The sequence below is a fragment of the Butyrivibrio sp. LB2008 genome (assembly GCF_000621565.1).
In the GTDB taxonomy this organism is placed as follows: domain Bacteria; phylum Bacillota; class Clostridia; order Lachnospirales; family Lachnospiraceae; genus Butyrivibrio.
In genome coordinates, this window is sequence record NZ_JHXZ01000013.1 from 1 (window position 1) to 57671 (window position 57671).

Here is a 57671-nt window from a genome sequence, read left to right on the forward strand (position 1 = left end):
CTTACTTAAATGTAATTTTTAATTCCAGTTTGCAAGAGTAAATTCTAGGGTTATGGAAGTTACTCTTACACATATATACTTGCCATATTGATATTCACATATAGATCTCTATATAATGTTCGGGCAGCTGATTGCCTGCCTGTGCAGATTGGAGATTTATTATGAATAAAGGCAATCAGAAACATATAACATTTGAACAACGTGTAGAGATTGAAAAAGGATTGACCGAAAACAAGTCCTTTGCTGAGATAGCAAGGATAATCGGGAAAGATCCTTCAACTGTCTCAAAAGAAGTACGTTTGCACGCTCAAGTTAAAGAACGGCCAGATCCCGGATATACAAATCCACCATGCATACACCGCAAAGACTGCCAGATAGTATGTCTGTGTGACGATCAATGCGGCAGGCTCTGTAAGATATGCAGAAAGCCTGATTTCAGATGCATAGATATATGTCCCGGTTATGAAACCGCTGAGTGTGCCAAGCTCAAGAAGCCACCATATGTGTGCAATGGATGTGGGAAGAAAACTCATTGTTCTATGCCCAGAAAGTTTTATTCGTCCAAGTATGCACATGATGAGTATCGCAGAGTCCTTGTTGACTGCAGGTCTGGTATAAACCAGACTCCGGAGAGCATACAGGCAATGAATGACATCCTTGTTCCACTGATAAAGGATAAGCATCAGTCAATAGGTCACGTATATGCTACTCATGCAGAAGAGCTTGGGTGTTCCAGAAGAACACTCTACTCTTATATCAATGATAGTGTCTTTGACGTCCGTAATGGAGACCTTAGGCGTGCTGTCAGGTACAAGAAACGAAAGAAAGCTACTCAGGCAAGTGCAAGAGATCGTTCCTATCGTAAAGGTCACAACTATGAAGATTTTCTCAAATATCTCAAGGAGCATCCTGATGTAAACGTAGTTGAAATGGACTGCGTAGAGGGCCAAAAGACTGAGAATAAGGTTATTCTGACCTTCACATTCCGTAACTGTAACCTGATGCTTATGTTCTTGCTTGAGCATCAAAATCAAGACTGTGTACTAGAAGTATTCAAGTGGTTAGAAAACAACCTTGGAAAGGAAGCTTTCAAAAAGCTGTTTCCCGTTATACTGACTGATGGTGGCACAGAGTTTTCTGCCCGCGAAGCGATGGAAACATTCAGTGACGGCTCAGAAAGTACTATAGTTTTCTACTGTGACCCTTATTGCTTTTGGCAGAAAGGTGCTTGTGAGAAGAACCACGAATACATACGTTATATCAGACCCAAGGGAAGCTCTTTTGCTGATCTTGATAAAGATAAAATTCATCGCATGATGAATCACATAAATAGCGAAAAAAGAGACAGCCTCAATGGGCACAGCCCATATGAACTATCTCTTTTACTCCTGGACAATTCGATTCATAAAGCATTGGGCCTAGAACATATAGCCCCAGATGATGTAATGCTGTGTCCAGCCCTGTTGAAATAAAATAGTTTAAGCACAGGCAGATTTCACTGCACCAGAATTTAGTCTTACACACAAGGCATGTGGAATTTAGTCTCGCACACTATTTTCCAGGTGCCCCATTAGCATGCAAAAAACTATCAAACTGGGTGCTTATGGGCTCATTATATGGCAAAAATATGAAATTGTTAAGGTGCAAAAACGGAATTTAAATCCGCATTTTGAGGCATTTATTAGCAACTGGAATTTACTTTTTCATTTAAGTAGTATATCGACTTTTTACGCAGAATAAATTTTTATTCTGTAAGGTTCGCTGCCTTGGATTTTTTTATTTGATTTTTTATTTACTTTAACTCTTTTACAAACTGATCCGCTCAATATTTGTTCTTACTTTGGAGGTATGAAAACGGTGGAAATTGAGGAATATATCAAGGATGCATTTGAGGATTCAATGCAGAACTACACTCAGACAGAAGATTATAAGAATGCGCAATGTGAAATAAACGAGATGATTCTCTCGTTTCGAGTTTTTTTGAGTTCCAAGCAGCAGTTTCGCTTTAATGAAATAATAGATGCCATAACCGTCGCAGACGGAAAACTTGCAGCAGAGGCGTACTTACACGGGATAGTAGAGGGAATAGCCCTTAGAGAAAAGGTAAACCCTATTTCGTGAGAAAGTGATTTAAGAGTCAACCAAGCCTCATCGACGAAGTCGATTCAAATTGGCTTGGTTGATGGATTCCGGAACTGCATGTTCAAGAATCCATATTACTCTTCAGATTCAAGAAGAGCATTGATGAGTTCGCGTCTTTGCTTAGATGTCATCTTTGAAGCATTTCTTGCAATAAGTCTATGGATCATATAATATTCTGATTCAAAATCTCCTTCTTTGGAAGAAGTATCTCCGTTTAATAAATAGTCAGTGGTAGTGTGTAGTGTTGTAGCGATATTTGCGATAACAGGGCCCTTGGGCACACGATCACCTTTTATATATCGAGACATTGAGACTTCGGTAACATTGACTTTCTCGGCAAGTTCGCGCTGAGTCATATTGAGCTGAGCAAGTAATTCAGCAATTCTTCCGCCTAATGTGTTTTTCATAGGATTTCCTCGTTTCTGATTTTTATTTTATGATTGATAATAATCTGATCATACTTACCAAAAGTATAAAGCGCTTTACCAAAAGTGTCAAATAAATATATTTTTGGTAATCCGCCGTTTGATTTATTATTTGCGAATAGATGCTAAAAATCCGCAGAAGCTGGCAGGGAACGCGCGAAGAGCTGTTTTTAAAAGAATAAAACAAATGGTAAGAAAAAGTGTTGACAACTTACCAAATGTAATATACAATTAAATCAAGCTTAAGCGACAGATTTGATATGTGCACAATATCAAAGCAATTTTTTTTACCCGGCAACTTACCAAATGTATAAACTAAAACGGTAAGAATTAACTTTTGTTCTATGAAAGGAAAACAAAGACACAAACAGGAAAGGAGAATGCTTATGAAGAACTGGATTAAGACGGCAGGCATTAGAGCTGTTAAGACTGTGGCGCAGACTGCTATTGCCATGATTGGAACGTCAGAAGTTCTTGGGGATGTTGATTGGGTGATGGTTGCGAGTGCAGCGTCATTGGCAGGAATACTTTCCCTGTTAATGAGCATTGCCAACATTCCTGAACTTAGAAGATACTGATCTGGCTATTCAGAATTTAGTAGAAAAGAGAGAAAAGGAGAAAAAATATGAATTTAGTAGAAAGTATATTGACTGAGAACCCTTGTTACAAAGAAGGCCGCAAGATAACCGTAAAGGGGCTTATGCTTCATTCGGTCGGCGTTGCGCAGCCAAACGCAATGGTATTTGTTAGAAGCTGGAATACTGCAGCGCATGATAATTCGTGTGTCCATGCCTTCATTGATGCCAATGACGGAACAATTTACCAGACACTTCCCTGGGATCACAGAGGATGGCACGCAGGTGGAAGTGCCAATAATACCCACATCGGAATAGAAATGTGCGAGCCGGCAAGCCTTAAGTATGTAAGTGGCGCGCAGTTTACCTGCTCTGATCGTGATGGCGCGGTTATTCAGGTAGAAAGGACGTATAATGCTGCGGTTGAGCTTTTTGCCATGCTGTGCAAAGAATACGGATTGGATCCGATGGAAGACGGAGTGATTGTTTCTCATAATGAGGGACACAGCAGAGGAATTGCATCTAACCACAGTGACCCCGAGCATTTATGGACACAGCTTAGTACCGGATATACCATGAATAGCTTTAGGAGAGCTGTTAAAGAACTTATGGACAAAGAAGTGAGTAATGCGAACGATAACTATCCACCCACACCTTTTTCTGTAAAAGTTCTTATTGATAACCTCAATATTCGTGCTTATCCTAACTTTGGCGACAATATTAAGGGCCAGACCGGAAGAGGAACTTTCACGATTGTTGAAGTACGTAACGGCTGGGGAAGATTGAAGAACGGAATAGGTTGGATCTGGCTTGAAGAAGAGGCTTATTGCACTATTTTGGATCATATAGTTGCAGACAGCTATGAAAAGAAATCAATTGATGAAGTGGCAATGGAAGTCATCAACGGCAAGTGGGGTAACGGGGAAGAGAGAAAAAGACGCCTGACCGAAGCCGGATATGATTACTATGCTGTCCAAAAGAGAGTAAACGAACTTATCTGGTATTGAAAAAAAAGCATTCGCTGTGGCTTGCATAAAGTCGCAGCGAATGTTTGATTCTATATAATCCCTTGCCGCAAGCGCCTTAACAGAACAGGGGCATGTACAACCCCAGATGGTAAGTGGATTTGTGATCACATACATGTCAACCGTATGACATACAAGCTAAACCAAACACCCCAAATTCTATGTGCATATTATACAAAACGCACAATAATCCATCATGATTAATTCACAAAATGGATATTTTTATCAAATATTTATATGTCAACCGATTGACATAAATATACGTTACGTGGTAATATCCATTTACAACAAACAAAGACCTTTTAGAAGGAGGGGTAAATTTAGATGAGAAGGAAATTAGTTTCATTAGTAGTTGGTGCAGCAATGGCATTGTCAATGGTTGCATGTAGTACACAGAACAGTACCGATGTAGCGGTACAGAGTTCCGACATGAAGGATTCAGATGGTGCGGGGGTATCCATTTCGATCTTGAATTCAAAGACTGAGATTCAGACACAGTTTGAGGAGATGGCTCAGTAATATGAAGAAAAGCATGGCGTACATGTTGAGGTATATAACGCTGATACAGATACAACAGTTGCTTCACAGATTGCTACAAAGTATGCATCACACGATCCTTACACACTTACAATGGTAGATCCTAAAGATATTTACGCAATTGCAAATGATTATGCTTACGATTTATCAGATCAGGATTGGGCAGGTCATACATCACTCGGAATTAAAGCAGCCGGTAAGCTCGCAGGATTCCCTGTATGCGTTGAAGCAAGAGGTATTATTTATAACGCAGATGCAATTGAGAAGATCACAGGAGAAGAGTTCGATCCTTCATCTGTTGCAAAGTTGGAAGATTTCCAGAAACTCCTTGATAAGCTTGTACAGGGCGGAATGGAAAAGCCTGTTGGAATCCTTTCTGAGTACTGGTCACTCGGTGCACACTGGTTCCCTATGGTTTATGAAGAGCAGCAGGATCCTGAAGCATTTGTAAACAGCCTTCTTGAAGGTTCATGTAATCTTTCAGAAAATGAAAAATACAATTCAATGATGGATACATTCGATACACTTATTAAGTACAACTACGCTAAGGGTTCAGCTTCAAACGCAGATCGTGAAGAAACATCTATGAAGCTTGCTGAGGGCGAGATTGCATTTATGTTTGGCGGTAACTGGGATTGGTCAGTAATCAACCAGTACGATTACACAGAGAAGCTTGGAATCATGCCTGTACCTCAGAATACTACAGATGGCACAAACTTCAAGATTGTAGGTGGTGCTACAAAGTATTTCTTTGTTGACAGCTCAGCTGATACTTCAGATGCAGAGAGACAGGCTGCACTTGATTTCCTTAACTGGATCGTAAATGACAAGGACGGAAATGCATTCCTTACAGAGAAGTGTGCACTTGTTCCTGCATTCGATAACATCGAGGCAACAGCACTTGATCCGCTTTCACTTTCTGTTAAGACATATGCAGACGCAGGAAATCTTATTCCTACATATAATTATCTTCCTGATGATCACATGACAGTAGTTGGTCAGGAAATCATGCAGAAGTATCTTGATGAAGCAATGGACAGAACAGAATTGGCAGATTCTGTAGTTGAATACTTCAAGACAGCAAAAGGTATTGCACACTAATGTAATTAAGTGCGCTGATAAATTTTATAGGGCCTTGAATTTAAGATTTGAGGCCCTATCATCTTGAAAGGTTATACATATGAAAACAAATACACTGGGCTATAAGTTAAAGTATTATATGATATTTGCGGGATTAACAACATTGATCTTTGGAAGTGTTGTTATTGTACCTTTTATTTATGGTCTTTATCTTACTTTTACAAGCTGGGATGGTGTATCCAGGAATAAGCCTTTTGTAGGCTTCGAAAATTATATTAATGCTTTTGCGGATATGGGATATTGGGAATCTCTCGGCCGCACATTTCTTTATTCAGCAATAGCTGTAATACTCGTAAATACCGTGGCATTCATTATTGCATATATGGTTACGAGTGGAATCAAAGGACAGAATTTCTTCAGAGCAGGATTCTTTGTTCCTAATCTTATCGGTGGTATCGTACTTGGATACGTTTGGAAGTTTGTATTTAATAAGGCATTGGTTGAGCTTATGGGCTTAATAGCTGATGGAAAAGTAAAGTCTCTCCTTGCCACAGAAAATGGTGCGATTGCAGCACTTATTATAGTTTCGGTATGGCAATATGCCGGTTATATGATGCTTATCTATGTTGCCGGATTCATGAGCGTATCGGAAGATGTTATTGAAGCGGCTAAAATTGATGGCTGTACAGGTTCACAGTCTATCATTCACATATCAATTCCACTTATGACTGCATCTTTTGTACAGTGTCTTTTCCTTACAATTACAAGATGTTTCATGGTATATGATGTCAACCTCTCGTTGACAAACGGTGATCCTTACGGAAGTTCCGCACTTGCAGCAATGCACGTGTACAATCAGGCTTTCGTAAACAAGAACTACGGTACAGGTCAGGCTGAAGCTCTTATCCTGTTCGTGATCTGTGCGATCATCGGCGGAATTCAGGTTTATGTAGGTAAGAAAGGGGAGGTGCAGGCATAATGGAAAACCAGAAGGCAAAAAGAATTAAAATAATAAGACATGCCCTTATGATCATTGTACTGTCACTTTTGTTTGTGGCATTTATATTCCCTTTCATAATGGTAATAATAAATGTATTTAAGGTAAAATCGGATATCACGGGCAATCCGCTTGCTCTTATAGGAAAGCACGGATTCACAATGGAGAATTTCCCCAAAGCTATAGCCAAAATGAAATTCTTTAGCTCTTTTGCAAACTCACTTATAATAACAACATGCTCAACAATCGGAACTATCGCACTTTCTTCGATGACGGCATATCTTATAGTGAGAAATAACTGGAAGGCAAACAAGATCTTGTTTGTACTTATGATCGCATCAATGGTAATTCCTTTCCAGGTTCTTATGATCCCGCTTGTTTCTTTGTACGGCGGAATACTCGGTATCCTTAATCACAGGATCACATTGATATTCATGCATATCGGTTTCTCGCTTTCAATGGCAACATTCATGTTCCATGGAAGTATTCATACCAATGTGCCATGTTCACTGGAAGAGGCGGCTACGATTGACGGATGCAGTAAGTGGCAGATTTTTAGCAAGATCGTATTTCCTATTTTGAAGCCTACAATTGCAACTGTAGCAATTATCGATGCAATGGCATTTTGGAATGATTATCTTTTGCCCAGTCTTGTACTTGGAAGAAAAGATCTTTATACCATTCCGATCGCAACAAAAGTATTCTACGGCACATATTCAACAGACACAGGTCTGATCATGGCTGCACTTTTGCTTGCAATGCTTCCTATTTTACTGCTATATCTTTTCCTTCAGAGATATATTGTTGAAGGAATTACAGCAGGCGCTGTTAAATAAATTTGATATTTTGATGAAAGGTTTGTTCTATGAGAAAGCTTGAAAATAAATGTATGTTGATCACATACGCAGACAGCATGGGTGATAATCTCAAAGATCTGGCATTTGTAGTTGATAAGTACTTTAAGGATGCAGTTGGAGGGATACATATACTTCCTTTTTTCCCATCTTCGGGAGACAGAGGATTTGCTCCGATGGACTATCAAGTTGTAGATAAGGCATTCGGAGATTGGGATGACATAGAAGGATTATCTGACAAATATTATCTTATGGCCGATTATATGATCAATCACATATCGGCACAGAGTGAGTATTATAAAGATTTTCTTCAGAAAAAAGATGATTCGAAGTACAGGGATCTGTTCATTCGTTACAAAGATTTCTGGGAGAATGGAGAGCCTACTGAGGAAGAAGTAGATGCTATCTATAAGAGAAAGCCCAGAGCTCCTTATGTTGACGCAGTTTTTGCTGACGGCACTTCAGAGAAGGTATGGTGCACATTTGATGAGCAGCAGATTGATATCAACTGCAAGTCGGACACGGCAAAAGAGTTTATCAAGGACAATCTTTTGACTCTTTGTAAGCACGGTCTTTCACTTATCAGACTTGATGCTTTTGCTTATGCAACAAAGAAAGCCGGAAGTTCTTGTTTCTTTATAGAACCTGAAGTATGGGAGCTTATGGACGAGTGTCAGAAAATTGTAGAACCATACGGAGTTACACTTCTGCCGGAGATACATGAGCACTATACAATGCAGCAAAAGATAGCAAGTCATGACTATTATGTGTATGATTTTGCACTTCCAATGCTACTTATAAATGCGTTATACTATGGGAAGTCTACATATTTGAAGAATTGGCTCAGTATTTGCCCCAGAAAGCAGTTTACTACTCTTGATACTCACGACGGAATAGGAGTTGTTGATGTAAAAGATCTACTTCCGGATGAAGAGATCGAGAGAACGAAAGAGGACATCTTCAAATACGGAGCTAATGTAAAAAAGATTTACAATACAGCGGCTTACAATAATCTTGATATCTATCAGGTTAATTGCAGTTACTATTCCGCACTCGGTGATGATGATGATGCATACCTTCTGGCAAGGGCTATACAGTTTTTTGCTCCCGGCATACCGCAGGTATATTATGTGGGACTTCTTGCAGGAAAGAACGATCTTAAATTCCTTGAGGAGACAAAGGTTGGCAGAAATATAAATCGTCATTATTATAAACTTGATGAGATAGAAAAAGAAGTTGAAAGACCCGTTGTTAAAAAGCTTATAGATCTTATGAAGTTCAGAAACGAGCATCCTGCGTTTGACGGAGAGTTTATTCTTGAAGATTGCGGTGATGATGAGCTTGTTATCCTTAGGAAAAATGGAGATGACTTTGCAAGATTAAGAGCTAATTTAAGAACAAAAGAGTTCACTATTGAGCATTCATAAATAGAGAACGGCACCGGAGGAAATATGGCTACTTTAAAAGATGTGGCAGCTCGTTGCGGGCTGACGGTCACAACTGTATCAAGGGTTTTGAATAATAGAGGATATATCTCCGATAAGACGAGATCAAAGGTATATGCTGCTATGGAAGAGCTTAATTATCAGCCCAATGAAGTAGCCAGATCTCTGTCCAAAAAGTCGACCAATACAATCGGGGTTATCATGCCGCATATCAGGCATCCGTATTTTTCAGAGATGATCAGTAATATCGAGAATGCCGCAAGTAAGAGAGGGTACAAGATCTTACTTGCCAATTCCAAAGGGGCAGATCACAAGGAAAAAGAATACCTTGATATGTGCACGAGTAACCGTGTTGCCGGTGTTATTGTTTTTTCTTCAACCGTAAAAGGATTGGAGTTTGCAAACAGCAATATTCCGCTGATAACTGTAGAGCGTTTTGTTGAAAAAGGAACAGCTGCGGTGGAGTGTGATAATGAACAGGGCGGAATGCTTGCGGCCAAGGCACTTATCGGTTCGGGATGTAAACATCTGCTCATCATAAGCGGTGTTTCAGAGAGTATTATGCCTGCCGATGCGCGTCTTAAAGGATTTGCCAAGATCTGCGATGAGCGCGGCGTGGTTTATAAAGAAGTTGCGACGAGTCTGAATCAGTATAACAGCTTGGATTATCATTCTCTTTTGATTGGCGAGCTGGAACAGGACAAAGAGATTGACGGAATCTTTGCAAGTTCGGATCTGATCGCGGCGCAGGTTCTTCAGGTGTGCAGAAAGCTTGGGAAAAGAGTTCCTGAAGATATCAAGCTTATAGGTTTTGATGATGTCTTGATCTCACAGCTTACTACACCTCCGATCTCAACCATTCACCAGCCAATCAAAGAGATGGCTGAAATGGCGGTTGACCTTGTTATTTCGTCTTCAGAGGGGAAGGTAGTACCAAAGCGCACCATTCTTCCTGTTTCATATATAGAAAGGGAGAGTACATGGTGATTAACAAATATGATATTACAGCCATTGGCGAGATTTTAATTGATATGACATCGGGAGATAAGTCTTCGCAGGGAAATGATACTTTTGAAGCATGTCCCGGAGGGGCTCCTTGTAATGTTCTGTCGCTACTTGCCAAGAATGGCCATAAAACAGCATTTATCGGTAAAGTCGGTGATGACATGTTCGGACATATGCTTGCCGGAATAATCGATGTGATAGGTATTGACGGAAGGGGTATGGTATTTGACAAGAATGTCCGGACAACACTTGCTTTTGTAAAAAAGCTTCCTAACGGCGACAGGGATTTTAGCTTCTATAGAAATCCCGGTGCGGATATGATGCTTAATAAAGACGATGTTGATTTTGATCTTATCGCATCTTCAAGAATATTGCATTTCGGTACGCTCTCAATGACTTCCGAGTGTGCAAAAGAAGCTACGATAAAGGCAGTGGAATTCGCAAAAGAAAAGGGACTTCTCATTTCTTTTGACCCGAATCTCAGGGAATCTCTCTGGGATAATATGGACGATGCAAAAGAGGCCATAAGCTGGGGGATGAAGCACTGCGACATTTTGAAGATTTCAGACAATGAAGTTGAGTTTATGACGGGCTTATCCGACATGGAAGAGGGCTACAAAAAGATAAAAGAGGAATCATCCGCGAAGCAGGTTTTTGTGACACTCGGACCTGACGGAAGCATGGGCTGTGTGGGTGATGAGATTATAAAAGTACCCGGAGTTAAGATGCAATCTGTAGTTGATGCCACAGGCGCCGGAGATACTTTCATGGGTTGTGTTCTTCACTTTATCCTGGAGCGGGGGCTTGATCTTTCAGCAGAGGATATAACAACCATTCTCACGGTTGCAAATGCAACTGCTGCAAAGATAACACAGGTTAAAGGGGCACTTAAGGTAATGCCTGCGATAAATTGAGGGAATGAAGGTCGTGAAGGTCACCGTATGGCTGTAAGGCGGATTTTCTTGTAGTTACAGATGTTGATATTCAAGGCACAAAAAGGCATCTTAATTCATTCTTCGCTCCAAAACTCGCCCATAAATGGGCTCAGACAGTTGGAGCGAGAGCAGAATGAATTAAGATGCCTTTTTATGCTCTTGAATATTGCAACATCTGTAAATACTGCGAAAATCCGCCTTACAGCCATGCGGTGAAGTCTACGCGACCTTGCATTTCGATGAATTAGGTTCTTGCACAGGCTTTGTAGTAATAGGCGAATGTAGGAGTGGTTCTATGGACATTGAATCCCAGGAAGAGCCTATATATTTTAAACTTTGTTGTTTGCCTTCATGACGTATGCAGACATAGGATGTTTATATAGTAGGTTTGCTGTGAGGACTGAGAGCAGTGAGCCTGCTATTATTATGAAAATACCTGTAATGATGGCATTTGTCAGTGTGATACTGTAAAAGTAGTTTGACAGAAGGGCATTTGAGTTTGCATACAATATGAGTGGAAGAGCTGTACACAGTAAGGCTATAAATCCGAGTACAAAAAATTTTTGGATGATAATTTCGACTATCATGGTGGCAAAAAATAATAAACTTATTAGCAAAATGTGTTCACACTGTATGGCATAGTTTTGAGGCTGAGGTATATCACCCATGGGCTTGCCGGAAAGATAAGCTCTGTAAAGGGACAGTATCATAAAAATAATAAAGTATGCCGGAATTTGTATAAAAAATGGATACGTAGTCTGGAGCTTCTTTGCTGTTGCTGACGATTGTACAAGATTGGATCCACATACAAGCATTGTGCATTGATAATAGATGATTGCTGCATCGATGATTATCAATCCTCCTGCAATATTAAAGGATACTGTAAAAATTTCGCAGAGTATTCCCAGAAATAAGAACAAAACTGAGCTTATTATTTTTTGCTTCATCTGTGGGGCGGCTTTTATAATACTTATCATTAGTTTAATATCTTTTTTCATGTCAAATCTCCTTGGATGTTTGCCAGGCAACGACCTGTAGTATAGCGAAATACATAAATGCTGATCATTACAGATAAAATAAAAGTTATCAGAAGCCATATTATAAATGGTATATGTATTGAACTATGTATAAACAAAAACATCATACATGCGTTAAGCACACCAAGTATTGAGGCAATAGGGATTGATATGAGAGCATATGTTATATCTGTTAGGATGTTTCTCATAATAGTAAGTAAGCATGTTGTACCGCTGTAATTTAAAAATATCATAGTTAATGTAAATACCAGGAATTTTATGTCTATTCCTTTGATATGAGCTGAAGCTGCTATGAGTACGCTTATGATCGGAGGAATGACTATCTGTATAAATCTCCTTATCTGATCTGCGAGTACAGCGTATTTCAGGTATCTGGCGGTATATGGCGAGTTTTTTATCATACCGAGGAAAAAATCTTTTGAGGTAATCCCGTTAAATGAATAATAATCAAGGAATATGGTGTAATACGCAAGAATTGTCATTGTAACAACTAAGCTAATATAACAGTTAGAACGCATTACTATTACATTAATCGGAATAAGAAAAGCAGGCATCAAGACAAGTGACACAAGGTTACAAAGAAAACTACAAAAGCAGTTATGCGCGGTTATCATTCTTGATAAATGTTTCATTTATGTCTTCCTCCGATCAGCAATGTGACTTAAGCTTTGTATATGCGCGCATTATGCCGACGGAAAGCTGCGAAAGAGTGGGGATGGTTGTCTCTATATCCATTCCTGCAAGCTTATCAATGTTTTCGCTGAGGCAGAGGCCTTCAAAACCGTAGGCATTTGAAGTTAAATCATAAAGGATATGTTTTGCAGCATCTTCGTCTTTTTTTTCGCCGCGTACATAGACATATTTTTCTTTGAGTTCTTCGACGAAGCCCTGTTCGACAACGGTTCCGTTTTCTATTATGATTGCATAGTCTGTCACGTTCTCCATGTCAGAGATGTTGTGAGTGGAGAAGATGACCGATTTATCATTGTCCTCTGAAGATGCGATATATTCACGCAGCATTGAACACAGTTTTTCTCTCATAAGCGGATCGAGAGGAGAAGCGGGTTCGTCCATTAGAAGGAGCTTGGTATCTCTTGCAAGAACGCCTGCGAGCATGAGTTTGATGCGATTTCCGTCTGAGAGATCGCTTACCTTTTTTGCCTTATCAGAAGACGAATCGTTCGTTACCGCAAGTTCATCCAAAATCCGGTCGTATTTTTCTCCGTCAAAATTATCGAATAAAACGGACTGGATTTCTTTTGTCTGTTTGAGAGTCCAGTGAGGGAGAAAATAGTGTTTGTCGGTGCCGGTATAGCCGATGTGCTCTTTAACGTAAGGATTGTTTTCTCTGTCTTTTTCCGTATAATTTCCAAAGTAAGTGATATCGCCGTTATGGATCTGCTTTATGCCGGCAATCATTTCAAGCAAAGTTGTCTTACCCGCGCCGTTTTCGCCGATAAGCGCTGTTGCGAATCCTTTTGGGAAATCGATACTGTCAATATTAAGCTCGAAATTACCGTATTTTTTCTGGATGTTCTTACATGAGATGACTGATTCTGCTTTCATAGCTTAATGCCTCCGTTGTTGTTAATTATCCAATTTTTGTAATGTCTTTAGAGTGTTCACCAGCTCGCTGTCTGACATTTTCGCAATCTTTGCAAATTTGATGGCGTCAAGAAGTGCGTCCTCGACCTTGCGAATGTGCTGTTCTTTTAGCATTTCAGTGTCCTGGGCATTCACGTAATATCCCTTTCCCTGAACTGCTGTCACAAGACCTTCGCTTTCGAGCTGTTCATACGCCTTGATGGTTGTGATGACGCTGATCTTAAGCTCCTTGGCAAGACCTCGTATCGATGGGAGATATTCCTCCTGACCGATACGTTCTTCAAGTATCTCTCCGCGGAAGTAGTCAGCAATCTGCTGATAGATAGGCACTCCTGAATTCTGCGATATTTTCATATTGATTCCTCGCTAAAAATACAGTTAGCGTTACTTATTACGATGAAACTGTTTATGTGATATATATACACTAATAACACATGCGTGTCAAATACATAGATGAAAAGTTCGGATACTTCATCGTATGGCTGTAAGGCGGATTTTCTTGCAGTTACAGATGTTGATATTCAAGGCATTAAAAAACAGAGTTTTTCATTCTTTGCTCCAAAACTCGCCCATAAATGGGCTCAGACAGTTGGAACGAGAGCAGAATGAATAAAGATGCCTTTTTATGCTCTTGAATATTGCAACATCTGTAAATACTGCGAAAATCCGCCTTACAGCCATACGGTGAAGTCTACGCGACCTTGTGTTTCAATGTATTCGGCTCTTGCATGAGCCTCGTATAAGTGAGCGAATGTAGGGGACTACGGACATCAAATCTCAGAAATCAATCTGTACACGTAGGGGGAAGTGGATTTGGGAGTAGCCATACGGGCATAGAATCCTGGAAATCAATCTGTACACGTAGAAGCAAGTGAATTCAGGAGTATTCTTACGGGTATAGAATCTCGGAATCAATCTATACACGTAGAAGAAAGTGCATTTGGGAGTAGCCTTACGGGCATAGAATCCCGGAAATCAGTCTGTACACGTAGAAGAAAGTGCATTTGGGAGTAGCCTTACGGGCATAGAATCTCAGAAATCAATCTGTACACGTAGAAGCAAGTGGATTTAGGAGTAGCCTTACGGGCATAGAATCCCGGAAATCAATCTGTACACGTAGAAGCAAGTGCAATTTAGGAGTATTCTTACGGGTATAGAATCCCGGAAATCAATCTGTACACGTAGAAGCAAGTCAATTCAGGAGTATTCTTACGGGCATAGAATCTCGGAATCAATCTATACACGTAGAAGCAAGTGGATTTAGGAGTAGCCTTACGGGCATAGAATTCCGGAAATCAATCTGTACACGTAGAAGCAAGTGCATTTAGGAGTATTCTTACGGGTATAGAATTCCGGAAATCAATCTATACACGTAGAAGCAAGCGAATGTGAGGTGGATTTTACGGGTATAAAGTATGTAATTGAATCTGAGTAACGTAGGGGAAGGTCAAAAGAGCTTAGTGTGATTACAAAGCTATATCCTCAAAGATAAAGAGATAGCTCCAAAGGCAGCTACTATACTAATAGGTGTGTGTAAGACTAATTTCTTTGGCGTCAATTGTCGAAGCCCGCATTGACTCAACCCTCCGACTCGTACATGAATTATTGCACTTCGCAATTGATCAAAAGTCAGCAAGACACCACACTTAGGCTTTACTGTTTGTGTGAATATCAGATATAATCGGATTAATAAAGGGAAACGTGACAACAGGCGCGATATAAACAGCAAATCAGATATCTTATCCGGAAGTTAACAAAATGTCGGAAACAATCGAAAAATACAGAATAAACAAAGGGAAAACAGGATATTTTGGAAAACACAAATTAAGTCACAATTAATAAAAAATTTACAATATGTAATATAGTCAAAATGCCGATAAATAGGAGCTTTACGTGGGTTCGAGTAATTTATTTTTGTGGAAAATCGCACATATTTATGGTGCTGAAGTATAAATTATGTGCGGAATGAAGCACTAAATCAATCTTTATGATACAATAATATGCAGTTAAGGAGAAATGTGTATGCGTATTATTAATATTATAGAAAACACTGCAGGTAAGAATGACTGCATACCGGAGCATGGACTGTGCTTCTACGTAGAGACTAAGAAACATAAGATTCTCGTGGATACCGGAGCATCCGGACTCCTTGTAGAGAATGCCAATCAACTTGGTATAGACTTGAGCGAGGTGGATACTGTTGTGATCACGCACGGACATTACGATCACGGTGGCGGAATCCTTTCATTTGCGGATTTAAATGATACCGCAACCATATATATAAATGAGCATGCTTTTCAGAAGTTCTATTCAACATCGCGTGGACGAAGACCCAGATATATCGGTCTTAGCAGGAAGGTAAAAGATCTTCCTCAATTGGAGATTCTTGAGGACGGAGTAACCAAAATTGACGATGAATTAACTATTTTTTCCGATATTGGTGATAGATATGAGAATCCGCAGACGAACAGTACTCTTTTTATAAAAGACGGCGGAGAGCTTGTAGAAGATGACTTTAGGCATGAACAGTGCCTTGTTGTTTCCTGCGAGGGCAAAAAAATATTATTTTCGGGCTGTGCACATCACGATATTCAGAATATAATGGATAAGTATCTGTCTATTTTCAAGAGTGACCCTACAGCTGTAATAAGCGGTTTCCATACACAAAGGGATGGGGGATATTCCAATGAAGACATTATGGAGCTTCGGGATATTGCCAAAGACCTTGTGAAGTTCAGGACTGTTTTTTACACATGTCACTGTACGGGAGTTGAACCGTTTGAAGAGCTTAAAAAGCTTATGAAGAACAGGATCCAGTATGTGCATTGCGGTGATGAAGTAAGAATTCCCAAGCTTAAGAGCGAAAGGGAAAATGATATCAAGGATGATTTTGATAATGATATCGACCGCGATGACGATATGAGTTCATCAAGAACCAAGGTTACCAGAGCGTCAAGGCGTAAGCTTTCTCATGACGAAGAAGATATGGATGATATCGATCATGATGACGAGCCTGTAAGCTCAAGAAGCAAGGTTACCAGAGCATCAAGGCGTAAGCTTTCTCGTGACGAAGAAGATATGGATGATATCGATCATGATGATGAGCCTGTAAGCTCAAGAACCAAGGTTACCAGAGCATCAAGGCGTAAGCTTAGCCGCGACGAAGAAGATATGGATGATGATGACGATCACGAAGACGATGAGCCTATAAGCACCAGATCAAGGATAACCAGAGCGATAAAGCGCAAGCTAAATCTTGGTGATGAAGAAGATATGGATGATGATGACGATCATGATGACGATGAGCCTGTAAGCCCCAGATCCAAGGTTGCCAGATCGTCAAGGCGTAAGCTAAGTCGCGACGAAGATGATATGGATGATGATATCGATCATGATGATGACGAGCCTGTAAGTCCAAGATCCAAGGTTACCAGATCGTCAAGGCGCAAGCTAAGTCGCGACGAAGATGATATGGACGATGATAATGATCATGATGATGACGAGCCTGTAAGTCCGAGGTCCAAGGTTACCAGAGCGTCAAGGCGTAAGCTTAGCCGTGACGAAGAGGATATGGATATGGACGATGATATCGATCATGATGATGACGAGCCTGTAAGTCCGAGGTCCAAGGTTACCAGATCGTCAAGACGTAAGCTTGCTCGTGATGAAGAAGATATGGATGATGATATCGATCATGACGAAGACGATGATATGATGAGCTCAAGATCCAAGACTGCAAGGTCATCCAGACGTAAAGATGAGCCGGAGGCAAGGCCCAGAGAGCGCGCAACCTCAAGGGCAAAAGAAGCGGTGGAAGCAAGGCCGAGAGAAAAAGTAGTTTCAAGGGCAAAAGAAGCGGTGGTTTCAAAGCCTAAAGAGAGTCCGGCATCAAAATCCAAAGATGCTGCTGTTACAAAGTTGAAAGAGACGGTGACTTCAAAGATGAAAGATACAACACCTGAAGAGCCCAAGGATACAGCTCCTGCAATGAATGATGGTAAAGTAATTGTAAGAGCTGAAGATACTGTCAGGGCAAAATATAGAAAAATTACAGAAACTCTTATAAAGAGAAATTTGTCATTTACAGCAATGGAAAGCTGCACATCGGGTCTGATAGCTTCGTTTATATCAGATACCGAGGGAGCTTCTGCTGTTATGAAAGGGTCTTATATTACTTACAGTAATGAGGCCAAGATCCTTCATGGAGTACCGAAGGAGACTATCGATAAATATGGAGTATACTCCTATGAAACCGCGGAAGATATGGCGTTTTCAGCAGGAGCTATTTATGAAGCCGATGTATCCGTAGGAGTAACCGGAACAATGGGTAATCCTGATCCGGCAAATGATGACAGTGTTCCCGGAGAGGTTTATTTCGCCATTGCATCCAAATACGGAAACAAGAGCTATCATGCCAATATACCGCCTAAACATTCAAGATATGAATATAAGCTTGCTGTCGCAGAACTTGTTGCGGACAAGTTGATGGAAATTTTAGGTAAATAATTCACGGAGGGATTCTTAAAAAATGCAAAAATGGGCAAGACTTTTATATCAGCCGGCACTTCCGCTTAACGGAAAAGTGCCTGTTACGGGAAGCGAGGAACATATCAGTATTTCCAAAAGAGCTGCGGATGAAAGTGTTGTTCTTTTAAAGAACAATGGGCTGTTGCCTCTAAAAAACGTTGAGAAGGTATCTTTACTCGGAAAAGCATCATATGAGTATGTAAAAGGTGGAGGAGGATCCGGAGACGTATACTGCGAATATACAAGATCATTGTATGATGGACTTAAACTTCGCGGGGTAAAGGTCTACGAGCCTATTATTGAGTATTACAAGGAAGAGCTTGATAAGCAGTATAAGAGGGGATGCGTTCCCGGAATGACCAAGGAGCCTACGGTTCCTTCAGTTATTCTTAAGAATGCGACAAGATTCTCAGAAACTGCTATTGTCGTTATTAACAGATTTTCAGGCGAAGGATGGGACAGAAGTGATATAGACGGAGATATTGAATCGTTTAATCCCTGGCCTGCCGGCGTTAAGATGACGACTTTATCGAAAGTTATCTTCCCGGATGGAGATTTTTATCTATCATTCGAAGAAAAAGAATTGATCCAGAACGCATGTGATATCTTTGAAAAGGTTATTGTTGTTCTTAATATTGGTGGTGTTATGGACTGCCGCTGGATTGAGGGCAATGACAGGATTGATGCGGCTGTCTATATGGGACAAGGCGGAATGGAAGGAGGACTTGCGGCAGCAGATGTAATCCTTGGAAACATTTGTCCTTCGGGAAGGCTTGCAGATACTTTTGCGGGAACTCTTGAGGATTATCCGTCGACAAAAGGGTATCATGACTCTTTTGACTATGTGGACTACACAGAAGATATCTATGTTGGTTACAGATATTTTGAGACTATGGAGGGAGCATCCGACAGGGTTATCTATCCTTTCGGATACGGACTTTCATATACAACCTTTGATATAGAGGTTTTGGGAGCTGTCAAAAAAGATGATACTATCATTTTCAATGTGAAAGTTACCAATACAGGTAAAGTAGCGGGAAAAGAAGTAGTGCAGCTTTATGTTTCCGCTCCTGCAGGCAAACTTTTGAAACCTAAAAAGAGCCTCGTGGACTTTGAGAAGACCAAAGAACTTCAGCCCGGCGAGGAACAGCTTATCAATCTTAAGATCACAGAGTATGGCCTTTCATCTTATGACGATCTCGGAAAGTTTAGCGATGCTTCTTATGTTCTTGAAAAAGGTAAGTATGAATTTTATCTTGGAAGCAATGTAAGAGATGCGGCAAAAATATCTTTCTTCTGGGAGAATTTTGTAGATAAGGTTGTATGTACACTCAGCCATAAGGCAGTTCCGGTTGCGCTTAAAAAGAGACTTTTGGGTGACGGAACATACGAAGAGCTTCCGCTTGGCGAGAAGCCCGATAAGAATGAGAGCGTAATAGAGAAGATGGAGCCCGGTACTGAAGAGGCTCTTGCTCCCACTGAAAAAGGACTTAAAAGACATTATTATACAATGCCTTTGATAGAAGGCGCAAAGATGTTATCTGATGTTGCTGAGGGCAAAGTAAGCCTTGATGAGTTTATGGAGCAGCTTTCTCTAAATGATATGATAGAGCTCCTTGGAGGGCAACCTAACACAGGTGTTGCCAATGTATTTGGATTTGGTAACATGGGTGAATATGGTATCCCGAATGCGATGACTGCTGACGGACCTGCAGGTGTTCGTATCATGCCTGAGACGGGTATCAGGACTACAGCATTCCCTTGTGCTACATCTATTGCGTGCACATGGAATAAAGAGATTGCGGAAGAAGTAGGAAGAGCAGGCGGAGAGGAACTTAAAGAGAATAACCTTTGCGTATGGCTTACACCTGCGATTAATATACACAGAAATCCCATGTGCGGAAGAAATTTCGAATACTATTCGGAAGATCCTTATCTTACAGGTAAGATGGCAGCGGCTATGGTTCGCGGAATCCAGAAGAACAAAGTCGGTGCTTGCGTAAAGCATTTTGCATGTAATAACAAAGAAATCAACAGAAAGCACTGCGATTCAAGAGTATCAGAGAGAGCGCTCAGAGAGATTTATTTAAAGCCTTTTGAGATGATCGTAAAAGAGGAAGAGCCGTATACTATCATGTCTTCATACAATGTAGTTAACGGCGAAAGAGCATCCGAGTGCAGAGATCTCATAACAGGAATTCTTCGCGAAGAGTGGGGATATACCGGACTTGTAATGTCTGACTGGTGGACAAGAGGAGAGCACTATAAAGAAATCAATGCAGGTAATGATCTTAAGATGGCAACAGGATTCCCTGAGAGGGTAAAAGAAGCACTTGAGCTTGGTGCCGTGAATGAAGAAAACATTCGGATCAGTGCCAAGAGAGTCTTGAAGACATTGCTCAAATTTGATTAAGAGATTTGATCAAAAAATCATGTGAATATCAATAGAATTAGAAAGGGACTAAAGAGCATGACCTCTTTAGTCCCTTGATCTATGTAATGGCATTACATGTTGCCATGCCGGCAAACAATGAACATAGGTGTCTTATTTGGTTGTTATGAGTAATATCATTTTTTTGTAGGCATGAAAAATTTTTGGGGTAAAGCGCTAACTTTTTTACGTATTTTTTGAAATGTAATCGTCAACAAGCCTTAAGTGTCGGAACTATTGCAGAAGATAGTAAAATGGAGTAAAACTTTTCTCTCTTTTATAAAATCCATTCGCTGAATTCTCCAATAACTTCAAACACTATTAAATTGGCGGTTGCATTTATTTATATTTCACATGTAATGCTCTTTTTTTATATATAAAATCTTTATATGAAGTAAGATTGTTTTAGGTTCTTGATTTTATATATTTAAGCAGCTCGTCTTGATTTATGATCCTCATGTGCTCAACTTTTTTATCATCATCAAAGATGAATCTTATGCAGATATCATCAATATTGTAGCTGAGGTAATATGAATCGTCTTCAGCTGCTTCGGTATTTGGTTCGCCATATGCAAGAAGGACTTCTTTTTCTGTGCTTCCTATGCCGATACCACGTGATGTTTTTACTTTATCGTCGTAGATTGATATGGCACCGGGGATGAATTCGTTATCATCTGTTTTATATGGCGAAAATTTGATATATGCCGAGTCTGTTCCATATATGTAACACAGATCGGAGCCTGTATATGGTGAAGGAGCTTCACGGTCCGGTGTTCCGAGTGTGTTTAGGGTTGTTTGAACATCGTTGTGAATCGAGATTATCTTTCCTTCGTATTCAACGGAATCATCGGCCAGAGTAGCATAGTTGATGATAGTTGCTTCAACAGAGGTGCTATCTGAAAATACGCCGATTGATGGGATAGTAGCGTCTTCTGTAACCGCCAGTACATCCGGGTTTTTAATTCCGCATCCGATAAGTGTCGGCATCAAAGCTGATGCAATTAGTGTTGTAACAGTTTTTCTTGTTCTCATTTACTTTCCTCCTATAAGTTTGTTCCTCGGGTTATGAAAGGGTTCTCGTTATAGCTTTGCAAGTAAATATAAAAAAACTAAAGAAATCTTTTTACAATCGTCCGGTCATATATTTCTTATATATTCAAAAGTGGCATCTGCTATTTAATGTTTGCTTCAGTTACGGTTTCTTTTTCAAGTTATGGAGTGACATCGGAGGTGGTGGTGTCACAGCCTGTATAGTGTATGTGTAATAGCAGATGCCGGTAAATTGGCAGTTTATTGGCCTGTGCCGGTAAAGAGTTTAAAATCAGCTCCACGAGAACTTATCATGGCTATCGTCGTTCATGTAAGAAATCGATGATACTGATCCGTCTGACGGGTTTGTAAAGAAAGAGATTGTATAATCACCAAGGTCATAAATAAGTTCTTCGCCGAACTGTGCAATCATTTCTTCCTTAGTAAGTTCTTTTCCGTCAGGACCTGTTGCTAAAGGTTGCGCAACATTTGGCTCTCCGTAAGCTTTTATAACTTCATCACGTGAGCTTCCAACGTTGATATTACGCTTGGTATAGATACCCGAATAATTAATTGTGATAGAAAAAGGGTATTCTATTTCATCTTTTTTCAGAGTTTCAAGAGTCACTGAGTGATCCTTGGAAGTGTAAAAAGATTGAATATCATAAGTTTCCGGTTTGGAATAATCAAATGCATTTATTAAAGCATTAAGGTCATCCATTACAGATATGATTTTTCCGTTATATTGAAATTGGTCGTCCTGCAATGCTGAATTATCTATAGCAGATGCGGAATCAGATGCTTCGGAATCCGAATTTTCTATCGAAGCGGCTTCTACGGGCTCATCAGAGATTGCTTCTGCAAGAGGAATTTCGCTGCTAGCTTCAGCTGCTTCTGATGTCGAACCTGCGCATCCAACAAGTGAGAGTACTATTGCAGATGCCATAAGGAGCACGATTGCTTTTTTGTTCTTCATGTCTTTTCCTCCATTGTATGAATGTTGTTTTCCTTTACGTTTTTTATTCCCAATAATTTGAGGCTGTTACTGTGCGTCATTGTTTTCGTAGATTATCGTGATTACTTTACTGTTTCTGTCAAAGTAAAAGTCAATCGAATATTTGCCCAGTTCATATAGGATATCTGTTTCACCGTCGGATTCAGTCTTTTCACCTGAGTTACCGTATGCTGTGAGGACTTCTTCTTCAGAGCTGCCAATTCCGATTCCTTTAGTTGTTTTTATTTTGTAATCGTATACTGAGATGGACTGAACTTTGCCATCTAATGTTGCCAGGTCTATAGTGTCCGGATCGGAACCAAAAACATAAAGCTTATCACTGGAGTTATCACTAAAAGGTGAGGGCTGTTCTTCGGTCGGTGTGCCGAGGTTTGCTTTAACTGTTTCAAGGTCATCGAGTACGGAAACTGTTTTTCCGTTATATTCAAAAGAAGCATCGGATGCATCAGCTGATTTTGTTTCAACAGTAGTGCTTGTTTCATCGGCCGTTTCATTTTCTGTTTCAGAGCTTGTCTCTGTTGCGGCCGGCTCATTGGCAGGGGCTGATGCTGCATCTCCGCATCCAACAAGTGAGATTATCATGGTTGATGCGAGCAAAAATGTTATTATTCTATTTTTCATATCTTTATTTCCTCCGAGTCATGTGCTATAATACACGTGTCACGTGTATTAGTAATACTAGTACACTTATAGCATAATATGAAAACGATGTCAAGCGATCGATTTCAAAATGCAAATTATATTTTTTATGTTTCGGAGGAAGAGTAAAATGAACGCTAAATTAGTGAAAAAAGTACTGTCACACATCGCTGTGGCAACAATTGCAGCATCAATGCTTATGGGATGCAGCGCCGGAGAAGTTGCAAAAGAGACCGGTGTATCGGATATTATTGGAGGAAAAACAGAAGAGACTGCCGATAAAGAAACAGCTTCTGAGGATACTGGATCTGAAGCAGAAGAAGTTGGCGGAGATGCAAGCCAGTCAAGTGATACGACTGAATATACTGAATATAAAGATGCAAACGGATGGAGTGTTGAATATCCCTCATCTATGACATGTGCGGCTAACGGAAATGAAGTAGTATTTACTTATTCAGAAAATAAGAATGCTAAGCCCAGCACGCTTACTTTCAAATATGAAGCAGGCAAAAAAGCAAAAGATGTTTCTGATGAGATCCTTAAGAGTCGCGGTGGTGAATATAGTGATAGGGAAGGTTTTATGTATGTAGAAGGTATACCGACATGCTTTATAGATACAGCGCCCAAAGCTGATGGTGATCCATTCATCTCAACATTTATAAGAGATTACAAGGATGGTTATTTCATGATGGAAGTTTGCGAATATCAAAGCGGTGAAGATATCCCCGATATGCAGACATCCGACATGATGAACCTTGTAATGGGATCCATCAAATTCGAATAAACTGCGCAGTGGTGTGGTGCCTTTTGCGTACGCCCTGCCCTAAAGGGATACATTCGGAAATGCGATGTGTACGGCTGCGCGGTGATTTTCATAAATTTACAAAAACAGGAAATGCCTCTTTTCACGTTGTTCAGAGAAGTCGGCATTTCCTGTTTTTGTAAATTTTGAAAATCATCCTGCTCGTCCGAAGACATCGCATTTCCGAATGTATCCCTTTGGGGCAGGGCTGGTTACGAAAAGCGTTACTATCAACTGTACTATCAAATGAACAGTTCAGAAGCGATTATTTTCAGATTGGTATTTTCTAATCAACTATTTCTAAAAATAGCTCCTTTTCTTTTATCAAGGGCAAATAATAATATCATTCCCAGGACGAAGCAGGAGATTAGTTCGCCTGCAAAAACTGTTGCCATGAAGTAGGGGAGGGTTCCCTCGAAGTGGTAGACGTGGATGAGGACGAGAGGGACGATTATTGTGTTTGCAACGATTGGTGGGATGGGGGTGAGCCAGGTTCTGAGGTTATTTTTGCAATAAAAATCGGGATCTGATATTTTTTTTAATCCGTGTGCTATAAGGTAGGTTCCGAGGGCACCCAGAAGGGTTGCGATTGAACCAAAGATTATATCGAGGAGCATACAGCCTGTAGTTATGTTTGCGATGATGCATCCGATGAAAAGGCCGGGAATTGCGGCAGGGGTGAAGAAAGGCAGAATGGTAAGTGCCTCTGAGAAACGAACCTGGACTGCGTAGTTTGCAAGACCAAGCATGTTTGCAACGTGTGTGAGCACGACGTAGAGAGCTGCGATAACGGCAGCCTGAGTGATGAAAAGAGTTTTTTTGTTATTCATTTGTAATCTCCTTTAGTTTTGTTTAGTGTCAGGAAGGTTTCGAACTGACATTACATAAGAATAGCACCTTTTCCCTAAATATGCGATAATAAAAACTTAAGTTGGAAGAACTTCTATAAGAAAAACATCTATTAAGAAAGACACCTATTAGGAAAGACAGGAGGCTTGCGGGATTTATGAGCAGAAACTATAAGTTTTTGATAAGTTATGACGGCACCAGGTTCTACGGATGGGAGAGGCAGCCGGGGAAAGAGATGACCATACAGGGGAAGCTTGAGAGCGTTCTTAATAAAATGGTGAATCTTCCCGAAGGAACGCTCAATCTTATAGGTGCGGGCAGGACGGATGCCGGAGTTCATGCAAGGGCGATGACTGCCAATATAGCGCTTGATACAAATATGACTGAAGATGAAATCAAGGAATATATGAACAAATATCTTCCCGAGGATATAAGTATCAACGATGTGAAGATATGCTCGGAGAGATTTCATTCAAGATATAACGCTCTTGGAAAGACGTACAGGTATACTTGCTGGTACGGCAATTCCAAGCCTGTTTTTGACAGGAAATATGTAACTGTGCTTGAGAAAAAGCCTGACGCTGATAAGATGAGAAAGGCAGCAGAGTTTCTTGTGGGCACACATGATTTTAAGAGTTTTTGCGGGAATAACCGCATGAAGAAATCTACCGTCAGATGTGTTGATTCGATAAAGATAGAAGAGAGCGGAAATTATATCAGATTCTATTTTCATGGGAACGGATTTTTGCAGAACATGGTTCGTATCCTTACGGGAACTTTACTGGAAGTCGGATACGGCAATATGGAGCCCGAATATGTAAAAGAAATCCTTGAATCATGTAAGCGGCAGAATGCAGGCCCGACGGCGCCTCCGATGGGCTTGTGTCTTATGAAGGTGGACTATTAAAAATAATTAAATTTAATAAAAATACGTTGATAATGATAGGGGTGTTAGCTTAATATAGTATTATTGTTAAACAAAAAAATAAATGAGGGGAAACTAATGACTAAGAAAATCTTTTCTTCACTATCACGTATTGCGCTTTCTGCGATTGTGACACTCAGTGTCTTTTCTTTTATGGCGGTTGACGCCAAAGCGGAGGGAACAGGCTCCGTATCGATTTCATCGGCAACAATAAGTAACGACGGGGAGAAAGTTACTGTTACCGCATCTGTAGCTCAGATGCCACAGAGCGATGACGGAAAGCTATATCTTTTTGCCGAGAAAGTTTATCAGAACGAACCTGTGGGATCACCTGTTGCATCAGTTGCGATGAATGCCGCGGTTACTTTTTCTTTTCCACTTGATTACAAAACTACAAAATGCAAATTATATGATAAGTTTCAGGTGGCCGTACTTTCAGGCGGAGCTTTCGTTCCTGTCTCCGGAACGCGCTACATAACCAATCCCGAAGCACTTGCAAAGGGATCACCCAAGAGAAAGAATGCGGGTAAAAAAGGTCTTATCCTAGACGGAGCAAAGATCGGTAACGGCAATACAGAGGCTTCACAGCTTGGAGTACAGCAGGCCGCATATAATATAAATCTTGAGGATGTTATCGGTGGCAACGGCGGAGTAGTCTTTGAGTATAACGGAAAAACTTATTATTATGACTCATCATATTTAAGCCAGTACGATCATGCAGTAAGAACTTGCACACAGCAGGGAATGGGCGTTACTATAGTTCTTTTGAACCCGTTTGCTCCCGGTGAAGAGTTCATGATATCTCCTTATTCAAGAGGGGCGCACTCACGCTATTACATGATGAACACATCAGATGATGTCGGACTTGAGAACCTTGAGGCGGTAGTAACATATCTTGCTTACAGATATAACGGACAGAACGGCTTTGGCCAGGTAGATAACTGGGTTATAGGAAATGAAGTAAATGCCAAGAACGAATGGAACATCGCAAATGTTTCCGATGAGATGCTTTATGCACAGCTCTATGCCGATGAGCTCAGAGTATGTTACAATGCCATAAAGAGTAAAAATGAAAATGCACATGTGTGTGCAAGTTTCGATCATAACTGGACTTACAAAAATACACCTTCTTACTTTTCCGCAAGAAGTCTTTTGGAAGCTATGAATGCCTGCATTGTGGCACAGGGTAATTTCGACTGGGCACTTGCACAGCATCCTTATAATTATCCTATGGTATGGACATCGTTCTGGACACCTAAGAGCGAGGCTACAGCGGCTATGATAAGGCATGATATTGATACGCCTTACATCTCTATGCAGAACATAGAGCAGCTCACTGATTATATGTGCCAGCCTGCAATGCGCAATACCAAAGGAGCTGTAAGACCTATTCTTCTTACGGAAGTCGGATATTCCTCAACTCAGGGCGAGGAAGCTCAGGCAGCAGCTATCGTATATGCATATCAGAGAGCTTTGACGAATCGCTACATCAATATGATCGTCTTTAACAGACAGACTGATTATCCGGTAGAGGTTGCGGATGGACTTTCTGTGGGACTTACGGCACAGGATGGTTACAGGAAGCTTGCTTTTGAGTTCTATCAGCAGATGAGCGGCCCAAGTGCGGGTTCTTATATTCAGAGAGCTGCCGCAAATGCCGGAATTGCCGATTGGAATGGCGCTATGTATGCAAGGTGATCAAAAAAAATCGGTATAGGAAATCGCTAATGAGAATAATTGATTATTACAATTATATAGCTACGGCTGCCTGCGCTGTTATCGGCGCAGCAGCCGTTATTATTTACAAAAAGGAAAAAAGTGCGAGTGAAGCAAAAGAAGAAAAGGAAGCAAAAGAGCTTTCCGCCAAAGCTGCGTATATTGCCCTGACTGTAATACTTCTGTTAGCCGCAGCACTGCGCTTTATAGGGCTCGGAAGCATACCTGCGGGACTTCAGCAGGATGAGGCGTCGCTTGGATATGATGCTTTTGCGATCGCCAAATACGGAGTTGACAGAAACGGGTTTGCCTATCCGATATATCCGATAACATGGGGATGCGGAGGCGGAAGTCCGCTTATGATCTACATCAACGTCCTTACGATCAAATTGTTTGGCACGGGCGTTGTTAAGATGAGACTTTTGCCGGCAGTACTCGGAATCGCAACGGTGGGAGTTTTTTATCTTATATTAAAAGAGATTTTCGGCTCTTACAAAAAAGCTCTCTTTGGCGCGGCATTTCTTGCAATATGCCCGTGGCACATCATTCTCTCAAGGTGGAGCCTTGACAGCAATATCATGCCGTTTACGCTTGGACTTTCGGTATACCTGTTCATCCTTGGAATAAAGACAGAGAAGACGCTTATATACTGCCTCAGCGCGGCGTCATATGCTTTATGTATGTACAGCTACGGATCGGCTACGATAGTGGTGCCTATTCACTTGCTTCTCATAAGTATCTATTGTCTTAAGAAAAAGATCCTTGGCATAAAGCAACTGATAGCGGCAGTGATTACATTTGTTGTTGTATTTGCACCGCTCCTGGTATTTTATGCGGTAAATTACCTTGGACTTCCCGAGATAGTGACGGATAGTTTTTCTTTCAACAAGTTTACGGCGTCAAGGCAGGAGGAAGTATTTCTTTCTCTTGATGCAAGCCTTCCCGCGGCGCTCCTGGCGAATCTGAAACAGCTTCTTATCACTATGACAATAGGCGACAATGATGAGATGAAATGCCACTTTATCCCGGGATTTGCAACTCTTTTTGAGTTTACGTTTCCTATAACTTTCCTTGGAATATTTCTTGGAAAAAAAGCTTTTTCAAAAGGAAAAGATAATGCAGAAGAGGGCAACCCGGTGCCTTTTACTGAAAAGAAAAGATATGCGATGGATGCCGTATTTGTGACACTTCTTATTTCCTGCGTGGCTCTTGCGATTGGAATAAGAGCGGATGTCAGCAGAATGGTAATGATATTCCTTCCGCTTATATATTTTATGGTAAAAGGGATTTCTTTTATCTGGGACAGATACTGCGTCGGGGCATATGTTGTAATGGGCGTTCTCGTTATTGCTACGGGACTTTTTGTAAAAGATTATTTCTTGGAATTTAATGATATGACCTCGGGCATATTTATGCCGGGATACGGCGAGGCGGCTAAAAGAGCTTATGAAATAGCAGGGGATGAAAAACAGATTTATTCGACATATGAAGATCTGTCGGCGCCCTTTATGCTTGCTCTTTATTATACCGATTACGATCCTGTCAAATTCGCGGATACTGTCGTATACAAAGATGAGGCAGCAGAATTCAGGATTGCGGAGAGCTTTGGGAATTTCAGTTTTGAACTTCCGGAAGATTATGCAAGTGCTGAATACCGCGACGCGGTGCTTATCCTTGGAAGCTCCGAGATTGGGAATATAGATTCCGATTCGGGATGCACAATAGAAAATTTCGGAAAGTACTCGGTAGTGTACAGGGATTCCGAATAAAAGATTTATATAAAAAGAACTGCTCCATAGTTATGGCGGCGCGTAAAGAGTCGCCATAACTATGGAGCAGTTCTTTGTTTTATCAATAGAAATTTATCAGTTGTCTTCGGATGAGAGCTCTTCCCACTCGTCGTAGAGTTTGGCAAGCTTATCCTGAATTTCTGTCTGTTCATCGGTGAGCTTACGAAGCTTTGCAAGATCTGTTCCGATGGAAGGATCTGAGAGGGCTTCCGTGATCTCGCCGTCTCTTTCTTCGAGCTTTGCGATTTCTTCTTCGCATTTTTTTAGTGCGGCTTCGATTTTCTTTCTTCTTGCCTTGTCCTCTTTCTGAGCTTTGTAGTCGTTGCTTCCGGATGAAGGAGCGGAAGAGGAGCTTGCAGTGGAAGAAGACGTGGCGGGACTTCCGATGGAGCTTGTTCCTGTGTCGGAGGTTCCGAAAGTATTCTGCATTTTCTCCTCGACATGCTCGATGTAATAGTCATAGTTTCCGATGTAGTTCACCATGCTCTTACGTGTGAGGTCAAGGATTCTGGTCGCTGTCTTATTTATGAAATATCTGTCGTGGCTTACGTAGAGTACTGTTCCTTCGTAGCCTGAAATGGCAGATTCAAGGATTTCTTTACTTGTTATATCAAGGTGGTTTGTAGGCTCGTCGAGGATCAGGAAGTTTGCGTCGGACAGCATGAGCTTTGCAAGGCTGACTCTGCCTTTTTCTCCACCCGAAAGGTCACCGATTCTCTTAAATACATCATCTCCGGTGAAAAGAAATGCTGCGAGCGTGTTTCTGATCTCTGTATTGTTGAGCGACGGATATGCGTCCTGAAGCTCATCAAACAAGGTCTTGTTATCATTAAGAACGTGGTGCTCCTGGTCGTAGTAACCAATCTCAACTTTGGTTCCGAGCGTGATCTTTCCGCTGTCAATACTCTCAAGACCGTTGATCATCTTAAGGAGAGTGGTCTTACCCGTTCCGTTGTCACCGATGATCGCAACGTGCTCGCCTTTTTTGATCTCGAAGCTTATATTGGAAAAGAGCTCCTGATTTCCGAAGGACTTGGAAAGATTGTCGGCTTCAAGTACATCTTTTCCGCTTTCGCAGGAAGGCTTGAGCGAGATCTTCATGCTGTCGTCAATAGTTGTGGGCTTATCGATGCGCACAACCTTATCGAGCATCTTTTCACGGCTCTCGGCGCGTTTTATGGATTTCTCGCGGTTAAAGGATTTTAATTTGGCGATTACGTCTTCCTGATGCTTAATTTCTTGTTGCTGCTTCATATAGGCGCTCCACTGCGCGAGTCTTTTCTGCTCTTTTTTAACGGAGTAAGCGCTGTAGTTGCCGACAAAGCTTGAAACAATAGTATTTTCAACTTCTATGACTTTGCCTACGATCTTATCAAGGAAATATCTGTCGTGGGAGACGATGAGTACGGCTCCTTTGTAATTGAGAAGATAGTTCTCAAGCCATCTTATAGAAGTCATATCAAGGTGGTTCGTGGGCTCGTCGAGGATGATGAGATCCGGTGAGCTCAGAAGAAGCTTACCGAGAGCAACTCGTGTCTTTTGTCCTCCCGAGAGGGTAGAGATCTTCTTGGTGAGATCGTCCTCAGAAAAGCCAAGGCCCTTTGCCACGCCCGTAACTTCGCTCTGCCATGAATAGCCGGACATTCTCTGGAACTGTTCGTTCATAAAAGTATATCTGTCCATGAGTCGGGCAAGTTCATCACCTGTAACGTGCTTCATTTCTTCCTCGGCGGCTCTGATATTTTCCTCAAGCTCGATGACGTGTTTTTTTACCTCCATGAGTTCTTCAAAGATGGTATTCTCCGTCTGAACGTTCTGGTTCTGAGCCAGATATCCCCATGTGACATCCTTTGAAAAAGTCACTTCGCCGCTGTCAGCCGCAAGCTGACCGATTATTATCTTAAGAAGAGTTGTCTTTCCTGCGCCGTTTATTCCGACGATGGCAGCCTTTTCGTTGTTCTCTATATGAAAAGAAGCACCTTTAAGGATGTCTTTTCCGTCAAATGATTTATTAATATTATGTACCGATAAAATCATGATTCTTCTCCGAAATTTGTATATAGCAACACCACATTTTAGCATGCCGGCGCGGATATGAAAAGACGTGCCAAACGTAAGTGTGTGACAGCTGCGGTTATTGAATAATGGAAAATTATATGATAGGATGTTAAAAGATTGTTGATATGCAATTAACTTTTGCGTTATAAAAAATATTTAGCTTATAAGAGATGGTGAAGTTATGAATGATACATCAAAAGATGAAAAGCAGACTATTGCTGAACTGGTGCGACCGAGTACGGAGGGATTGCCAATTAAATATGAACTGGCTTGCAGAGAGGCGGACGTCGGAATGTCGTGGGCCAAAATACTTGGATATGCGGTCTATCTGGATGGGGGCATTTTCTCAGTGCTAGCCGGATATATTTATATCATGAATGGTATTGATGAATGGCATTGGTCGGGACAAGTTTCAAAGTTGTATATATGGCTTGCTATAGCATGTTTGATATATGCGGTTATTTCATTTTGGGCTTCATATGCAATTTTACAGAGAAAAAAGTATGCCTCCAAAACTGTGATGTTGGCGCATATTATACTTGTAGTGTTTTTGCTTGTGGGGTTTTTAACTGAAGACGGAAAGGGGCTTGCCATAGTTGGAATACCTGTTTTGATTTTTTTGTTTCTTATAAATAAAGAGTATTTTGATCAGAGAAAGAACATTTTTATTTTAGATTAGTAGTTGATCAGTGGAGAAAAGATATGGCTTTTTGTAAAAAATGTGGAGCACTTATTGAAGAAGGCGAACAAATATGCCATGCATGTCATGAAAAGACACTGCAAGCAAAAGAGAGAATGGAAGAGAAAAAGAAGTCGCTTCCCAATAAGTATGAAATAGCATTTAAAGAGGCAGAACTTGGAGTTAAATGGGCTGATTTTCTTGCATATGGAATATGCCTTCCGGAATTGGTTATTTTAGCATTGGTTTTTATTTATGATATTTTTTCATATCATGAATTCTTTATCTGTTGCAAATCGGTAATAGGTTGTGCTATGGCAACCTGGGCTATGCATGAGATTGTATACAGAAGAAAAAAGGTTATAAAAGCAGTACGCGCGTTTTATGCTTCGAATATCATTCTTGATTTTTTAACTATATGTTATTTTACGAATTTAGATTATGACGTGGTGCCGTTCTTTGTTCTGCGTATAATATTTTTTGGAATATGTCTATGGAAAAATGACAGTTACTTCGGTAAAAGAAAGGATATATTTGTGTTTGATGTGCCAAATTAAACGGGCAGCAGATTAGTAAGCGATTATGAGAGTTATTTGCGATGATGAAGAATATAACCTGATATGGGATCATATATTTAATGAGTTTTGCTTCAAGCCGTCATATGCTGATTGGAAAGATCAACCGTGGATAAGTGTTCCACAGCCAAGCAAATCTTATAAGATAGCGCCTGCTTGCTGGGATGAGAAGATGGAAGTATCAGTTAATTCCATGTTTGAGCAAATTTCATCAGGTTCGGTATATGCACTTGATTATCAACATGATTGTTTTGAGTTTGAGCCGGCTGAGCATATCCCTTATGATTACAGCTATTATGATGAGCAAAGAGGCGTAAATATATATTTTCCAAGCTATTATCCCAATGGGGACTATCACTTTTTTATTGATAAAGGCTGGAGCTTTGGATTGTTCGGTCATCCCTGGAAGCAGGAGATTGTGGTGTGGGGGAAAGAGCTGATAGAGATGTTTGATAAGCTGGTAAATATGTAATGATATGACATCTTAAATGAAATTACAGAAATCCGCACCAGCTGCGGATTTCGTGAGAAAGTGATTCAGGTGGCAAATAGGCCCTGCGACGAAGTCGCTTTGAATGGCCTGTTTGCAAGCATCTTGAATCTTTGATTCAAGATGTCATGCTTTTTTGTGATATATGGACAGATTATGTTTTGGATAGGCAGGCATTAGGATGAAGGCGTTGTTTAAGCGATTAGTGGATATTTGGGAACATCCCACATTATCACAACTAAATAAAATGCTGTTAGTTTTGTATATTATATGCATACCGATAGCTATTGTGATAGTGATAAATATTTTTAATATGCAAGATAAGTGGATAGCTGATAACAGGAGCAATATCCAAAAATATGAAGCTACAGTGATAAATTGTGTACAAGTAGGCGGAAGGAGCCCGCGTTACGAAATTTATTTACATTTATCAGATGATACTCATATAAATGTCGAGTATGAGGAAAAGAAGGAAGGTACGGTTGATTTCTATAAAATTACCGTCAATAATCAGAATTACTACGGTTTTAATGTATATGAGCTGTATTCCGCAGTCATGTTTTTTAGAGAGTGTTTATTTGCAATACTTGAACTGGTTATTGTCGGAGGCCCGATATGTCTGTATTCCTGGTTAAGAGATGAGAATGGATATCGTTGGATCATAGATAAAAGGTATAAGAGAATCTGAGATGAAAGACATAGGAATTTGTCGGTTCAGGGCTTGAGGAATATAGGGCTTTAGGGCGTCCTGAGGTTAACTGATGAAAGATGGTAATAATGGTAGAAGAACACAGATAAGAAGTGGCAGGATTGTTGATTTATCTGTGATTTTACGGCGAAGGATGGTTGGAATAGGGCTTGAATAGCAGGAAAGTACAGATAAAAAGTGTGTAGGAGAGATTGTTTATCTGTGATTTTGAGACGAAAGTAGGCTGAAATATTAGGGAAACCCAGATAAAAAGTGCGTAGGAGAGATTGTTTATCTGTGATTTTGAGACGAAAGTAGGCTGAAATATTAGGATAACACAGATAAAAGATGTGTAAGGGATATTACTTATCTGTAATTATGAGTCGTAAGGCGGCTAAAATGGCAGAAAAACACAGATAAGAAGAACATAGAGGAGTCCAATTATCTGTGTATAGTGTAACTTGATTAGGAAAATACAAAAAAGCCCCGGTAGCATAAATAGGGAAAAAAGCTACCGGGCCTCGGATTATGTTTTGAATTTTATATTATTTGGGGAGATATAAAATATCAAAAAGGGTAATAAAATAATACAATAAGAATGTTAACATAGTTTTAAAAGAAAAGCAACAATAAAATTAACAATTTCTTTTAGAAAGTTATAAAATGTAGTAAAAGAGTATGGAAACGCAAAGAAAAGATGTTAACAAAGTTTTCCGAAAGATTTCTTTAAAGCATTTTATTCAATAAAAATGTGTTCATGCGTATAATGCTGGTGTATACTTGATGGGGCTTGCAGGTGTACTGACAGGCTGTTAAAAAAATAATCATGCCGATACATTAGTGCTGATGTCACCAAATAAGTCGACTTATTTGATGACAGCAGCATTAGTCGTGAAATCTATGACATTGGGAGTAATACATAGTGGCTACATACGTGATAACAGATCTTCACGGTCAATACAAAATTTTTTCCGAGTTGCTTAAGAAAGCAAATTTTTCCAAATCTGACAAATTATATATGCTTGGAGATGCGATAGATCGCGGTCCGGATGGAATCAGAATACTTAAAACAGTGATGGAATCGCACAATATGCATTTTCTTTTGGGAAACCACGAGCTTATGATGCTGGAGGTTGTTTCTTCCGACGGAAGTGTTACCCCAAATATAGATGAGTTTCAGAGCAGAGAAGCCCTGAACTGGCTCTTTAACAATGGCGGTGACAGGACATATCACAAGTACAGACTTCTTAAAAAGATTGAGCGCAAGAAGCTTCTAAAGTGGCTCAATTCACGACCTCTTTCCACCAAAGTTGAGATAAACGGGACTACATATATACTTACGCACTCTGCGTTTGATAAAGACAATATAGATGTGCCTTATAAAGAGATGAATTACGAGAAAGCATATTACATAGCATGGTATTCACCTTTTCGGAGTGACATCTATAAGAGCATAGACGATTATGCCGCATGTAGCCCGTGGATGTTCATAATCGGACATGTCCCTGCTTATTACCTTGGCGAGAATAGAGGCGAACGCCCGCTTTCATCATACAGAGAAAAAAATGTGATCGATATTGACGGCGGCTGCGCAGAGCCGGATGCTAGAGGGGCAAAAGGCGGGATTCTTTTAAGACTTGATGATATGAAGGAATTCACATTATCTTTTGCGGAAATGTAAAGTGCTGTTGAAGGCGCGAATGTTGATTCTTACAAAAATTGATATTTTTATGATACTTAGGCGATGTGGCTTGTGTACGGCTGCGTCGCTATTTTTTTATGATTTTTCGTGCTTGCTGGCGTCTATTTGTGCGTGATAAAATATCAACAAAAATGTTACAGAAAAATTATAATTTAGTAATTAAAAATAATATGATATTGAACATAGAAGGAAGAAGAGAATTATGCTAGGGATAAGCAGAAAACAGATCATATTTTTGGCTAGTGCAATAGTATTTATGGTCATTTTTTTTTCGTTTCAATTTTATAAGGATACAAAATATATAAACATTAAAGCGGGATATGGTCATTGTGCGGTTCCTAAGCGTGTTTTTGATAAATGTGAAGGTTATTCATGTGATGATTATACAGTACTACAGTCGGATGATTACTTTATTGTTGGCATTGGGCCGGATTGTAAAAGTATAGAGGATTCTGTTTTGAATGCTCTTAATATTTCATATAAAGATATTGAGAAGGTGAACTCAATCAAATATCCTGATGAATTGAATTGCTTGATTGGGGCAAATGGCGTAATAGTCAATAAATCGAAAACTGTAAAGCCCAGTTATGAATTGTTTTTTATACAATACAGATTAGATGATTGTGATGAAATGATTTTTGTTTATAGATCAGAGAACAAAAATGTTATTGAGATAGTGGTTTCTCCTACAGGAGATATTACTCAGAGTGAAATAAGCCACATGTTTGGAAGTATTAGATATTAGAAGTGAGAGAAATAATGGCGCAGGATGTTAAGTATAAAAAAATAATCAAAGAAATAATGGGACCGGAAGCAAAAGAGAGAGGATTTAAGATAGTGTCCGGTCGAACGCTGTTGCTTACAAAAACTATAGCTATCTTTCAGAGAAAAAAAGAAGGAAAGAGCCAGTCCTTTTATATCACAGAAGATCTGTTGCGGGAAGGAAAGCTGTATTTGGATTGTAATGGCAGGATAGAAGCAACTTTTGATAGAGATGATGAGGAATCTTTTCGAAAGAGTATTGAGCAATTCAATGATTATATGATGGCAAAAGGTTATGCTTTTCTGGATGAGCAGATAAGATAACAATTCCTGCACTAAGAAAGTTTCTGACAGATGAAGAATGGAAGGGACGTGGAGGAACCATAGGATAGAGGTACAAATGAAAAAGTTGATAGGTAATGTGGCGGTTGGAATAGGAGTAATACTTGCTTTGCCGCTTCTTTTGATAGTGATTTTTATTTTAATAGAGATAGTCGGATATGTAGCCAATAATGCTACGACATATAAGCAGACAAAAGAGCTGACGTCATATATAGAAAAGTCTATAGAAGATGCCGGTATTGTGGATGTATATTCGTTTACCGGAAATACTACCGGAACAGGGAATCATGTTGAATGTGAGTCTGTTGTAACTTTCAACTCTGATATGCCGGAGGATGAGGTGGCTCGGATATTTGATAAAAAGTATAGGTATCATGATCTGGAAAAGAAAGACGGCAGCTATGTCATAACTGTAATTGGCGACGCGCCATTTCGGGATAATATTGAAGGGCACTAAAGATCCGCATTTGATTGGAGATTGATAATGGATATATATAGTATTAGGGGATGAAGACTTAATGCAATTTATGCGATGGGGGATTTTGTGAAAAAAATCGGATTGAAAATCATGATGATTTTAGTTCTTATATTTGCGCTTGTGTTGTTTTTGTGTTGCAGATACTTTTTTTATAGTACATGGAATGTGAATTATAAAAAATATATGGATTTGGAGCTGAAACATTATTATGGCGATTATGAATTCAAAGTGATTGATAAAAAGATGAATGTCTACAAAGAAAAAGCAAATTTGTATAGGTTTGAATATGTAGCAACATTATCGGATGGAAATATAGAATTTCAAATGATTAAAAATATGTATGACTCCAAAAAACTTGGAGGACATTGGCATGATGGTGATTACTGGGGATTTCGAAATGATTATATGCGGAAAAAAATAGCTGCAGCCGGTATTGATTTATCACAGTATGAGATTGAATTTATGGATGCTGTCATAAATGACAGACCGGACTATGTTTTTACTATTACTCCTGATAATAAAGAGAATATAGTCAAGCTGATTACAGATATTATGCGCTTTGGAATAAAAGATTATCAATTGGATCTTTGGTTTAAGATTTGTGATCCAAATGGGGAGCAGCTAACAGACTCTTATGATTTATTCAAAGCATGCGAGAGAGCGGATGAAGAAGTAAATGAATCTAATCTGGAAGATTTTATAAGTGACGAGCTGGATAAGTTTTGAGGAACAGGATGTAATAGAAATGGATAAAAAAGTGGCAGTCCTCTTTGGAGGAGTATTTGTTATTATTGCAGCTTTGCTTTTTTCATGTTTTATAAGGCAAAATGCTTATAAAAAGGATTTGCGTGCAGTAGATGAATTTCAGGACATTTACAATTATTTATTGGACAAGGAGTTTTATACAGCTAAACTTGAGAATTCAACCCTTATTTTGAAAGACAAAGACATGAATGTATTGGCTGAATACAATTTACCCAACAAATTGAACTCAAAGTTACTTTACATTGATAATCGAGATACAAACATGATTTTTTGGACATCGGGGTTCGATGATCTGGAAGGGATAATGTTCATAAAATCTGAATGGTCTGACGAGACATGGGAAGGGCTTGAAAGAGTTCATAGACTACGCGGAAACGCTTATAAAGTGTATACTTTCAACTAAAAATTTTTTTACCTTGTTATCACTGTAAAAGTGACAGTTATGAAAGAGGTACAATGAAACGCATAAATGTGGCTAAGATGGCTGACTGTATAAGTTTTGGAATATTATTTATCAATATTGTTATAACAGCGCTGATAGCATTCGCAGAAAATAATCCTATTATTGTTGTGTATAAGATGATTTTCATAGGCGTGTTGGGGATAAATTCGATAGTTCTGTTATTGATATCAGTACTTATGAAAAGAAAAATTGTATTGATCAATATATTTGCTGTTGTTTTGATATTTTTTGCCGCATGGTTCAACAAACCGTCATTATCTGAAGATGATATATGGGCATATAGGAATGAAGTAGTTCAAGATATAGAATCAGGTAATTATGAGGTCGATGATGGCGTCATAAATCTTCCTGATGAGGATATTTACGAAAAAGTTTCGGATACCAAGCGGGTAATATTGGCAATAGACGGAGATCGCGCGGTCATGTATTTTTATGAAAATGCAGGTATGTTAGAGAATTCATGCGGATATATTTATTATTCGGATAAACTTGATAAGAGCATATGCGTAGATTCCTATGAATTCATAAACAAAGAACATGTAGCCGGAAACTGGTATTTTTGTAGCACAAGATAGATTATGAAAAACTCGAGTAGAAATTGCGCCCTAAAATTTAATGTTTTGGCAAAGGTAATCAAAGTGCTATTTGGAGCACTGATTACACTAATGATGACGGGATGCGGTGATAGTGCATATCCGGAGCTCAAAGAAGATGCTATAGCTTTTAACACTGAGGATTATTCAGTTGAATTTGTCTGGAGGGCTGAGGATACTAAGGGATTAGATATTGAGTTGCCCAAACATGTTGTGCTCACAGAATGGTATGAAAAGATTTGGGAATAGGATTTTGATAGGAAAAAGAGCGGATGAGTAAGATATTAAAGTCCTGGAGCAAGATGCGCAAATACCTTGAAAAAGAGATGTTGGCGGATTCCATCAATGGAGAACCTGAGTGGGTCCGGAAAGTGTTTGAGTTTAGGATGAGAAGTCAGTTGGAAGCAGGGAACATAAATGAATGATATTAAAGATGTTTTTAAATCTTTTGAAGAATGTTTTAGAAGACGTGCAGAGGAGATTGGATTTACAAAGGCTCGCAAATGTAAGTACGTAAGACGTGTTGGACAATGTATTCAGCATATTAATATATTGGATACCAAGATAAGAGGGCAGCAAGCTATAAATATACGAATATCTGTCGGTATAACTTATGTTGAAGTAAATAAGAAGGTAGCAGAACTTAGAGTGAGAAAATATGATTCTAAATGGGCTACGGGAGGCGTTGATTTAGGTTCGCTTAGTGTTCCTGTTGAAAACTTTAGCAGATACCTCGTATTGGATACGGATATAGATGCGTTATGCGAAGAAATCTTTTATAGAATTGAGGCTAATGCTTCTCAATTCTGGGCCAAGACAGATACAATGGATAAATTTATGCAGGGGCTTCTGGATGATGATGAAGATGTTCGTTCCTGCACAGCAGGACTATGGCGCCCTTCTTGGACGAGTTTGGCTTTGGCGTGTTTGACAGATCAATCAAAACTAAGGGAAGTACTGGAAAAGTACAAGGATTTTTTTATAAAAAACATGTCTGAAGAAACTAAAAGAAACTTGAAGGAAACATATTGTTTGGAGGAAGTGGAATGGCTAGAGACTTAAGCTTCTGGAAGGAAAATGAATCGCCTGAAATGAAGGCGTCTGATGTTTATAAAGCGCTTCTTGGCGGAGAAAAGCTGGATTTTGTATGTGAGCTGCCTACAGAGCAGATACTTATCGATGTAAAGAAGGCATTTAGCGATTGGAATCAGATTGATGCATATAATTATGAAAAAGATGATGCAGCGATTGAGATTTTTGCAAATGATCAGATTTTTAGATTTGACTGTTATAGCGTATCGGAAGCAGATATGAATAAGATTATTGATATCATGTTAAGCTATGAATGTCCATTATATGATTCAGCGATAGATGTGAGATTTTGCTAATCGCGCGGTTTGCCAGAGCATTGATAAAGATAAAATGATGAGAAAAAAGCAATCTTCCGTCTGGACAATCAGAGCCTATTTTTGGAAGATTGCTATTTTCATATAGAATTGGTTTTTATAGCCATTGGCTATTTAGGAGGAATCTTGGATGTTTGAGGAAAAAATAAAAGTATGTAGAGAATGGCTTTATGGCATTAAAGTTCTGTATGCAGATAAATTAGATATAAGCATAGCGGTAGATGATTCAAATGAGTTTGTGGCTAATATAGATTCAGCGCATCATTTAGGACAGTTATGTGTATCACAGCCAGATTTTCGACCATATGATTTTGTTGAATTTACCATTTTGGCTATGCGTCAAGATAGTGATCAGGTACCGACATTTTGGTATGGAGATAGAGCAGAAGATACTGTTCAGGATATTATTAATAATCTAAATAGAGGGCTTAATATTTTATTAGAAGAATCGTAGTTGAGATGTAGAAATAAAAAGGATGGTAAAGATGGTTATAGGAGATCCATACGTTATAGCAGTGATTTTTGAGAATGTTAACGAATGGGTTGTGGAAAGAGAAGCATTGAATAAAATTGCAAACAGATTGAAGAATCTTACGGAAGCGGATATGGATTTTTTTGAATAAGCTAAAAAAGCAATCTGCTATCTGGGAGTGAGGAATCTTTTATGATAGTAATGAACAAGCGCATGCAAGAAGAGTATTTAAAAATAAAGGATATGGATAATAACTTTTGTTTTACCGGAAAACTTTCTGTGATCAATCCAACGATTTATAAAGTTCAAGATGGGATTTTTATGGAAATTGATGATCGAGAAAGAGTGTCTGAAGAAACAGTAGAAAACTACGATTATGACGAGCTGTCAGAGTGGGAGTGGAGTCGAAGCGAATTTTTGATTGGAAGTTATTTTGACGGAATAACTTATGAACAGAGCTTGAGACTGGCATTTGATATTGTTGAACTGTGGGGATATAAGTTTCATGCTTTATTTCCGGATGAAGAGTTCCATATCATTCTGATTGTCGGCACTATTGGTGATACAGATGAGAAAACGGTAATGCTACGGTATTATACGTACAGAGGGGGAGATGGCTTTCATTTTGATTTGGATGATTTAGATGATGATGTAGATAGTGTAGTCTTGGTCAATGTTGTTGAAGCAGATGAAGGAAGATACTGATTTTAATATGGATAAAGAATATGAAACTATGATAGGCATAATGCTTAAAAATTACCTTCCGATAGAATGGATGAGATATACGATGTTTCATATAAATGATGTGTACTCAAGTATACCAATGCTGGTTTTTCGGTTAAAGGAAAAAGATGAAAAATTTGATACGTTGTTAAAGTGCATAGAAAATTTTAAAGGAAATGCAAATTGGGAGATTTTTAGAAATCCTTATACTCGTAAAGAGAATTACTTTTTAACTGTTTCTGAAGTAAAACAAATGTATCAAGGAGAAAAAGAGAAATTAATGCTTCAGAAAGATTATTTTGGCGATGAATACATTAAAATATGTGATAAGGCTGTAAGTGATATACCTGAATTAGCGAGCCATATTGAAAGGTGGTTTAAAGAAGATACTCCCTGATAAGAGCGGGGGTATAGGAGCATGGTGGGAGATAAACTTTGGATACGTTCTTTGAAAGTACCTTCATTTATGCAAAAAAGAGAGTCTGATATGTGTTAGAATACATGTTATACTTACAGTTTATATGTTCAGGGAGGAGAGACTGTATGGAGTTTTATGAAGTTATAGAGAAAAGAAGAACTATCCGTGACTTTGAGTCCGAGGACATACCGAAGGAGGTTATCGAAAGAGTCATTTCTGCTGCGATGAAAGCTCCTACCAATGATCATATGCGTGATTGGCATTTCATTATTGTTAAAGATCGTGAGACTGCCGCGCAACTACTTGACATAGTTCCAAAGGGAATATCTGACGAGGATATGAATCAGTTAATTAAAGATTGGAATCTGAATGACAGTCTGCAGCAGGAGTGTTATCGTAATGCAGTACCCAAGCAGTATCGAATGCTTTTTGATGCGTCTGCAATCATTTTGCCACTTTTGGAGCAAAAAACAGATATTTTACATCCTGAGAATATATCTCATCTTAACGGGTTTGCATCAATTTGGTGTAGCATTGAAAATATATTTCTTGCTGCAACGGCTGAAGGATATGGATGTAATCTTCGTATCCCACTTGGAAATGAGAGCGAACACGCAAGGGAAGTACTTGGTTATCCAGAGAAATACTATATGCCGTGTTTTATTGGGATGGGAAGACCGAAAGAAAAAGCATTAATTCCTAAGCAGAAAGATATTGATATCAAGGATAGAATTCATTGGGATGTTTTCTAAAATTCCCTTTTGCAGATTATCTGAAGATAATCACACTAAGACTCTCTGGTACTGTTCAAATAAAGGTCAAATAAACAGTACCAGAGTAAAATAGTCCCCAAGAAGTGGACATGGCTAAAATACATTTTGGCGGTACTTTAAATAATGAATCCGATATGTTGTATTTACACTTAAAATTGCCCCCAGGGTCAATTTTACTTGATAATCATCAAGCCCATTCTTGGAAGATTGCTTTTTCATATGCTTACAGCATGTTATTTGAGCTGTGTACCTGTTGAGCCGAGGCCCTGAATGTTCTCGGAAGCTTCGATTATGACAGCTGTATCTTTTGTTTTGTTACTGGGAATGGAAATCTTTTTAAATTCAAAGGTCTTATTATTATCCATTACTTCGGCGTGTTCTTCGGAAATATCCTCGTTGAACATATTGCCGGTTATTGAGTTGTCCGGAACATCTTTATTTAATGTACCGTAAGATTCCTCGTCTGCATAATAGATTTCTGCTTCATCTTTGCAAATGAAGAGGTTGTTTTTGACGACATTAGAAGGATCTTTGGCAAGCTGAACTGTGAGACAGCTTCCTGCGGTGTTGTATACAGTGTTGTTGAAGAATATGCAGCTTTTGGCATCACCGTTTTCACTGGGATCGGAGCCGCCGATGATAATACCGGCTAATCCGTTGTTTTCGATAAGGGTATTATTTGTAACCTTAATGCCTGTTACGGTTTTGCCTAAATGCTCGGTGGCTACTTCGATTCCGGTATCACAGTTTGAAACGAAGTTATCGAAAACCCAAATGTCGCGTCCGCCGTCAATATATATTCCGGCAGCGCATCCTTCATAATCATAAGTGATATTTGTTTCTGAAGAGTTATTTTTTACAATGTTTTCAAAAATTCTTCCGTCGTGAGCACGGTCAAGTTCGACCTTTTCTGCAGAATCTTCGTCGGTGGTTTGCTCATAACCAATAGCGTCAATGCCGATGTTGTCGCAGTTATGGATGTAGTTGCCTGAAATCTCGAATTTTTCTACATTGCCGTTTACGACAAGAGCCTCGCTGTTACCGAGTGTGAGATTATAAAGCGTACATTTTTTGATCTTGAGGTTTTTTATTGGATTGTACGGCTGAGCTTCGGCAAGAATACCGTGTGCATTGTAACTGTCGGTTTCTTTGTTGAAAGCCGGATCGTATTCTGCGATACCCATGTCGTGAATTGTACAATTTGTTATGCTGACGTAATCGGATCCCTCAGCAACGTAAATTCCCTTAGGGGCAATTTTTTTGGATATATGATGAAGCTTAAGTCCTTTGATCTCGAGACCGCTTATTGATACATTATCAGCTTCAATATATACCATTGAGTCGCTTTTTACTTCGGATTCATTTTCCAGACTGATGTCTTCTCCGTTAAGGATAGCACCTTCTTCGGCTTTGATAGTAAGATTGGGAGTTGTGATACAAATCTGCTCTTTGTATTCTCCTGCGTGAATTATGAGAGTATCTCCGCTGACAGCGTCTTTAAGAGCGTTTGTGATTGCATTTTCTGTGTCTGCTGTTACTTCGATACGTTTTGGATTTTGTTCTTCAGCATTTACTTCCAAAGAAAGAGATGCAGTTGCTGCGGTGAATAAAAATGCGCTTAATATACATGACGCAAATACAGAATTTTTCTTTTTCATGAAATGTACCTTTCTGCCTTAAGATTATGTTTGATGCTACTATAGCGGTAGCGTATGGTGATTGGCCAATCACGTTAATACGATAACACACTGTTACGTGAAAATGAATGAAAAATGAATATTAGTTCATGAATGTGCATAAATACGTATCATAACTGCGTTGGATAAAAATAGAAAAATAGCGTTATTATCTCTTTTTCGATTGATAATATTTATGATGCGTGATAATATGTTAATGATTTGTTTAAAAATAATCGATGAATAATGAAATTAGGCAAACATACAGTGATGTATGGGCGCAAAGTTGTAAATCTTTTTATAGATATAGATTAGGAAAAGATGGTTTGACTGCAAAATTGGCGGAGGAATTCGCCGGTGTTGCAGTCTTTTTCTTGAATAGGAAATTTCTCTGAAATTCCCTATTCAAGAAAAACGCTCCGCTATGGATGCGACCGATGCGCAGATGAATTATGCAAGCTAAAGCTTGCGCGCATCGGCGCGCAAAGAGTCGCGAGCGACTCTTTGGTTTTGAATTTCTCTGAAATTCTCTATTCAATAAAAACGCTCCGCTAAGGATGCGACCGATGCGTAGACAAACAAGGATATTTAGATAAAGATGCAAAAGAGTATTTGGGAATGGCTTGAAATAGAGCCTACAACAGATGTTGACACCATAAAAAAAGCATATGCCGAGGCGGCAAAAAAATATCACCCCACAGAGCATCCCGAGGAGTTTAAAAAGCTCCGCGAATGCTTTAAATCTGCAATTGCTTATGCCAAGAATGATCACGGCAACAGGTATTATGAGGAGCAGATGACTTCGGGTGATTATTTTGAGGAAGTTAAGCATATTTCATATGAAATAAACAAAGACGAGTCTGATGGAGATGATCAGGAAGATACAGAAGAAAAATTCTCTTATGATATAAGCAAAAAAGAGTCAGAGAAGGAAGATGAAGAAAAACTCTCTTTTGATATAAATAAAAAAGATTTTGACGGAAAAGGTCATAAAGAGAATGAAGGCTCGTTTTCTTATGACATAAGCAAACAAGAGTCAGAACGAGATGATAAAGAAAACCTTTCTTTCAACATAAACAAAGACGACTCAGCCCCCGAAGATCAAGAAGATCTTTCTTTCCAAATAAGCAAGAAAGCTCCGGACAACGAAGAAACAGAAAAGCCTGATTATGATTTCAGCGAAGTGTCTTGTGATGATTCTCTTTCAGACAGGCAGAGCAGAATGCTTAAGCTTTTTACGAGAATCATGTTACAGATCAGGGATGATCCTGCATATTACGGGCATGGCGGTGTGATAGAGACGGTCATGTGGAATTGGGATATATCGCCTTATAAAGAGGAGTTGACGCCGGTATTTGTCGATCATCTGGTTGATATCTTAAGTGATTATCCAAAGCTTGGTAATGATGCGGTAACCATAATTGAAAGCAGACTGTTTAAAGATATTTCGGATCCCAGGATTGGTGTGATCTATTCAAAGTTTAAGTCACTATTTCCAAATGGGCATAATTCATATAACAGAAATCATGTATTTAAAGTAGATGTTGAAAAGTGGTTCTGCGGAGGAAACGTTTTCCCTAAGACCGCTTCAAACAGGTTTATTACTTACGGAAACTGGATAAAGAAAGGTAAGAATAATTATTTTGTGCTTGCCGATGATGTATTACTTTTTGGAAAAAAATATTCTTTGAAATATTTTATCTGGGAAGAGCTGTCTTATTCAGTAGATCCGTCTTCGGATAAACTTACGATATTTGCTCCCGATAATTCGATGCTTATAGAAGTACAGACAGGTGCGCTGGAATATATGCATTTCTTGGACAGGCTTGTAACAAACAAGAGCAGATATATCGGAGAAAAAGTTATTGATAAGTCAGGATTCATATCTAATACTGATAAGTATTCGAGGATCTTTGGCAAATATTCAAAGAAAATAAAAGCCGGGCTTATATGGGTATTAATTTTGCTTGGCGGATTTTTCATATCATGGTTGGGATTTTTGGACGATTCATTTTTCTTGGACAGACACCCATTTATCGAAGTGTTGTGGGTGATTATTATGTTGTTGTCCGAAGCTGGCTCGGCAATATTTTTTATTTTGTTCATGCATGTAATTATGCAAATAGTGAAAGTGACTTCAATTTTTAGGATAGGCATAACGCATATGCAGGAATTTAGAAAAGATATTAAGGACGGAAAAGCAGAGTATGTATTGGGGAATAAAGTCTTTTTATTTAAAAGATATATAATCTATGCGATTACATCCGGTTATATAATCCTTCCCCTGGATGATATCGGGGAAACCGAATGTATTAAGGCAATTCCCGGAAAACAATCTGCAAAATTGAAGATGGTTCTTAGGAGTGGAGAGGTACATTATTGTGACATGAATTCAGAGACTGCTATCAGAGAGGTCATGACTAATATACTTATGAGACAATTGGAGGGTAGAAAATGGTCGTAGGAATAGATTTAGGTACAACAAACAGTTTGGTAAGCGTGTTCAGAAACGGAAACGTTGAGCTTATCCCGAACGAATTCGGAGAATATCTGACTCCGTCCGTTATTTCTTTGGACGGAGAAAAGATTATTGTAGGAAAGGTAGCCAAAGAGCGGCTTATAACGCATCCCGGAACTACTGTTTCGGAGTTTAAAAGACAGATGGGGCGCGATATCAAGTATGATCTCGGGAATGGAAATCTTTTTACCCCTGTAAAGTTGTCTTCGATAATTATAAAGAAACTTGTCGAGGATGCTGAGAAGTATCTTGGTGAAAAAGTTGAATCGGCGGTTATAAGTGTTCCTGCATACTTTGACGATCATCAAAGAGAAGCTACGAGACTTGCGGGTGTCGGAGCGGGAATTATCGTGACACAGCTTGTAAATGAGCCGTCGGCAGCAGCTTTGTCATATCACTATGAGCATATCGATCAGGATGAGAAGTTCATTGTGTTTGATTTTGGCGGTGGTACGCTTGATGTCACTGTGGTCGATGCATTTGCAAATATGGTTGAGATTGCCAATATTTCGGGCGATAACTGCCTTGGCGGTAAGGACTTTAATGAGGCTATCGCCATGGATATGTGCAGAAGTTTCGGACTTGAATGGAAGCTTATAAGTGACAAGAATAAGGCGATTCTCATAAAGAACGGCGAGAACATCAAGATCAGCCTCTCGGAATCAAACAGTATCGATAAAAAGGTGAATCTAGAGGGAAAAGAATACGAGTACAGCCTTACACAGCAGGGACTTATCGATATTTCTTCGCCTATTTTCAGAAAGCTCACAATTATTCTTAAGAAGCTTATGAATGATGCGATGCTGGCCCAGGAAGATATCGACAGTGTGATCATGGTCGGAGGATCTTCCAAGATGCCGATCGTTCGCGCTTATCTGGAATCTCTTTTCCCCGGAAAGATAAGGATGGATATTGACGGAGACAGCGCTATATGCAAGGGAACGGGCGTTGCAACGGGAATTTCTCTTAGAATGGATAAGGTAAAAGACATTGTAATGACGGATATCTGTCCGTTTTCACTGGGAATCGATGTGGTCGGCGACAAGATGTCGGTTATTATTCCAAAGAATCAGACGCTTCCTGTAAGCATACAGCGAAGATATTACACGGCACATTCTATGCAGGACAGGCTTGAGTTTAATGTTTTCCAGGGCGAAAAGCTGAAGGCTTCAAGCAATCTTTTACTGGATACTATTACTTTTGATGTTCCGCCAAAGCCTGAGGGCGAAGTGTATGCTGATGTGCGCTTTTCGTATGATCTTAACGGAATATTTGATATTGATGTTTATTGTCCTGCCAACGGCAAGGAGGTTCACAGGAAAAGAGGAGCGACGGAAGGAAACGATGAAAACAGCCTTAAACAGCTGCAGCTTCGAATGGATGAACTTAAGCAGGATCCAAGAGAGATTCCCGAGATACAGTTTCTTTTGCAAAAGGCCGAAAGAATGTATGAGGAAGGAAATGTCAATCAGAGAAGATTTCTTGAAGATGAGATCACAGCATTTAACGCATTTTTGGACAAGGCATCCGTAATTGAATGCAAAAAAGCTTCGGTTATCTTCTCCATGAAACTCGACCAGATCGAGAAAAACATGTTCAGCTTTAGGACCGAGACTACAGACCTGTGGAAAGAGTATTTTGAGGATATGGATGCCAAAGATTAAAAGGAAAACATATGGGTAAGAGTATTTGGGATTGGCTTGAAACAGAGCCTACTACAGATATCGAGGCTATCAAGGCTGCTTATGCACAAGTGGCAAAGAAGTATCACCCGACTGAGCATCCGGAGGAGTTTAAGCAGCTTAGGGATGCGTACAAGATGGCAATAAAGATAGCTAAGAGTCATGCGAGCCATCAGGGGCGGGCAATATATGAAGTTTACGGCGAATCTTCACAGATGACAGATGGAGATGATGTTGAAGCTGATAAAAAGAATGACTTTGATAGTGCCAATGACAGCGCCGATGCGGAAAAAGAAAATACACATAATTCCGGATATGACTTTAGCGGTGCTAAGTACGACGTTACGCTTTCAGCCAGGCAAAGGAGAATGATTAGTCTTTTTGGAAGAATGCTGTCTTTTGTGCATACCGATCAAAAGCGTTTCGGACATGAGAGAGTTATTGAGACGATTATGTTTAATTGGGATAAGTCGCCTTATAAAGAGGAGATTACCCCGGCTTTTATTGAGAGCGCACTTGATATCATAAGCGAATGCGGTGGACTCAGTAACGGCGCTGCAAATGTTATTGAAAAGATTTTTTTTGCTGATAAAACCGATTCACAGAAAGCGCTTCTCCATTCAAGATTCAGATCGATTTGCCCTGTGGTGAATAGTAGTTCAGATAGCACTCCGGAATTTTCAACAGATGATGTGCAAAAATGTTTTTGCAGGCTGCTGGATTACCCGACTCCTGTTATTTGCGGCTGGATCAGGTTTGGCAAAGATACGCCTTTTAACCGGAGAACTAATATATTACCGATAAAAGATATACTGCTTTTTTATGATAAAAAATCGGTCAGTTATTACTTTTGCGAAGAACTGTCATATTCTGTGGATCAAAAGGCGGAGAAGCTGACAATATATGATCTTGATAATAATGTTGTCCTAAAAATGAGACTGGGTAATAAGAACTACGCGTATTTGATAGATCATATTGCTGAGAACGGAAGCACTAATGTGGGAGAAGAGCCTGTAGAAAAGGCTTCTTTCGGTGAGTATTCTTATATAAAAAAGTTGTACAGTCTATCGGGGCTGTGGGCGCGTGTGCGTGTTAGTTTTTTAGTCAGCGGTGTTGTGTGTCTGATCTCACTTGGCGTTTTGGCCGGCTGTTTTGCGTTTGGAAACTGGTTTTCAGGCTTGGCAAAAGAAAATATTATTATGCGTGTGATAAATTGGCTTTTCATTATTTTGGAATTAGTTGGTATATCTGCTTCGGGGTTTGTTTTTATAGTATGTGCTTTTTATGTATTGTGTTACTTTATATTTATGTGTGAGCTTATTCTGAAAACGGAATTAAAAAAGGACATAAAGAGCGGTCATGCAGTAAGTGTAATGAATAACGAAGTATGGATTTTCAGAAGATGTCTTATCTGTGTTCAAGATAATATTTTTAATACTGTTCCTTTTAAAAATATTGCTTCAATTGAATATGCGACAGAATCTGAAAATACAGCGCCTAAACTGAAGGTGACCTATAACAATGGAGCAAATCAGTTTATTGGTATTTATTCTGTTGATGCATTAATGGAAGTAATGACGCTCATAAATGCTTGGAAGAAGCAGATTATGTGTGAAGATAACAGAAAAACAGATGCTAATAGTGGGGGAAAAGCTGAGCATTTTAAGTCAAGCTTTCTGGTTGCAGAAGACTTTAAGAAGAATTATTGGGGAGCGGTTGTTTATATCATATGTATGCTCGTGATAGATATAATGATGGCTTATGGTATAGCAGACGGCCAATCATTTTTCACGCAGTGGAGAGATTTGTTGTGGATATCGGTATTCGGAGTAATGAATCTTTATGCAGCCGGTGAGATCAAATTGCTTTATAATTTGCGTAAGATACCCGTAGACAAGCTTATGGATGCGCAAAAACAGATGCTTGATGTGGATGCTTATCGCAGTGAGAAATATAAGATTTATGTACTTAATGATTATTTGGTTTCGATGGAGCATTTTGAGCCCATAGTGATCGGATATGATGAGTTTTCATATATTGGAAAAAAATTTTCGAATAATGAGCCGGTACTTTTGATACAATTAAAAGACGGCAAGAGATATGAATTTTGTCACGGAAATGAGGAAGCTATCGATGCTATACTGGGTAAACTTGCCGAGAAACATAAGGCTATCGATTGAATTATTAAGTTGTTTGAAGCATGTGTTATCCGATATAGTGTAAAATAGTTGCTATTTTTTTCTAATAAGGTATTATATTAGTAACACTTTTTTTCGGGGGTTATATAATGGATAATAGAAGAAGAACCAAGAGACTTGATTTGGCAGGCGAAATACTCCTTAAGGAAATCGGCGGTGAAAGCTTCGAAACAGTTGAGATCACAATTACCGATGCATCAAGAGACGGCGTTGGATTCTCAACAAACAAGCAGCTTACAATCGGCGCTAATTACGAAGCTAACCTTACAATATGGACAAAAGAGGTCCTTCACGTATTCATTCAGATCGTAAGAGCATCAAAGAACGGTGATACTTTCCACTATGGTTCAATGTTTGTCGGAATGCCCGAAGATATGAAGGCTCGTATCGATGTATATTCAACTATTCAGGAATATAATGAGAAGAACGGTGAGAATTGAATTTGAATAATATTAAGGCTCAATGCAGAGATGGCACTGCATTGAGCCTTTTTTATATCAGATGAAATTGCTTTCCTATGATATAAAAACGCTCCGCTATGGATTCTGGAATACGAGGATATATTATTTTAATTTATCAATAAGAGCATCATAGTCCATGGTGCCTTTGAGTTCTTTTTTCTCGTAGCTGTTATAAAGATTCACCAAAGATTTAATCTCGTCATCAGTCATCTGTTTGCCTGTTTCATTTATGTATTCGGCGTTTTCAAAGCCGGCGGCTGTTTTAAATTCTTCATCAGATGATGCGCGGTCATCTTTGTCAATATCTGTATAAGATAGTTTTTTGGCTATAATATAACTATTATCCTGCACTTTTGTATATTTTATATTAAAAACGTGATAATCACTATCATATGAATAATAGATTCCTTTCTCAGGTGCATAATATAGTTGAGAATATGAACCGGCAGGATCAAACCATCCGGTTTTTTCTCTTTGGATTAGACAAATAGGAATATTATCTTTATATGTATATAGTGATACAAAACCTAACGAGGAAATCACGAGCTCAGGAATTTTGTCAGTATCAATATTTATAAGGTCATATTTTAGAGTATCTTTGTCAGATATACTATATCCCAAATATAAGGGATCAAATAGCACCTTGTATATATGAGCTATCTGTAAATACGCTTTTTGATAACTGTCTTTAGTACTTGCCTCATCTGAATTATTTAGCAAAGCGGCTTTGATACTATTCATACTAAAATCAGAGGTTGTTGCCATTAGATTTGTTTCGTCTGTTTCTGAAAAAATATAAAAATCGTCTTCATCAGGTGATGCACTGAATAAGCGCAAATATTTGCCGTAATCTGAATTCTGAATAACTGCCAGATCTTTCAGGCCGTCGGCATTAAAATCAAAGAAATCATAATCAAGTACTTCCGTATATTCCATGACATCATCCATAAAAGTGCTTTGCCATAGCAAATTTATTTGATCAATTTCTTTGTATTTTATTAAGGATTTGCCATCTTTTACAAGAGCCATGCATGCATTGTAGGGCTCTTCATTATATGTGACAACGTGTATCGGCGTATCGAACTGAGGAAGTTCCACGTCTTTTGTGAGCTTTGGATCGCTGTGATCGTCCCACTGAATCTCATTTGATCTCACTACGATATCGTCGCCGGACTTTGTAAGGGTAAGGATTCTGTCGGCGTAAAAGCCATAGTTATTTTGGGTAGTGGCTTCGCCTGAATCGTCTGTACCTGCATTGTACGCAAATCTAAGAGTATACGTATCACCGCTTTTTTCGCCTGATGTGCAAGTGCAATCAAAGTTGTTTTTTAGCAGGTATCTTGTATAAAAATAATATGAATCGTATTTATCCAAATAATCCCATGAGAGATCTTCCGGTTTAGGAGATATTTCCGTGCCGGTATGCTTTTGAATGAACTTTGCAAGATCGGAATTTTTAATGACATAAAGGACTGATTCGGAATCAAGTTCTTTTTTTCCTGTAGCGTCAAGATAGTCATTTATCTCAGAGACTCCGGCATTTCTCGTAGCAACTCCCGCGCCGTTTGAGATAACTGCGTCCCAGTCTATGTCTTCGGGGCTGTTAAAGCCGTTAACAAGAAAACCGTTGTATTCAGTTGTGTTAAAAAGAGTTGTGAATTCCATCAGCTCTGAGTCAGACAAATCAACAGCTTCTCCGGAGTTGTCTGTAGAAGTAGAGGCTGCCGTACCACTTTGAGCCTCGGCAGCAGTGCTTGGATCCGCATTGCCAGGTGATATAGGTGTGCAACCTGAAAGAACCAGCATAATCCCCAATGCCGGCAGTAAGTTTTTGATTTTCATAATGATAATACTTTCCTCCCTTAAGCCAAGTTATGTATGTGTTCTTTGATGAAATTAAAGAAATGCGCATTTGTTGCGTATCTCGTATGAAAGTAATCCAAGAATGTTTATATTATTGTTTTAGATTTAAATACATGTTTTGGCTTGTGTTAAAATCTCTTTGTAGAGATACTGATTATTATTTCTCTTTTATAATAGCATATGAAAGTTTGGGATGATATTAAATGAAGTTGGGGGTACTGTCTGAGTGAGAAAAAGGTTTTTACTAACATTGGTCCTATAAGGGAATCGATGGTAGCGGATTTAGCTATAATACGGCTCAGAATTGGTTCTTAAACTTTGAAGACGAGGTGCCGTTTTTTTTGAGTGCTATTATAATGAGTATATAGATAAAACCTTTTATGATTTTGACGAACACACATGGATAGCGGCCTGTAACGATATGAATTACATACGAAAATATGTAGCGGAAGCAGAAAAACGAAATATAAAATACAGGCTGTTACTTTGTGAAACAGACATACCGGATCCGAAGTTTGATTGTCCTGATTTCAAAAAGATATTCTTAGGCTATGACTACGCGTATGCTGTGAGCGACAACTATTCTGCCGTGTATAATGAGATTCCGTTTGTATTTACGCAATTTAAATTAAATCAATATGGACTCTTTCAAACAAGAGAGGAAATTGAAGAATATATTGTTGCAAGAGAAAAATTTAAACTGACACATCCTCCGCTTATGTTGGAGGAAGGCGATTTTGTTGTCTTTAAACTTCACGAAGTATTTCTTTGATTAGTTAAAAAACGCAGACCGTTTTTATCATGGATTTGAGGCTGCGTCATTGAGCACGGAGCCTATTCTTCGGAAAGAATTTGGGGAAATCAGCGGAAACAGATGAATCTATGATTTTCGGTGTCAAAAATAAAGTTTGTATTTGCAGCATAACAGCGGAAAATGCAGTTTTATAAAAGGCGCTGTTGAAAAAACAGTTTATGCCTTGGGAATGACAGCGGAATAAACAGCTTTATGAATCTTGCTGTTGAAAAGCAAGTATTTGCCTTGATTATGACAGCAAGAGATGCAATTTTAAAAATCCCGCTGTATGATGCTGTATAAGGATAATAGACATGGATAATTTTCAAAAACAAAAGTTAGAGAGCTTAAAAGAACAGGCACGAATAAAAGCTCAGAGACGTATGTGGATGGAGAATGAACTGCTTCAAGAATGCTTATCAGCACTGGAAACATACATGATTGCCGGGATGATGTGATGGCGGTGGCGTTTGATACTTATTTTGTGACCGAATCCATGACTGAAGCAATTGGGGTAAGGAACTAGTGGCTTGGCAAGATGACAATTAGATAAATTACTTGTGAAATAATCCATGTACTGCGTTGTCGTCAATCGTCGATGCCCGCATCGACTCAATCCTCCGCCTTGTACTTGAATTATTTCACTTCGTAATTGATCAAAAGTCATCTTGCCAAGACACTAGACTTCGGTAATTACTTAATCACTTTCTTAAATGCAGGTATTATCTGGGCTGCAACTACTGCTTTGACAAGGTCGAGGACAATGAATGGGGCAAATCCCATTGCGAAGCCTGTCAATAAATTGTAGTGTGACATTGCCATAAGGTAAAGCATTCCGATTATGTCTATTACAACAACACCGATGACTGCGCTGAGGGTGTATCTGATGCGATTGTAGGACTTTCCGCGGATAAGGGGGATAAGTATGGCGACTACGATAAATGCCCATGTATAGGCTCCCCATGGCTGAATCAGGTAGGCTATGCCGCCCTTTCCTCCTATGAAGACGGGAATACCTACTATTCCGAGAAGCATCCACACGGCAACAATCAGAAATGACTCTCCGAGGTTGAATAACAATGCAATAAGTACAACTACAAAGTTTATCATCGTTATATGCGGCGCGCCGGGAATAGGAAGCGGAATACTGATATATGCTCCTATACATAAAAGTGCGGCGAAAAGCGCACTTACTACAAGTCTTTTGGTCTTATTATTCTGTTCGGTCATAGCAAGTCCTTCTTTCAATATGTTTAATATCAGTGCGATGTCTTGTTGACAATTTGATTAATTATTTCACTTCGCAATTGATCAAGAGTCAACACACTAGTGCTACTGTCACCAAATAAGTCGAGTTATTTGATGACAGTAGCACTATGGAGTATATATTCTATCGTTTTTATTGTCAACCTCTTTAAATTATTCGGTTGACAATATTTTTTTACGGCTTATACTAAAATGCAATTGGCAAGCATAACCACAACGGCTTACTGCTTTCATGACATTTGACATTATTCGCACCAATAACGGGAGAGAAAAACTATGACTGTAAATGAATTAAAAGAAAAAGTATTAAACGGCACAATGATTTCCAAGGAGGAGGCTCTTTTTCTGGTAGATGCAGATCTCGAAGAAGTCGCTTCTGCAGCGGATGAGATAAGAAAAAGATATAACGGAAACAGCTTTGATATGTGCGCCATCTTGAGCGTAAAAGGCGGACGGTGTTCTGAGAACTGCAAATTCTGTGCTCAGTCGAGCTGTTCAAAGGCGGATATTCCGGAATATAAAGTGAGGGATACAGATTACGTCGTAGATGATGCAAAGAAGCGCAACAAGCCCGGAATAACCCACTACTGCCAGGTTTCATCGGGGAGAAAAGTAAACCGCGAAGAACTTACACAGATATGTGAAAACGTAAAAGGGATAGTATCGAAAACAAATCTTGTCCCATGCGTATCTCTGGGGCTCTTAACAAAAGAAGATCTTGAAGAATTAAAAAAGGCCGGAGTTAAGCGCGTTCATAACAATATCGAAACAAGCCCTAAGTACTTTGGAAAGTTATGCACAACGCATACCACAGATGAAAAAATAAAAGTAATGAAACTGGTCCATGAAGCAGGTCTGGAACTATGCAGCGGAGGTATATTCGGCGTCGGAGAAAGCTGGGAAGACAGGATAGATATGGCCATTAAGCTTCGTGAAGTAAATCCGGAGTCTGTTCCGATCAACATGCTAAAACCTATTAAAGGAACCCCCATGGAAGCTTATCCTTACCTGTCTGAAGACGAGCTTAGAAGGATCATCGCTATTTTTAAATTCATATTACCAAAGTCTGAGATTCGCTTCGCGGCAGGAAGGGATATCATCGAAGATGCGGGAATATCTTTTTTCAGATCGGGCTCAAATGCCACAATCTCAGGTGACATGCTGACTGTAAAGGGCGTTTCTTTGGAAAAAGACCTTGAAAACATCCGCGCTCTCGGATATGAAATCGCAACGTGATCATTCCATCCGCACAGCATCGACGATTGACAACGACGCAGTACATGCGTTATTTCATAAATAATTTATCAAATTATCAACGCATCAGCAGCACAAGTTTTTTGTCAATGAAGTATCAAAATAATATTCTCAGATAAGTCTGTCATTATATGCTTTTAAAACTTCCCTGGTGCTCTCTGAGCTTAGGCCTGCGAGATTGCATATAATGGCAGCAATAAGCCTGTTCTTTGTCACCTTAGCTTTTCCCGGCTTAAAAAGCGCTCCTGCTATGCTCTGCAGTTCCTTTGGGAATCCACTTATATCAGAATCAAAATTTATTCCGATTCCGATGACTATCCACTGAACCGTTCCCGTATCAAACTCTGTTCCCGACTCAGTAAGGATTCCGCAGATCTTTTTATCGCCAACAAAAAGATCGTTCACAGGCTTTATCCTCGGTTCTATTCCGCATAAGTAATGCACCGCTTCGCAGACGGAAACGCCCGCAAGTGCTGTGACAACATCAGGTTCAAGACTTGGAAGCATATCCGGTGTCAGGATAATGCTCATATAGATTCCTCCCTCGGGAGAAAAGAACTCGTGCTCTCTTCTGCCTCTCCCCAGAGTCTGGCTCCTTGCTATAACTACTGTTCCGCCGGGAGCTCCCGCTATTGCAAGCTCTTTGGCAGTTCTGTTTGTCGAATCAAGCGTTTCATGTATTTGTATCATGCCATGTTCCGAAATGACCGCGCTCAAAATCTTTTCTTTTTTCTCATAATGCTTATCCGGACAATATTCCGAAAGTTCCGCAAGTATTCCGGATTCCGAGATTATATCGTTAGAAGGAGCGAGAATATATCCCTTTTTACTGGATGCCTCTATTACATATCCCTGATTCCTAAGCTCTTTTATCGCTTTCCACACAGCAGTCCTCGACAGTCCGAGACTTTCCGCCATATATTCACCGGATATATAATCTTCTTTATTATGCTCCAAAAATTCCAGCACCCTGTCTTTAGAACTCATTTATGATCTCCTTGAAAAAAATCTTTTTGACTTTTGCAATAATTATGCCAAAAGTTATATGACTTTTGCAATTCAATCACCCTTATAATCCGGATTCTTAAATTTCTTTTCACATTTCTTTTGAATATTGTCAAAAAAGTGATATAATACCCAAAACGATAAGAGGAAATGACATGATAAATATTGGAATTGTGTTCGGAT

The 57671-nt window shown here is 39.4% G+C and carries 56 protein-coding genes, 1 pseudogene and 1 riboswitch (1 of these 58 running past the window's edge); of the genes and pseudogenes, 44 read left to right on the forward strand and 13 right to left on the reverse strand.

All coding sequences use genetic code 11. The features are described from left to right. Positions 1-161 precede the first annotated feature (161 nt). Together T356_RS0102800 and T356_RS0102810 are read left to right on the forward strand one after the other, a co-directional pair. Positions 162-1472 carry an IS30 family transposase gene (locus T356_RS0102800; RefSeq protein WP_026513189.1) on the forward strand — a complete coding sequence of 437 codons (1311 nt, stop codon included), beginning with the start codon at positions 162-164 and terminating at the stop codon, positions 1470-1472. A gap of 376 nt (positions 1473-1848) precedes the next feature. Continuing rightward, positions 1849-2121, forward strand: a complete 273-nt coding sequence (locus tag T356_RS0102810; protein ID WP_155838956.1) for a hypothetical protein — start codon at positions 1849-1851, stop codon at positions 2119-2121. A gap of 95 nt (positions 2122-2216) precedes the next feature. On the opposite strand, the gene T356_RS0102815 is transcribed toward T356_RS0102810, so the two are convergent. Next, positions 2217-2549, reverse strand: coding sequence for a helix-turn-helix domain-containing protein (locus T356_RS0102815; RefSeq protein WP_026513191.1), 333 nt, complete (start codon positions 2547-2549; stop codon positions 2217-2219). Positions 2550-2953: 404 nt separating this feature from the next. Between T356_RS0102815 and T356_RS0102820 the strand changes: the two genes are divergently transcribed. The 9 genes and pseudogenes from T356_RS0102820 to T356_RS0102855 all read left to right on the forward strand — a co-directional run bounded on the left by T356_RS0102820 (position 2954) and on the right by T356_RS0102855 (position 10999). Beyond that, a complete protein-coding gene (locus T356_RS0102820) occupies positions 2954-3145 on the forward strand; it encodes a holin (protein WP_330370876.1) in 192 nt (63 codons plus the stop codon). 47 nt (positions 3146-3192) lie between these two features. Then, positions 3193-4149, forward strand: a complete 957-nt coding sequence (locus T356_RS18140) for an N-acetylmuramoyl-L-alanine amidase (protein ID WP_242846544.1) — start codon at positions 3193-3195, stop codon at positions 4147-4149. A gap of 342 nt (positions 4150-4491) precedes the next feature. Then, positions 4492-4686, forward strand: coding sequence for a hypothetical protein (locus T356_RS21435; RefSeq protein WP_242846545.1), 195 nt, complete (start codon positions 4492-4494; stop codon positions 4684-4686). 12 nt (positions 4687-4698) lie between these two features. Further along, positions 4699-5805 (forward strand): annotated as a pseudogene (locus T356_RS18145) (ABC transporter substrate-binding protein); the annotation flags it as partial. A gap of 79 nt (positions 5806-5884) precedes the next feature. Beyond that, positions 5885-6763 (forward strand): carbohydrate ABC transporter permease, encoded by an 879-nt coding sequence (locus tag T356_RS0102835; RefSeq protein ID WP_026513193.1) that lies wholly within the window; start codon positions 5885-5887, stop codon positions 6761-6763. Continuing rightward, positions 6763-7617 carry a carbohydrate ABC transporter permease gene (locus T356_RS0102840; protein WP_026513194.1) on the forward strand — a complete coding sequence of 285 codons (855 nt, stop codon included), beginning with the start codon at positions 6763-6765 and terminating at the stop codon, positions 7615-7617. The genes T356_RS0102835 and T356_RS0102840 overlap by 1 nt, the downstream gene beginning before the upstream one ends. A gap of 29 nt (positions 7618-7646) precedes the next feature. Further along, positions 7647-9062: a sucrose phosphorylase gene (gene gtfA, locus T356_RS0102845; protein WP_026513195.1), complete on the forward strand. Its 1416-nt coding sequence runs from the start codon at positions 7647-7649 to the stop codon at positions 9060-9062. Positions 9063-9086: 24 nt separating this feature from the next. Next, a complete protein-coding gene (locus T356_RS0102850; protein WP_026513196.1) occupies positions 9087-10067 on the forward strand; it encodes a LacI family DNA-binding transcriptional regulator in 981 nt (326 codons plus the stop codon). Then, positions 10061-10999 (forward strand): carbohydrate kinase family protein, encoded by a 939-nt coding sequence (locus T356_RS0102855; RefSeq protein WP_035780290.1) that lies wholly within the window; start codon positions 10061-10063, stop codon positions 10997-10999. The genes T356_RS0102850 and T356_RS0102855 overlap by 7 nt, the downstream gene beginning before the upstream one ends. 350 nt (positions 11000-11349) lie before the next feature. Here the strand turns inward: T356_RS0102855 and T356_RS0102860 are convergent, their stop codons facing one another. The 3 genes from T356_RS0102860 to T356_RS0102875 all read right to left on the reverse strand — a co-directional run bounded on the left by T356_RS0102860 (position 11350) and on the right by T356_RS0102875 (position 14016). Beyond that, positions 11350-12018, reverse strand: coding sequence for a hypothetical protein (locus tag T356_RS0102860; protein ID WP_026513198.1), 669 nt, complete (start codon positions 12016-12018; stop codon positions 11350-11352). 687 nt (positions 12019-12705) lie between these two features. Next, complete coding sequence (locus T356_RS0102870) at positions 12706-13623, reverse strand: ATP-binding cassette domain-containing protein (protein ID WP_026513200.1); 918 nt, start codon at positions 13621-13623, stop codon at positions 12706-12708. 21 nt (positions 13624-13644) lie between these two features. Further along, positions 13645-14016 carry a GntR family transcriptional regulator gene (locus T356_RS0102875; protein ID WP_026513201.1) on the reverse strand — a complete coding sequence of 124 codons (372 nt, stop codon included), beginning with the start codon at positions 14014-14016 and terminating at the stop codon, positions 13645-13647. 1668 nt (positions 14017-15684) lie between these two features. Here T356_RS0102875 and T356_RS20090 point away from each other — a divergent pair. Together T356_RS20090 and T356_RS0102885 are read left to right on the forward strand one after the other, a co-directional pair. Next, positions 15685-18168, forward strand: a complete 2484-nt coding sequence (locus tag T356_RS20090; RefSeq protein WP_051563108.1) for a nicotinamide-nucleotide amidohydrolase family protein — start codon at positions 15685-15687, stop codon at positions 18166-18168. Positions 18169-18190: 22 nt separating this feature from the next. Next, on the forward strand, positions 18191-20602 hold the full coding sequence (locus tag T356_RS0102885; protein WP_026513202.1) for a glycoside hydrolase family 3 N-terminal domain-containing protein: 2412 nt from the start codon (positions 18191-18193) through the stop codon (positions 20600-20602). A 423-nt stretch (positions 20603-21025) separates the two neighbouring features. Here the strand turns inward: T356_RS0102885 and T356_RS0102890 are convergent, their stop codons facing one another. From T356_RS0102890 to T356_RS0102900, 3 genes are all read right to left on the reverse strand, one after another. Further along, positions 21026-21652, reverse strand: a complete 627-nt coding sequence (locus T356_RS0102890) for a hypothetical protein (protein ID WP_026513203.1) — start codon at positions 21650-21652, stop codon at positions 21026-21028. A gap of 289 nt (positions 21653-21941) precedes the next feature. Continuing rightward, positions 21942-22625, reverse strand: coding sequence for a hypothetical protein (locus tag T356_RS0102895; RefSeq protein WP_026513204.1), 684 nt, complete (start codon positions 22623-22625; stop codon positions 21942-21944). 66 nt (positions 22626-22691) lie between these two features. Further along, entirely contained in the window at positions 22692-23285 is a 594-nt protein-coding gene (locus T356_RS0102900; protein ID WP_026513205.1) for a hypothetical protein, read from the reverse strand. Positions 23286-23433: 148 nt separating this feature from the next. Here T356_RS0102900 and T356_RS0102905 point away from each other — a divergent pair, with 148 nt between their 5' ends. After that, the gene (locus tag T356_RS0102905) at positions 23434-24087 is read left to right on the forward strand and encodes a hypothetical protein (protein WP_026513206.1); all 654 of its coding nucleotides are present in this window, start codon (positions 23434-23436) and stop codon (positions 24085-24087) included. 308 nt (positions 24088-24395) lie between these two features. Here T356_RS0102905 and T356_RS0102910 read toward each other — a convergent pair whose 3' ends face one another. Then, the gene (locus T356_RS0102910; protein WP_026513207.1) at positions 24396-24935 is read right to left on the reverse strand and encodes a QueT transporter family protein; all 540 of its coding nucleotides are present in this window, start codon (positions 24933-24935) and stop codon (positions 24396-24398) included. Between the two features lie 176 nt (positions 24936-25111). On the opposite strand from T356_RS0102910, the gene truA reads away from it, so the two are divergent. The 3 genes from truA to T356_RS0102925 all read left to right on the forward strand — a co-directional run bounded on the left by truA (position 25112) and on the right by T356_RS0102925 (position 29364). Next, on the forward strand, positions 25112-25861 hold the full coding sequence (gene truA / locus T356_RS0102915) for a tRNA pseudouridine(38-40) synthase TruA (protein ID WP_026513208.1): 750 nt from the start codon (positions 25112-25114) through the stop codon (positions 25859-25861). Positions 25862-25957: 96 nt separating this feature from the next. After that, complete coding sequence (locus T356_RS0102920; protein ID WP_026513209.1) at positions 25958-27577, forward strand: DUF5722 domain-containing protein; 1620 nt, start codon at positions 25958-25960, stop codon at positions 27575-27577. A 29-nt stretch (positions 27578-27606) separates the two neighbouring features. Then, positions 27607-29364 carry an ArnT family glycosyltransferase gene (locus tag T356_RS0102925; RefSeq protein ID WP_026513210.1) on the forward strand — a complete coding sequence of 586 codons (1758 nt, stop codon included), beginning with the start codon at positions 27607-27609 and terminating at the stop codon, positions 29362-29364. A gap of 96 nt (positions 29365-29460) precedes the next feature. Here T356_RS0102925 and abc-f read toward each other — a convergent pair whose 3' ends face one another. After that, complete coding sequence (abc-f, locus tag T356_RS0102930; protein ID WP_026513211.1) at positions 29461-31422, reverse strand: ribosomal protection-like ABC-F family protein; 1962 nt, start codon at positions 31420-31422, stop codon at positions 29461-29463. A gap of 202 nt (positions 31423-31624) precedes the next feature. Between abc-f and T356_RS0102935 the strand changes: the two genes are divergently transcribed. From T356_RS0102935 to T356_RS0103030, 20 genes are all read left to right on the forward strand, one after another. Continuing rightward, complete coding sequence (locus T356_RS0102935) at positions 31625-32122, forward strand: hypothetical protein (protein ID WP_026513212.1); 498 nt, start codon at positions 31625-31627, stop codon at positions 32120-32122. Between the two features lie 23 nt (positions 32123-32145). Further along, positions 32146-32679 (forward strand): hypothetical protein, encoded by a 534-nt coding sequence (locus T356_RS0102940; RefSeq protein WP_026513213.1) that lies wholly within the window; start codon positions 32146-32148, stop codon positions 32677-32679. Positions 32680-32704: 25 nt separating this feature from the next. Continuing rightward, complete coding sequence (locus tag T356_RS0102945) at positions 32705-33169, forward strand: DUF2716 domain-containing protein (RefSeq protein WP_026513214.1); 465 nt, start codon at positions 32705-32707, stop codon at positions 33167-33169. Positions 33170-33377: 208 nt separating this feature from the next. Beyond that, entirely contained in the window at positions 33378-33875 is a 498-nt protein-coding gene (locus tag T356_RS0102950) for a hypothetical protein (protein ID WP_155838957.1), read from the forward strand. 922 nt (positions 33876-34797) lie between these two features. Next, on the forward strand, positions 34798-35556 hold the full coding sequence (locus T356_RS20095) for a metallophosphoesterase (protein ID WP_026513216.1): 759 nt from the start codon (positions 34798-34800) through the stop codon (positions 35554-35556). Positions 35557-35779: 223 nt separating this feature from the next. Then, complete coding sequence (locus tag T356_RS0102960) at positions 35780-36322, forward strand: hypothetical protein (protein WP_026513217.1); 543 nt, start codon at positions 35780-35782, stop codon at positions 36320-36322. 14 nt (positions 36323-36336) lie between these two features. Next, a complete protein-coding gene (locus T356_RS0102965) occupies positions 36337-36663 on the forward strand; it encodes a hypothetical protein (RefSeq protein ID WP_026513218.1) in 327 nt (108 codons plus the stop codon). Between the two features lie 76 nt (positions 36664-36739). After that, positions 36740-37138 carry a hypothetical protein gene (locus tag T356_RS0102970; RefSeq protein ID WP_026513219.1) on the forward strand — a complete coding sequence of 133 codons (399 nt, stop codon included), beginning with the start codon at positions 36740-36742 and terminating at the stop codon, positions 37136-37138. Positions 37139-37225: 87 nt separating this feature from the next. Beyond that, a complete protein-coding gene (locus T356_RS0102975) occupies positions 37226-37885 on the forward strand; it encodes a hypothetical protein (protein ID WP_026513220.1) in 660 nt (219 codons plus the stop codon). A 19-nt stretch (positions 37886-37904) separates the two neighbouring features. Next, the gene (locus T356_RS0102980) at positions 37905-38327 is read left to right on the forward strand and encodes a hypothetical protein (protein WP_155838958.1); all 423 of its coding nucleotides are present in this window, start codon (positions 37905-37907) and stop codon (positions 38325-38327) included. 53 nt (positions 38328-38380) lie between these two features. Further along, on the forward strand, positions 38381-38962 hold the full coding sequence (locus tag T356_RS0102985; protein WP_026513222.1) for a hypothetical protein: 582 nt from the start codon (positions 38381-38383) through the stop codon (positions 38960-38962). A gap of 3 nt (positions 38963-38965) precedes the next feature. After that, positions 38966-39229 (forward strand): hypothetical protein, encoded by a 264-nt coding sequence (locus T356_RS21015; protein ID WP_155838959.1) that lies wholly within the window; start codon positions 38966-38968, stop codon positions 39227-39229. A gap of 23 nt (positions 39230-39252) precedes the next feature. Then, positions 39253-39405 (forward strand): hypothetical protein, encoded by a 153-nt coding sequence (locus tag T356_RS21020; RefSeq protein ID WP_155838960.1) that lies wholly within the window; start codon positions 39253-39255, stop codon positions 39403-39405. Further along, a complete protein-coding gene (locus tag T356_RS0103000; protein WP_026513223.1) occupies positions 39398-40042 on the forward strand; it encodes a hypothetical protein in 645 nt (214 codons plus the stop codon). The genes T356_RS21020 and T356_RS0103000 overlap by 8 nt, the downstream gene beginning before the upstream one ends. Beyond that, on the forward strand, positions 40027-40368 hold the full coding sequence (locus tag T356_RS0103005; RefSeq protein WP_026513224.1) for a hypothetical protein: 342 nt from the start codon (positions 40027-40029) through the stop codon (positions 40366-40368). The genes T356_RS0103000 and T356_RS0103005 overlap by 16 nt, the downstream gene beginning before the upstream one ends. A gap of 148 nt (positions 40369-40516) precedes the next feature. Next, entirely contained in the window at positions 40517-40840 is a 324-nt protein-coding gene (locus T356_RS0103010) for a hypothetical protein (protein ID WP_026513225.1), read from the forward strand. Positions 40841-40871: 31 nt separating this feature from the next. Beyond that, complete coding sequence (locus tag T356_RS21025; protein WP_155838961.1) at positions 40872-41009, forward strand: hypothetical protein; 138 nt, start codon at positions 40872-40874, stop codon at positions 41007-41009. Positions 41010-41050: 41 nt separating this feature from the next. Beyond that, positions 41051-41563 carry a hypothetical protein gene (locus tag T356_RS0103020; protein ID WP_026513226.1) on the forward strand — a complete coding sequence of 171 codons (513 nt, stop codon included), beginning with the start codon at positions 41051-41053 and terminating at the stop codon, positions 41561-41563. Positions 41564-41570: 7 nt separating this feature from the next. Next, complete coding sequence (locus T356_RS0103025; protein ID WP_155838962.1) at positions 41571-41978, forward strand: hypothetical protein; 408 nt, start codon at positions 41571-41573, stop codon at positions 41976-41978. 146 nt (positions 41979-42124) lie between these two features. After that, positions 42125-42751 (forward strand): nitroreductase family protein, encoded by a 627-nt coding sequence (locus tag T356_RS0103030; RefSeq protein WP_026513228.1) that lies wholly within the window; start codon positions 42125-42127, stop codon positions 42749-42751. A gap of 254 nt (positions 42752-43005) precedes the next feature. On the opposite strand, the gene T356_RS20100 is transcribed toward T356_RS0103030, so the two are convergent. Further along, the gene (locus T356_RS20100) at positions 43006-44430 is read right to left on the reverse strand and encodes a right-handed parallel beta-helix repeat-containing protein (protein WP_026513229.1); all 1425 of its coding nucleotides are present in this window, start codon (positions 44428-44430) and stop codon (positions 43006-43008) included. Positions 44431-44693: 263 nt separating this feature from the next. Beyond that, positions 44694-44786: riboswitch (cyclic di-GMP riboswitch) on the forward strand. A 260-nt stretch (positions 44787-45046) separates the two neighbouring features. Between T356_RS20100 and T356_RS0103040 the strand changes: the two genes are divergently transcribed. From T356_RS0103040 to T356_RS18170, 4 genes are all read left to right on the forward strand, one after another. Continuing rightward, positions 45047-46912, forward strand: coding sequence for a DnaJ domain-containing protein (locus T356_RS0103040; RefSeq protein ID WP_026513230.1), 1866 nt, complete (start codon positions 45047-45049; stop codon positions 46910-46912). Beyond that, positions 46903-48630: an Hsp70 family protein gene (locus tag T356_RS18165; protein ID WP_051563109.1), complete on the forward strand. Its 1728-nt coding sequence runs from the start codon at positions 46903-46905 to the stop codon at positions 48628-48630. Before T356_RS0103040 ends, T356_RS18165 begins: the two co-directional genes overlap by 10 nt. A gap of 11 nt (positions 48631-48641) precedes the next feature. Then, positions 48642-50828, forward strand: coding sequence for a J domain-containing protein (locus tag T356_RS0103050; protein WP_026513231.1), 2187 nt, complete (start codon positions 48642-48644; stop codon positions 50826-50828). Positions 50829-50935: 107 nt separating this feature from the next. Beyond that, complete coding sequence (locus tag T356_RS18170; protein WP_051199198.1) at positions 50936-51286, forward strand: PilZ domain-containing protein; 351 nt, start codon at positions 50936-50938, stop codon at positions 51284-51286. 123 nt (positions 51287-51409) lie between these two features. On the opposite strand, the gene T356_RS0103060 is transcribed toward T356_RS18170, so the two are convergent. Next, positions 51410-53149, reverse strand: a complete 1740-nt coding sequence (locus T356_RS0103060; protein ID WP_026513232.1) for a DUF3558 domain-containing protein — start codon at positions 53147-53149, stop codon at positions 51410-51412. A 442-nt stretch (positions 53150-53591) separates the two neighbouring features. Between T356_RS0103060 and T356_RS0103065 the strand changes: the two genes are divergently transcribed. After that, entirely contained in the window at positions 53592-53942 is a 351-nt protein-coding gene (locus tag T356_RS0103065; RefSeq protein WP_026513233.1) for a hypothetical protein, read from the forward strand. 714 nt (positions 53943-54656) lie between these two features. On the opposite strand, the gene T356_RS0103080 is transcribed toward T356_RS0103065, so the two are convergent. Then, positions 54657-55193 (reverse strand): biotin transporter BioY, encoded by a 537-nt coding sequence (locus T356_RS0103080; RefSeq protein ID WP_026513234.1) that lies wholly within the window; start codon positions 55191-55193, stop codon positions 54657-54659. Between the two features lie 312 nt (positions 55194-55505). Between T356_RS0103080 and bioB the strand changes: the two genes are divergently transcribed. After that, complete coding sequence (gene bioB, locus T356_RS0103085; protein WP_026513235.1) at positions 55506-56465, forward strand: biotin synthase BioB; 960 nt, start codon at positions 55506-55508, stop codon at positions 56463-56465. Positions 56466-56594: 129 nt separating this feature from the next. Here bioB and T356_RS18175 read toward each other — a convergent pair whose 3' ends face one another. Continuing rightward, a complete protein-coding gene (locus T356_RS18175) occupies positions 56595-57470 on the reverse strand; it encodes a biotin--[acetyl-CoA-carboxylase] ligase (RefSeq protein WP_081777727.1) in 876 nt (291 codons plus the stop codon). Positions 57471-57643: 173 nt separating this feature from the next. On the opposite strand from T356_RS18175, the gene T356_RS18180 reads away from it, so the two are divergent. Further along, positions 57644-57671, forward strand: the 5' portion of a protein-coding gene (locus T356_RS18180; RefSeq protein ID WP_051563110.1) for an adenylyltransferase/cytidyltransferase family protein. It continues 491 nt past the right edge of the window; the window shows 28 of its 519 coding nt (coding positions 1-28); its start codon is at positions 57644-57646; the stop codon falls past the right edge of the window.

What these genes read in the sequence shown, in the direction of transcription:
- T356_RS21015 (WP_155838959.1), top strand. Translation starts at nt 38,966, where the DNA reads ATGAAAAACTCGAGTAGAAATTGCGCCCTAAAATTTAATGTTTTGGCA.
- T356_RS0102910 (WP_026513207.1), bottom strand. Translation starts at nt 24,935, where the DNA reads ATGAATAACAAAAAAACTCTTTTCATCACTCAGGCTGCCGTTATCGCA.
- T356_RS0102855 (WP_035780290.1), top strand. Translation starts at nt 10,061, where the DNA reads ATGGTGATTAACAAATATGATATTACAGCCATTGGCGAGATTTTAATT.
- truA (WP_026513208.1), top strand. Translation starts at nt 25,112, where the DNA reads ATGAGCAGAAACTATAAGTTTTTGATAAGTTATGACGGCACCAGGTTC.
- T356_RS0103005 (WP_026513224.1), top strand. Translation starts at nt 40,027, where the DNA reads ATGGCTAGAGACTTAAGCTTCTGGAAGGAAAATGAATCGCCTGAAATG.
- T356_RS0102945 (WP_026513214.1), top strand. Translation starts at nt 32,705, where the DNA reads ATGAGAGTTATTTGCGATGATGAAGAATATAACCTGATATGGGATCAT.
- T356_RS0103040 (WP_026513230.1), top strand. Translation starts at nt 45,047, where the DNA reads ATGCAAAAGAGTATTTGGGAATGGCTTGAAATAGAGCCTACAACAGAT.
- T356_RS0102900 (WP_026513205.1), bottom strand. Translation starts at nt 23,285, where the DNA reads ATGAAAAATAGAATAATAACATTTTTGCTCGCATCAACCATGATAATC.
- T356_RS0102840 (WP_026513194.1), top strand. Translation starts at nt 6,763, where the DNA reads ATGGAAAACCAGAAGGCAAAAAGAATTAAAATAATAAGACATGCCCTT.
- T356_RS0103050 (WP_026513231.1), top strand. Translation starts at nt 48,642, where the DNA reads ATGGGTAAGAGTATTTGGGATTGGCTTGAAACAGAGCCTACTACAGAT.
- T356_RS18140 (WP_242846544.1), top strand. Translation starts at nt 3,193, where the DNA reads ATGAATTTAGTAGAAAGTATATTGACTGAGAACCCTTGTTACAAAGAA.
- gtfA (WP_026513195.1), top strand. Translation starts at nt 7,647, where the DNA reads ATGAGAAAGCTTGAAAATAAATGTATGTTGATCACATACGCAGACAGC.
- T356_RS0102800 (WP_026513189.1), top strand. Translation starts at nt 162, where the DNA reads ATGAATAAAGGCAATCAGAAACATATAACATTTGAACAACGTGTAGAG.
- T356_RS0102885 (WP_026513202.1), top strand. Translation starts at nt 18,191, where the DNA reads ATGCAAAAATGGGCAAGACTTTTATATCAGCCGGCACTTCCGCTTAAC.
- T356_RS0102980 (WP_155838958.1), top strand. Translation starts at nt 37,905, where the DNA reads ATGGATAAAAAAGTGGCAGTCCTCTTTGGAGGAGTATTTGTTATTATT.
- T356_RS0103080 (WP_026513234.1), bottom strand. Translation starts at nt 55,193, where the DNA reads ATGACCGAACAGAATAATAAGACCAAAAGACTTGTAGTAAGTGCGCTT.
- T356_RS0102970 (WP_026513219.1), top strand. Translation starts at nt 36,740, where the DNA reads ATGAAAAAGTTGATAGGTAATGTGGCGGTTGGAATAGGAGTAATACTT.
- T356_RS0102860 (WP_026513198.1), bottom strand. Translation starts at nt 12,018, where the DNA reads ATGAAAAAAGATATTAAACTAATGATAAGTATTATAAAAGCCGCCCCA.
- T356_RS18165 (WP_051563109.1), top strand. Translation starts at nt 46,903, where the DNA reads ATGGTCGTAGGAATAGATTTAGGTACAACAAACAGTTTGGTAAGCGTG.
- T356_RS20100 (WP_026513229.1), bottom strand. Translation starts at nt 44,430, where the DNA reads ATGAAAAAGAAAAATTCTGTATTTGCGTCATGTATATTAAGCGCATTT.
- T356_RS0102960 (WP_026513217.1), top strand. Translation starts at nt 35,780, where the DNA reads ATGCTAGGGATAAGCAGAAAACAGATCATATTTTTGGCTAGTGCAATA.
- T356_RS18170 (WP_051199198.1), top strand. Translation starts at nt 50,936, where the DNA reads ATGGATAATAGAAGAAGAACCAAGAGACTTGATTTGGCAGGCGAAATA.
- T356_RS21435 (WP_242846545.1), top strand. Translation starts at nt 4,492, where the DNA reads ATGAGAAGGAAATTAGTTTCATTAGTAGTTGGTGCAGCAATGGCATTG.
- T356_RS0103010 (WP_026513225.1), top strand. Translation starts at nt 40,517, where the DNA reads ATGTTTGAGGAAAAAATAAAAGTATGTAGAGAATGGCTTTATGGCATT.
- T356_RS0103020 (WP_026513226.1), top strand. Translation starts at nt 41,051, where the DNA reads ATGATAGTAATGAACAAGCGCATGCAAGAAGAGTATTTAAAAATAAAG.
- abc-f (WP_026513211.1), bottom strand. Translation starts at nt 31,422, where the DNA reads ATGATTTTATCGGTACATAATATTAATAAATCATTTGACGGAAAAGAC.
- T356_RS0102870 (WP_026513200.1), bottom strand. Translation starts at nt 13,623, where the DNA reads ATGAAAGCAGAATCAGTCATCTCATGTAAGAACATCCAGAAAAAATAC.
- T356_RS21020 (WP_155838960.1), top strand. Translation starts at nt 39,253, where the DNA reads ATGAGTAAGATATTAAAGTCCTGGAGCAAGATGCGCAAATACCTTGAA.
- T356_RS0102905 (WP_026513206.1), top strand. Translation starts at nt 23,434, where the DNA reads ATGAACGCTAAATTAGTGAAAAAAGTACTGTCACACATCGCTGTGGCA.
- T356_RS0103060 (WP_026513232.1), bottom strand. Translation starts at nt 53,149, where the DNA reads ATGAAAATCAAAAACTTACTGCCGGCATTGGGGATTATGCTGGTTCTT.
- T356_RS0102890 (WP_026513203.1), bottom strand. Translation starts at nt 21,652, where the DNA reads ATGAGAACAAGAAAAACTGTTACAACACTAATTGCATCAGCTTTGATG.
- T356_RS0102925 (WP_026513210.1), top strand. Translation starts at nt 27,607, where the DNA reads ATGAGAATAATTGATTATTACAATTATATAGCTACGGCTGCCTGCGCT.
- T356_RS0102920 (WP_026513209.1), top strand. Translation starts at nt 25,958, where the DNA reads ATGACTAAGAAAATCTTTTCTTCACTATCACGTATTGCGCTTTCTGCG.
- T356_RS18175 (WP_081777727.1), bottom strand. Translation starts at nt 57,470, where the DNA reads ATGAGTTCTAAAGACAGGGTGCTGGAATTTTTGGAGCATAATAAAGAA.
- T356_RS20090 (WP_051563108.1), top strand. Translation starts at nt 15,685, where the DNA reads ATGCGTATTATTAATATTATAGAAAACACTGCAGGTAAGAATGACTGC.
- T356_RS0102810 (WP_155838956.1), top strand. Translation starts at nt 1,849, where the DNA reads ATGAAAACGGTGGAAATTGAGGAATATATCAAGGATGCATTTGAGGAT.
- T356_RS0102965 (WP_026513218.1), top strand. Translation starts at nt 36,337, where the DNA reads ATGGCGCAGGATGTTAAGTATAAAAAAATAATCAAAGAAATAATGGGA.
- T356_RS0102940 (WP_026513213.1), top strand. Translation starts at nt 32,146, where the DNA reads ATGGCTTTTTGTAAAAAATGTGGAGCACTTATTGAAGAAGGCGAACAA.
- bioB (WP_026513235.1), top strand. Translation starts at nt 55,506, where the DNA reads ATGACTGTAAATGAATTAAAAGAAAAAGTATTAAACGGCACAATGATT.
- T356_RS0103065 (WP_026513233.1), top strand. Translation starts at nt 53,592, where the DNA reads ATGAATTACATACGAAAATATGTAGCGGAAGCAGAAAAACGAAATATA.
- T356_RS0102935 (WP_026513212.1), top strand. Translation starts at nt 31,625, where the DNA reads ATGAATGATACATCAAAAGATGAAAAGCAGACTATTGCTGAACTGGTG.
- T356_RS0103025 (WP_155838962.1), top strand. Translation starts at nt 41,571, where the DNA reads ATGGATAAAGAATATGAAACTATGATAGGCATAATGCTTAAAAATTAC.
- T356_RS0102895 (WP_026513204.1), bottom strand. Translation starts at nt 22,625, where the DNA reads ATGAAGAACAAAAAAGCAATCGTGCTCCTTATGGCATCTGCAATAGTA.
- T356_RS0103000 (WP_026513223.1), top strand. Translation starts at nt 39,398, where the DNA reads ATGAATGATATTAAAGATGTTTTTAAATCTTTTGAAGAATGTTTTAGA.
- T356_RS0103030 (WP_026513228.1), top strand. Translation starts at nt 42,125, where the DNA reads ATGGAGTTTTATGAAGTTATAGAGAAAAGAAGAACTATCCGTGACTTT.
- T356_RS0102815 (WP_026513191.1), bottom strand. Translation starts at nt 2,549, where the DNA reads ATGAAAAACACATTAGGCGGAAGAATTGCTGAATTACTTGCTCAGCTC.
- T356_RS0102835 (WP_026513193.1), top strand. Translation starts at nt 5,885, where the DNA reads ATGAAAACAAATACACTGGGCTATAAGTTAAAGTATTATATGATATTT.
- T356_RS0102820 (WP_330370876.1), top strand. Translation starts at nt 2,954, where the DNA reads ATGAAGAACTGGATTAAGACGGCAGGCATTAGAGCTGTTAAGACTGTG.
- T356_RS0102985 (WP_026513222.1), top strand. Translation starts at nt 38,381, where the DNA reads ATGAAACGCATAAATGTGGCTAAGATGGCTGACTGTATAAGTTTTGGA.
- T356_RS0102875 (WP_026513201.1), bottom strand. Translation starts at nt 14,016, where the DNA reads ATGAAAATATCGCAGAATTCAGGAGTGCCTATCTATCAGCAGATTGCT.
- T356_RS0102850 (WP_026513196.1), top strand. Translation starts at nt 9,087, where the DNA reads ATGGCTACTTTAAAAGATGTGGCAGCTCGTTGCGGGCTGACGGTCACA.
- T356_RS21025 (WP_155838961.1), top strand. Translation starts at nt 40,872, where the DNA reads ATGGTTATAGGAGATCCATACGTTATAGCAGTGATTTTTGAGAATGTT.